General features: G+C 54.0%; 46 protein-coding genes (2 of these 46 running past the window's edge). 18 read left to right on the forward strand and 28 right to left on the reverse strand.

Annotated features, from left to right (window positions below; translation table 11 throughout):
* The 7 genes from ACFE8Q_RS23740 to tsaD all read right to left on the reverse strand — a co-directional run.
* Nucleotides 1–1909, reverse strand: the 5' portion of a protein-coding gene (locus ACFE8Q_RS23740) for an RND family transporter (RefSeq protein WP_375447929.1). Its footprint begins 455 nt before the window's first position; the window shows 1909 of its 2364 coding nt (coding positions 1–1909); it begins with the start codon at nt 1907–1909; its stop codon lies off the left edge, out of view.
* A gap of 339 nt (nt 1910–2248) precedes the next feature.
* Nucleotides 2249–3247 carry a Hint domain-containing protein gene (locus ACFE8Q_RS23745; RefSeq protein ID WP_375447930.1) on the reverse strand — a complete coding sequence of 333 codons (999 nt, stop codon included), beginning with the start codon at nt 3245–3247 and terminating at the stop codon, nt 2249–2251.
* A 122-nt stretch (nt 3248–3369) separates the two neighbouring features.
* Complete coding sequence (locus tag ACFE8Q_RS23750; protein ID WP_375447931.1) at nt 3370–4941, reverse strand: flavin monoamine oxidase family protein; 1572 nt, start codon at nt 4939–4941, stop codon at nt 3370–3372.
* An 88-nt stretch (nt 4942–5029) separates the two neighbouring features.
* Nucleotides 5030–6214, reverse strand: a complete 1185-nt coding sequence (locus tag ACFE8Q_RS23755; protein WP_375447932.1) for a pyridoxal phosphate-dependent aminotransferase — start codon at nt 6212–6214, stop codon at nt 5030–5032.
* Nucleotides 6215–6411: 197 nt separating this feature from the next.
* Complete coding sequence (locus ACFE8Q_RS23760; protein WP_375447933.1) at nt 6412–6987, reverse strand: ribonuclease HII; 576 nt, start codon at nt 6985–6987, stop codon at nt 6412–6414.
* Between the two features lie 100 nt (nt 6988–7087).
* Nucleotides 7088–8110, reverse strand: a complete 1023-nt coding sequence (locus ACFE8Q_RS23765; protein WP_375447934.1) for a VWA domain-containing protein — start codon at nt 8108–8110, stop codon at nt 7088–7090.
* Nucleotides 8111–8193: 83 nt separating this feature from the next.
* Nucleotides 8194–9204, reverse strand: a complete 1011-nt coding sequence (gene tsaD / locus ACFE8Q_RS23770; RefSeq protein WP_375447935.1) for a tRNA (adenosine(37)-N6)-threonylcarbamoyltransferase complex transferase subunit TsaD — start codon at nt 9202–9204, stop codon at nt 8194–8196.
* A gap of 116 nt (nt 9205–9320) precedes the next feature.
* Between tsaD and ACFE8Q_RS23775 the strand changes: the two genes are divergently transcribed.
* The 3 genes from ACFE8Q_RS23775 (at nt 9321) to ACFE8Q_RS23785 (ending at nt 15048) form a co-directional block, all read left to right on the forward strand.
* Entirely contained in the window at nt 9321–9734 is a 414-nt protein-coding gene (locus ACFE8Q_RS23775; protein WP_375447936.1) for a VOC family protein, read from the forward strand.
* Nucleotides 9735–9857: 123 nt separating this feature from the next.
* Nucleotides 9858–14564, forward strand: a complete 4707-nt coding sequence (locus ACFE8Q_RS23780) for a translocation/assembly module TamB domain-containing protein (RefSeq protein ID WP_375447937.1) — start codon at nt 9858–9860, stop codon at nt 14562–14564.
* Between the two features lie 139 nt (nt 14565–14703).
* Nucleotides 14704–15048 (forward strand): hypothetical protein, encoded by a 345-nt coding sequence (locus ACFE8Q_RS23785; RefSeq protein ID WP_375447938.1) that lies wholly within the window; start codon nt 14704–14706, stop codon nt 15046–15048.
* Nucleotides 15049–15120: 72 nt separating this feature from the next.
* On the opposite strand, the gene ACFE8Q_RS23790 is transcribed toward ACFE8Q_RS23785, so the two are convergent.
* The 8 genes from ACFE8Q_RS23790 to ACFE8Q_RS23825 form a co-directional block, all read right to left on the reverse strand.
* Nucleotides 15121–16401, reverse strand: a complete 1281-nt coding sequence (locus ACFE8Q_RS23790) for a hemolysin family protein (RefSeq protein ID WP_375447939.1) — start codon at nt 16399–16401, stop codon at nt 15121–15123.
* Nucleotides 16402–16412: 11 nt separating this feature from the next.
* Nucleotides 16413–16655: a hypothetical protein gene (locus ACFE8Q_RS23795; RefSeq protein ID WP_375447940.1), complete on the reverse strand. Its 243-nt coding sequence runs from the start codon at nt 16653–16655 to the stop codon at nt 16413–16415.
* A gap of 95 nt (nt 16656–16750) precedes the next feature.
* Nucleotides 16751–19327 carry a cytochrome c biogenesis protein CcsA gene (gene ccsA, locus ACFE8Q_RS23800; protein ID WP_375447941.1) on the reverse strand — a complete coding sequence of 859 codons (2577 nt, stop codon included), beginning with the start codon at nt 19325–19327 and terminating at the stop codon, nt 16751–16753.
* Nucleotides 19328–19349: 22 nt separating this feature from the next.
* Nucleotides 19350–19547 carry a hypothetical protein gene (locus ACFE8Q_RS23805; protein ID WP_375447942.1) on the reverse strand — a complete coding sequence of 66 codons (198 nt, stop codon included), beginning with the start codon at nt 19545–19547 and terminating at the stop codon, nt 19350–19352.
* Nucleotides 19544–19987, reverse strand: coding sequence for a cytochrome c maturation protein CcmE (locus ACFE8Q_RS23810; RefSeq protein WP_375447943.1), 444 nt, complete (start codon nt 19985–19987; stop codon nt 19544–19546). The genes ACFE8Q_RS23805 and ACFE8Q_RS23810 overlap by 4 nt, the downstream gene beginning before the upstream one ends.
* A gap of 46 nt (nt 19988–20033) precedes the next feature.
* Nucleotides 20034–20300 (reverse strand): CcmD family protein, encoded by a 267-nt coding sequence (locus ACFE8Q_RS23815; protein ID WP_375447944.1) that lies wholly within the window; start codon nt 20298–20300, stop codon nt 20034–20036.
* Nucleotides 20301–20469: 169 nt separating this feature from the next.
* The gene (gene ccsA / locus ACFE8Q_RS23820; RefSeq protein WP_375447945.1) at nt 20470–21129 is read right to left on the reverse strand and encodes a cytochrome c biogenesis protein CcsA; all 660 of its coding nucleotides are present in this window, start codon (nt 21127–21129) and stop codon (nt 20470–20472) included.
* A 124-nt stretch (nt 21130–21253) separates the two neighbouring features.
* Nucleotides 21254–21928 (reverse strand): heme exporter protein CcmB, encoded by a 675-nt coding sequence (locus tag ACFE8Q_RS23825; protein ID WP_375447946.1) that lies wholly within the window; start codon nt 21926–21928, stop codon nt 21254–21256.
* Nucleotides 21929–21979: 51 nt separating this feature from the next.
* Here ACFE8Q_RS23825 and ACFE8Q_RS23830 point away from each other — a divergent pair, with 51 nt between their 5' ends.
* From ACFE8Q_RS23830 to feoB, 3 genes are all read left to right on the forward strand, one after another.
* A complete protein-coding gene (locus ACFE8Q_RS23830; RefSeq protein ID WP_375447947.1) occupies nt 21980–22753 on the forward strand; it encodes a sulfite exporter TauE/SafE family protein in 774 nt (257 codons plus the stop codon).
* Between the two features lie 269 nt (nt 22754–23022).
* Nucleotides 23023–23247 (forward strand): FeoA family protein, encoded by a 225-nt coding sequence (locus ACFE8Q_RS23835; RefSeq protein WP_085410544.1) that lies wholly within the window; start codon nt 23023–23025, stop codon nt 23245–23247.
* Nucleotides 23248–23273: 26 nt separating this feature from the next.
* A complete protein-coding gene (feoB, locus tag ACFE8Q_RS23840; RefSeq protein WP_375447948.1) occupies nt 23274–25421 on the forward strand; it encodes a ferrous iron transport protein B in 2148 nt (715 codons plus the stop codon).
* An 11-nt stretch (nt 25422–25432) separates the two neighbouring features.
* Here the strand turns inward: feoB and ACFE8Q_RS23845 are convergent, their stop codons facing one another.
* Both ACFE8Q_RS23845 and ACFE8Q_RS23850 read right to left on the reverse strand, forming a co-directional pair.
* The gene (locus ACFE8Q_RS23845; RefSeq protein WP_375447949.1) at nt 25433–25816 is read right to left on the reverse strand and encodes a type II toxin-antitoxin system VapC family toxin; all 384 of its coding nucleotides are present in this window, start codon (nt 25814–25816) and stop codon (nt 25433–25435) included.
* On the reverse strand, nt 25816–25980 hold the full coding sequence (locus tag ACFE8Q_RS23850; RefSeq protein ID WP_375447950.1) for a hypothetical protein: 165 nt from the start codon (nt 25978–25980) through the stop codon (nt 25816–25818). The genes ACFE8Q_RS23845 and ACFE8Q_RS23850 overlap by 1 nt, the downstream gene beginning before the upstream one ends.
* Nucleotides 25981–26399: 419 nt before the next feature.
* Between ACFE8Q_RS23850 and rluF the strand changes: the two genes are divergently transcribed.
* Nucleotides 26400–27353, forward strand: a complete 954-nt coding sequence (gene rluF / locus ACFE8Q_RS23855; protein ID WP_375447951.1) for a 23S rRNA pseudouridine(2604) synthase RluF — start codon at nt 26400–26402, stop codon at nt 27351–27353.
* 203 nt (nt 27354–27556) lie between these two features.
* Here rluF and ACFE8Q_RS23860 read toward each other — a convergent pair whose 3' ends face one another.
* Together ACFE8Q_RS23860 and ACFE8Q_RS23865 are read right to left on the reverse strand one after the other, a co-directional pair.
* Nucleotides 27557–27724, reverse strand: coding sequence for a hypothetical protein (locus tag ACFE8Q_RS23860; RefSeq protein ID WP_375447952.1), 168 nt, complete (start codon nt 27722–27724; stop codon nt 27557–27559).
* Between the two features lie 246 nt (nt 27725–27970).
* Complete coding sequence (locus ACFE8Q_RS23865; protein ID WP_375447953.1) at nt 27971–29473, reverse strand: NAD(P)H-hydrate dehydratase; 1503 nt, start codon at nt 29471–29473, stop codon at nt 27971–27973.
* A 107-nt stretch (nt 29474–29580) separates the two neighbouring features.
* Between ACFE8Q_RS23865 and rplS the strand changes: the two genes are divergently transcribed.
* From rplS to ACFE8Q_RS23880, 3 genes are all read left to right on the forward strand, one after another.
* Nucleotides 29581–29964, forward strand: a complete 384-nt coding sequence (gene rplS, locus ACFE8Q_RS23870) for a 50S ribosomal protein L19 (protein WP_375447954.1) — start codon at nt 29581–29583, stop codon at nt 29962–29964.
* Nucleotides 29965–30142: 178 nt separating this feature from the next.
* Nucleotides 30143–30928 carry a diaminopimelate epimerase gene (gene dapF / locus ACFE8Q_RS23875; RefSeq protein WP_375447955.1) on the forward strand — a complete coding sequence of 262 codons (786 nt, stop codon included), beginning with the start codon at nt 30143–30145 and terminating at the stop codon, nt 30926–30928.
* 71 nt (nt 30929–30999) lie between these two features.
* Entirely contained in the window at nt 31000–31929 is a 930-nt protein-coding gene (locus tag ACFE8Q_RS23880; RefSeq protein ID WP_375447956.1) for a bestrophin family protein, read from the forward strand.
* A 27-nt stretch (nt 31930–31956) separates the two neighbouring features.
* Here the strand turns inward: ACFE8Q_RS23880 and ACFE8Q_RS23885 are convergent, their stop codons facing one another.
* Entirely contained in the window at nt 31957–32262 is a 306-nt protein-coding gene (locus tag ACFE8Q_RS23885) for a rhodanese-like domain-containing protein (protein ID WP_375447957.1), read from the reverse strand.
* A gap of 189 nt (nt 32263–32451) precedes the next feature.
* On the opposite strand from ACFE8Q_RS23885, the gene ACFE8Q_RS23890 reads away from it, so the two are divergent.
* The 5 genes from ACFE8Q_RS23890 (at nt 32452) to ACFE8Q_RS23910 (ending at nt 43792) form a co-directional block, all read left to right on the forward strand.
* The gene (locus ACFE8Q_RS23890; RefSeq protein ID WP_375447958.1) at nt 32452–35655 is read left to right on the forward strand and encodes a SusC/RagA family TonB-linked outer membrane protein; all 3204 of its coding nucleotides are present in this window, start codon (nt 32452–32454) and stop codon (nt 35653–35655) included.
* 127 nt (nt 35656–35782) lie between these two features.
* Nucleotides 35783–37378 carry a SusD/RagB family nutrient-binding outer membrane lipoprotein gene (locus ACFE8Q_RS23895; protein ID WP_375447959.1) on the forward strand — a complete coding sequence of 532 codons (1596 nt, stop codon included), beginning with the start codon at nt 35783–35785 and terminating at the stop codon, nt 37376–37378.
* A 142-nt stretch (nt 37379–37520) separates the two neighbouring features.
* Nucleotides 37521–38042 (forward strand): HD domain-containing protein, encoded by a 522-nt coding sequence (locus ACFE8Q_RS23900; protein WP_375448078.1) that lies wholly within the window; start codon nt 37521–37523, stop codon nt 38040–38042.
* Between the two features lie 34 nt (nt 38043–38076).
* Nucleotides 38077–40845 carry a phosphoesterase gene (locus ACFE8Q_RS23905; RefSeq protein ID WP_375447960.1) on the forward strand — a complete coding sequence of 923 codons (2769 nt, stop codon included), beginning with the start codon at nt 38077–38079 and terminating at the stop codon, nt 40843–40845.
* A 127-nt stretch (nt 40846–40972) separates the two neighbouring features.
* A complete protein-coding gene (locus ACFE8Q_RS23910) occupies nt 40973–43792 on the forward strand; it encodes a hypothetical protein (RefSeq protein ID WP_375447961.1) in 2820 nt (939 codons plus the stop codon).
* 100 nt (nt 43793–43892) lie between these two features.
* Here the strand turns inward: ACFE8Q_RS23910 and ACFE8Q_RS23915 are convergent, their stop codons facing one another.
* From ACFE8Q_RS23915 to ACFE8Q_RS23925, 3 genes are all read right to left on the reverse strand, one after another.
* The gene (locus tag ACFE8Q_RS23915; protein ID WP_375447962.1) at nt 43893–45359 is read right to left on the reverse strand and encodes a nicotinate phosphoribosyltransferase; all 1467 of its coding nucleotides are present in this window, start codon (nt 45357–45359) and stop codon (nt 43893–43895) included.
* Nucleotides 45360–45372: 13 nt separating this feature from the next.
* A complete protein-coding gene (gene prs / locus ACFE8Q_RS23920; RefSeq protein ID WP_375447963.1) occupies nt 45373–46227 on the reverse strand; it encodes a ribose-phosphate diphosphokinase in 855 nt (284 codons plus the stop codon).
* A 138-nt stretch (nt 46228–46365) separates the two neighbouring features.
* Entirely contained in the window at nt 46366–47052 is a 687-nt protein-coding gene (locus tag ACFE8Q_RS23925; RefSeq protein ID WP_375447964.1) for an NUDIX domain-containing protein, read from the reverse strand.
* A 141-nt stretch (nt 47053–47193) separates the two neighbouring features.
* On the opposite strand from ACFE8Q_RS23925, the gene ACFE8Q_RS23930 reads away from it, so the two are divergent.
* From ACFE8Q_RS23930 to ACFE8Q_RS23940, 3 genes are all read left to right on the forward strand, one after another.
* Nucleotides 47194–47694 (forward strand): (2Fe-2S)-binding protein, encoded by a 501-nt coding sequence (locus tag ACFE8Q_RS23930; protein WP_375447965.1) that lies wholly within the window; start codon nt 47194–47196, stop codon nt 47692–47694.
* A 2-nt stretch (nt 47695–47696) separates the two neighbouring features.
* Nucleotides 47697–49874 carry a molybdopterin cofactor-binding domain-containing protein gene (locus tag ACFE8Q_RS23935; RefSeq protein ID WP_375447966.1) on the forward strand — a complete coding sequence of 726 codons (2178 nt, stop codon included), beginning with the start codon at nt 47697–47699 and terminating at the stop codon, nt 49872–49874.
* Between the two features lie 114 nt (nt 49875–49988).
* On the forward strand, nt 49989–51263 hold the full coding sequence (locus tag ACFE8Q_RS23940; RefSeq protein ID WP_375447967.1) for a DUF5690 family protein: 1275 nt from the start codon (nt 49989–49991) through the stop codon (nt 51261–51263).
* 184 nt (nt 51264–51447) lie between these two features.
* On the opposite strand, the gene ACFE8Q_RS23945 is transcribed toward ACFE8Q_RS23940, so the two are convergent.
* From ACFE8Q_RS23945 to ACFE8Q_RS23965, 5 genes are all read right to left on the reverse strand, one after another.
* Complete coding sequence (locus tag ACFE8Q_RS23945; RefSeq protein ID WP_375447968.1) at nt 51448–52593, reverse strand: TIGR03364 family FAD-dependent oxidoreductase; 1146 nt, start codon at nt 52591–52593, stop codon at nt 51448–51450.
* A gap of 75 nt (nt 52594–52668) precedes the next feature.
* Nucleotides 52669–53379, reverse strand: a complete 711-nt coding sequence (locus ACFE8Q_RS23950) for an HAD family hydrolase (RefSeq protein ID WP_375447969.1) — start codon at nt 53377–53379, stop codon at nt 52669–52671.
* 113 nt (nt 53380–53492) lie between these two features.
* Nucleotides 53493–54284, reverse strand: a complete 792-nt coding sequence (locus tag ACFE8Q_RS23955; protein WP_375447970.1) for a queuosine precursor transporter — start codon at nt 54282–54284, stop codon at nt 53493–53495.
* Nucleotides 54285–54489: 205 nt separating this feature from the next.
* Nucleotides 54490–57006: an ABC transporter permease gene (locus ACFE8Q_RS23960; RefSeq protein ID WP_375447971.1), complete on the reverse strand. Its 2517-nt coding sequence runs from the start codon at nt 57004–57006 to the stop codon at nt 54490–54492.
* Nucleotides 57007–57080: 74 nt separating this feature from the next.
* Nucleotides 57081–57671: the 3' portion of an ABC transporter ATP-binding protein gene (locus tag ACFE8Q_RS23965; RefSeq protein ID WP_375447972.1), read on the reverse strand. The gene runs 96 nt beyond the window's last position; the window shows 591 of its 687 coding nt (coding positions 97–687); its start codon lies beyond the right edge, outside the window; its stop codon occupies nt 57081–57083.

A 57671-nucleotide genomic window follows, 5' to 3' on the forward strand; every position in this document is an offset into this window, starting at 1 on the left:
ACACCAGCACAATAGCCAGTAGCGTACTCTCGGCCAGGTTACGGAGCAGGTACTCATTGCCACGCGTAAAGACCACACTATTCCCCGTCAGTTTCACCACGTACCGGTCAGCGGCGGGCACGAACGTACCTGACTCACGGTCGAAGTTGAACAGGGAATCGGCACGGGGTTGCAGCATGTCGATCAGTTCGCGGAGACGGGCCGTACCCACGTCGGCCACCTGAAAGCTGACCCTCGTAAACTGCCGCGTTGAATCGACGTAGGCCGCCAGGCTCACCGATCCTTTGCGCGAAGTGCCGCTGCCCATCTGTCCGGTATAGCGTTGTAGCTTGGCCATTTCCAGGGCGGGCGGCAAAATATAGTAACGCGGTTCGCCACCCCGGTAAGCCTGGTAGAAAAACTTCACCGCCTCAACCACCGAGAGGGGCCGGGCAAATTCGGGATGCTGCGCAAACTCGCGTTGCAACAGCCTGATCTTGGTCAACGTTTGAGGGGTCAGCACCCGTCCCGGCCGGCCGGCGTCGATGCTCACCTCGAAGGGCAACACGCCATGATAGGCCTTTTCAAAGTATTTTAGATCGGTGTAGATCGGGTCATTCTTAGGCAGGTCATCAACAACGTACCCAACGGCCTTGATCAGACTCATGCCGATCAAACCCGCTACAGCGCAGACCCCAACGAAGGTATAGATCGCCACCCGTCGTTTGTGTACCAGTTGGTCGACCCAGCTCAGAAAACGATTTAGTAAGGGGCTGTCGAGGTGACCGCGCTGCTTTTCCGATGGCACCGGCATATAACTGAACAAGATCGGAATCAGGATCAGCGACGTGGCGTAGGTACTCATAATGCCAAGGCACGACACTAGCCCAAATTCGAGCAGCAACGGGCTGTTAGTGAAGTAGAAAACAAAGAAGCCAATGGAGGTGGTCACGTTGGCGAAGAACGTGGTCTCCCCTACTTTGGCCGTTGCGATAGCTAGCGCTTCCTCTTTCGAATGGCCCGCTTTGTTGAGCTCGTCATGGTAGCGGTTGAGCAGAAAAATGGCGTTGGGCACCCCAATAACGATAATCAGCGGTGGAATCAGGCCCGATAGAATGGTAATCGTATAACCAAACAGCACGATGTAGCCCACTGCCCAGATCACGCCCACCATCACCACCGCCATAGCAATACCCACCACGGATAACGACCGGAAGAAGAAGAGCAGAATCAGCGCCGTGACAGCGAAAGCAAGGCCAATGAACAGGATCATCTCGTTGCTCACCTTCGCCGTAAATTCAGTCCGAATGTAGGGCAAACCCGACAGGTGCATCACCGTATTGTGCTGTTTACCAAATGCATCAACCAGCGCCTCGATCTGCCGAACAGTAGCGATACGGCCCCGCGTATTCAGTTTTTTCTGGTCGAACGAAACGGCCATCAGATGCGCTCTTCCCGAGGAGTCGGTGACCAACCCCTGGTAAAACGGTAGTCGGCCAATCGTCGCCTTCAGGCTGTCGGCCTCCGCCTGACTTTCGAGCGGCTTCTTCACCAGCGGCTGAAACTGAAACTTATCGGTGCTGTCGTTGAGCGTAATGGTATACAGCCCCGCATTCGACACCACATCACGGATGCCATCGATGGCTTTGATCTGTTTGTTGAGTGCCTGCCAGTTCCGGTAATAGCCAAGGCGATACATAGAATCGGTTTCGGCACCGATCACCATCACGTTTCCATCTTCGCCAAACCGCGCTTTGAACGCCTCGTAGGTGGCGTAATCAGGATCGGTGGTGGGCAGGATTTTGGCAAACTCGTACGACAGTTTCACCTGGGCCGCTTTGTAGCCCATAAAAACAGTTGCCAGCAGGATGAAGGCCAGCAACAGCCGCCGATTAGAGAGGATGAAAAGAGAAAGTCGGGTCCAGATCATGGAGAAGCAAGGGGCAAACGAAGCCGCAAGTTAGCCAAACAAACCGTGTTTGGCTCAACGTAACGTGGGCTTCAGCCCCTACGCAGCCAGAATAACGTGGTTTTAAGCCATTCAGATGGGGTTCATAACCTGATGACTCTATGGTAACTTGCCTTACCAGCCAGCATGTGGCTATATCCCGCACTAAAACGAACCAATCTCTTGATAATCAATGACTTATCTTTCAGTTGCCACTCAACACAGGCAAGCGACAACTGAAAGATAAGTCATTGATGATCATTTGTTACAAAACAATGAATGACCATCAATGACTATCTCTGATGCCGGGCAAATGACGTTTTACTTATCCAGTACCACTGTACCGGCCACTACGTAGTTGCCTTTTTCGGTGGTCAGGCTGTAAACCATAGCGGCGCGGCCTGTGCTGCCCGTACGTACAACGCGGGCCAGGTACGTTGCTCCATTTTCGCAGCGGTAAACAAGCTCACCAACCGCTACCTCGCCAAGTGCTTTACGACCTGTGGTTGTCAGAACGGGGTGGTTGGCAGTGGCTTCGAGCAGTTGGGCGGGTGCAGGCATCAGGGCAACACTGGCGGTCAGTTGGTTGGTTGGCACTGTCCAGATGCCCACCAGCGTGGCCTCGCCCGCCATCGGGTGCGTGTTCAGGGCTGTCACGCGGGTGCCGGAAAGGGCTTGCTTCGCAGCATCGTAGCTCATCACCACATCGCCTTCACGCACATCGACAATGGCTTTCGAGCCACCATCGGCCAATGTAACCAGCGACTGTGGCCCGAAGCAGAAGTTATATTCTTCTTTTTTCTTGGCGCCCCCTTCTTCCGTTTTACCGGCCCCACCACCCATCAGCATGGCCATCTCGCGGCTGATGACAAACGCCAGCGCGGGCATCAGACCGGGCTCTTTTTCGCCCACATATTTCATATCATCCAGGTAGGCATCCCAGGCTTTTGGCTCACCGGCAGCACCAGGAATAACGAATGATTTCAATTCGTTGGTCTTACCGTTCTGATAAATAGCCAACAGGCCCAGGTCCTTCGTATCAGCCGCTGAATACACTTTGTACAGGTAGATTTTCCGCTTGATACCATCGCTGTAATTGAATACGTAGGCAGGCCGATCTTCGTACCGCTCCAGAATAAAACCGCCCGACTTTACGTACGTGTCTTTTTCCAGATTATTGATTTTCAGCGCCTTCAAGGCCGTTGCCTGCTCGGCGGTTAACGTTCCTGGTGTGGCCGTCTGCGCCATCACGCGCTGGGCAAAGAAACTGGCAACGAAGGCCGCAGCCAGGAAGAAGAAATAGGGAAGTGTACGTTTCATATTATGTTGGTTTGTATTCTGGTTGATTACCCCACCCCGGCCCCTCCCCGTAAGGGAGAAATGCTCCGCTGAATTGGCCGAGTAGCTCCCCTCCCTTGCGGGGAGGGGCCGGGGTGGGGTCTTCATAGTTTTCCCACCCTGTCGTGCAGGGCGGTTACCGTGCGTCGGGCCGAGGTAAGGGCACCGGCCATCCACGCGGTCAGGTACGTGGTGTGTTCACCGGCAAAGTAGATCGGGCCGTCGGGTTCGAGCAGGGCAGTGTACTGCTTGCGGCGGGTGGCGTCATCATAAACGGCCCAGCCACCGCCCGAATACGGAATGCGGTGCCAGGCCAGCGAGAACGCATTCTCAAATTCGGCATCGTATTGCGGGTGAATTTTGCGCCCCTGTTCCAGCGCCACTTTCTGCCGATCGGCTACGGGCAACGCCCCCACCGCTTCGGCCCGGCTGTAGAAATTGTAATAGCCGATGAGCACGCCTTTGGGTTTCTGAAAACCAAACGACGGATACCAGATCTGATTTATATCCTGATTGGTCCGCGAAATACCGCCATAAATACCGTCTTCCTCTTCCCAGAATCGGCGCTTGAATTGCAGGCCAATCTTCCCCGTTTTGATATACGGTACAAAATCGGCCGCCCGTTGCACCGGGCCGGATAGGTCAGACTGAATATTTTTCAGCACCGGCAGTGGCAACGTACACACACAGAACTCGGCCTGCAATTCAGTTGGCTTGCCATCTTTCTGGTACACCACCCGAACGCCATTCTCCATTTTGCGCAGTTCGGTAACGGGCGAGTTGAACTGGATTTTACCCGCCAGTCGCTTCTCAAACGCTTTTGGAATAGCATCCATACCGCCCACGGGTTGCAGCAGCGTGGTTTGCTGTTCGTAGATATAATCGCCGACGTTGTAAAAAACGGGCTGCATAAATCCCGACCGCAGTATATCCGTCAGGCCATACGGGTCGTTGATCATACCCGTCGACGTACCTGCACCGGGTTCGCTTTTGTAGCCGCGCCGGTTGGTGCCTTTATACAGATGCGCCGTGTTGAGATCGCCTTCATTTTTCAGAAAATCGACCAGCTTTTCAATATCTTCTTTGGTCAGTTGCTGATCCAGCGCTCCTTGATCGAGCGATTTGGCGAGCAGTTCGGCCGTATAGCCGCGCATGTCGTTATGGTATTCCTTGATTCGGATGCGGCGGTTGGCAAACGGGCCTGTGCCGCCCTCATTGAAAAGGTAGGCGGCTTCGTTGTTACCGTTGAAAATCTCCAGCGGTACGCCCAGTTCGCGGCAGTACTGCAACGTGAGCTGATGATGGTGCGGAATACGGGCCGCGCCACCGTTGAAGTAGTAGCCCTCATCGAATCGGCAGGTCTGCGGGGTACCATCGATCTCCATTTCCGATGTTCCACCTCTAACCGTCCATACCCGCCCGCCCGACCGGCTTCGTGCTTCGAGTACCGTGCAGTCGTAGCCCAGCTTACCTAGTTCCCAGGCTGTGGCCATACCCGCCAGACCAGCCCCCAGAATAACCACTTTCCGACCAGCCGCAACGCCCGTTGCGGGATCAGCAACCGAGCCGTTGGCAGGTAGATCAAACGCCTCGGCCGGAGCCGGAGCCAGTAAACCCCAGGCCAGCATCGATGCGTAACTAGCTGATGTTGAATTGATAAAATCCCGTCGGGTCATAAAAAGAGATTTGGAATTGGGGGAAGAGTGGTTTTTCAGCATTCCGGCGGGGGGCAATGCCGAAAAACCACTCTTTCACTCTTTGGACTTAGCCTACTACTTTCTTGAATGCGTCGATGAACGTTTCCATCTCGGCCTGCGTGCCGATGCTGACGCGGCAGTAGGGTTGCCGGTCAATTTCGCGGGTTTGAATACCAACGCCCTGTCCATACATCTGCCCTTCAAACGCTTTGGTTTTCATCTTTATCGGAAACAGAATGAAGTTCGCGTAGGACGGAATCGGCTCGTAACCCAAGCCTTTCAGCGCCTTCATGGTGTAGTCGCGGGCTTTGGTGTTTTCGGTGCGGCAATACGTTTGCCACGCCTGATCCTGATAGCTGGCGATACCGGCCATCAACGTGGTGATACTCACCGCGAACTCGCCGTTGGTGAAAGGCTTGATCTGCTGAAGTGTCTTGGGCTGGGCCATCACGTACCCAAGCCGTAGCCCCGCAAAACCGTGAATTTTCGAGAACGTACGGGCCAGAATAACATCCAGACCATCGCTGATCAGTTTACCCAGCATGGGCCGGTCGGCCGGTTCAAGGAAGTCGATATAGGCTTCGTCGATGAAGACGGGTACTGTGGGGGCCACATCCCGGCAAAACTGCGCCAGTTCGGCGGGTGGCAAGATGGTTCCGGTGGGGTTATTCGGGTTCACGATGTAGACCATCGACAGGCCCGGCGTGCTCAGAGCTTTGGCTTTCAACGCGGCCAGGTCGTAGCCCATCCCCGCCGTGGCAGGCACCGTCAGAATCTGGCCTTTCATGGCCGTGGCCCGTTCAAGCAGGTCGTCGTAGGTAGGGCGGCAGGTCAGGATTGGCCCTCTTTGCGAATAATGGACCGCCGCCGCCATCAGTACATCGGATGATCCGGGGGTGATCAGGATGCTTTTCGCCGTCACGCCTTCTGCCTGACCAATCAGCGTTTTCAGTTGCGCAAACTCCATCCAGGCGTACCGGTTGCCGACGGCGGTGGCTTTGTTCACTGCCTCTTTAGCACTGGCCGCAATTCCGTATGGATTTTCATTGGCAAACAACCGCGCTTTCAGGGCGGGCATCGTATCGGGCGGCAGGGTCGTTAGCTGGGCAAATTCCTGAAAAAGACGCTGTTCGGCGGCTGCCGATTCAGGAATAAAGTCGGCACGAGCTTCCTGCCAGCGGCTAAGGCCTAGCCCGGCTGTGAGTAAACCTGTTGACCGAAGCCAGTTACGACGGTTGATGACGTGTGACATATTTTGTAGAAATTAATTATTCCAATAGAATATTTTGCTTATCAACGACAATAGATGAACAAACAGCGCAGAAACAAATCTACGCAAAAATTCGCCCTGGTAGAAGGGGTATTGGTTGATTGGTTGATTAGTTGGCTTCGCGTTGAAGGCCCTTCGACTAGCGAAGCGATAACCAGTAACTAATCAATCAGTAAACCTTACAACAGTCGGAAACTCAGGCGATGGTGGGGTGTAGTGCCATGTTCACGAATTGCGGCGCGGTGGTAGGCGGTGGGGTAGCCAACGTTTTGTGCCCATCCGTAGGCTGGGTACGTTAGGCCAAGCTGTTCCATCAACTCATCGCGGTAGGTTTTCGCCAGTACAGAGGCAGCGGCAATACTCAGATACAGTGAATCACCTTTAATGATGCAGGTGTGCGGCACCATCGGGTACGGCGTAAACCGGTTACCATCGACCAGCAAATGCTCGGGCCGTACCGACAGGGCATCCGTGGCACGGTGCATGGCTAAAAAGCTGGCTTTCAATATATTGACTTTGTCAATATCGGCGGGCGACACCTCGGCAATGGCCCACGCAATGGCATCCCGGCGAATATCGACCTGCAGTTTATTCCGCTGCCGGTGAGATAGTTGCTTGGAATCGGTCAGGACCGGATGGCGATAATCGGATGGCAGAATCACCGCCGCCGCCACCACCGGGCCCGCCAGGCAACCCCGCCCCACTTCGTCGAGCCCCGCTTCAAGAATAGTTGGCGTATAGTGTGATTTAAGCATGAATCAAGGTATAAGTTCAACGTCTAAAGTTGCGTTGCTTCATAACAAACCGGTAGAGAGCAGCGCAACTTTAGACGTTAAACCCTGGACATTGGCCTTTTTAGTCTTCCAGACTATTCCCCAGCACGGTGTTTTTCAGGAACAGCGCTAATAGCAGGAACAACATGCCCCAGTAAATATAGGGCCGGTACTGATCCTGCACATCTTCGTAGGTCTGTACGCGTACGGGTGCCCGTTCGAGCCGGTCGATGCGGGAAAAAATCTGGCGAAGCTGATCGACATCGTTAGCCCTGAAAAATGCACCCTGCCCAACTTTGGCAATCGTTTTCAGAATTCCCTCATCAAACTGCGTGGCTACGCCCAGCGTATCGGTCGAACGGGTCTGTTTCCCCACGGCGATGGTATATATTTTGACGCCGAAATTCTGCGCCAGCCGCGCAACGGTGAGTGGGTCCAGGTTGCCCGCCGTGTTGTCGCCGTCGCTCAAGAGAATCAGCACTTTACTCCTGGCGGGCGAATTGCGCAGGCGGTTGATGCTCCGGGCCAGCGCGTCGCCAATGGCTGTGCCCGTTGTGCGAATCATGTTAGGATTCAGCTCACGGATATATTGCAGGAGCAGCGCGTAATCGGTTGTTAACGGGCAGAGCGAATAGGCTTCTCCTGCAAAGACAACCAGCCCGATTCGGTCGTTTTTCCGTCCGTTTACAAAGCCCTGCGCCACCTGACGGGCTGCCGCCAGCCGGTTGGGTCGCAGATCGGTCTCGGTCATCGACGACGAAATATCAATGGCCAGTACGATATCGATACCATCTGATTGTTCCTCGCGCAATTGGCGAACCACCTGCGGACGGGCTAAAGCCAACAGGAGAAAACTGATAGCCAACCAGACGCATAAAGGCATCAAAAATCGTAAGTAGCTGATTATCAACATCCAGCCATCTGGACGCGAACCAACCAGCCCCGCCAGCGATACCCGTAGCTGCTGATGATACCGCCGGCCGAGCAGCCTGCGCAGGCCAAACAGCCCCAGCGATAACGGTATGAGCCACAGTGCCCAGCGGTTATCGTAATGAAACGACCGAAGGGTTTGGGGCATTAACCAGTAAAGCGCGTACCAGGGCATGAGAATTTGGGATGTCGGATTGGGGATTTGTTGCTGACGCAAGCGTATCACGCGTCAGCAACAAATCCCCAATCCGAATTTTTTCATAATTCCATTCGTGGCAACGGGCTGACGTCCTGGCCGACGAATTCGTTTTGTTGATATTTAAAGTACGCCGCCATGGCAATCATAGCGGCGTTGTCGGTGCAGTACTCAAACTTCGGAATAAATACTTGCCAGCCCTGCTCTGCTCCAAGCGTCAGTAAACTGGTTCTCAGTCCACTATTGGCCGATACACCCCCGGCAATAGCGATCTGGCGAATACCGGTTTCGCGCACCGCCTTTGTCAGTTTTTTCAGCAGCATCTGAATCAGAGTGTGCTGAATACTGGCGCAAATATCGTTCAGATTATCGGCCACAAATGTTGGACTCTTCCGCGTTTGGTCGCGAAGGAAATACATGATCGCCGTTTTGATTCCACTAAACGAAAAGTCCAGATCGGGCATGTCGGTTAGTGGAAATGGATACGCCAGCGAATTACCCAGTTTGGCATATTTATCGATCAACGGACCGCCGGGATAGGGCAACCCCAGGAGTTTGGCCGATTTATCGAAGGCTTCGCCCACGGCATCGTCCTGTGTCTGGCCAATCACGTGCATATCGAGCGGACCATCTACACGCACAAGCTGGGTATGTCCACCGCTGACTGTCAGGCAGATAAACGGAAATTCAGGTACGTTCTGGTCAGGTACGTCTTTGATAAAATGAGCCAGTACGTGCGCCTGCATGTGGTTCACCTCGATGAGCGGGATATTCAGTCCCAGGGCGAACGCTTTGGCAAACGACGCGCCGACAAGCAGGGAGCCTAGCAAGCCCGGTCCGCGCGTGAACGCAATGGCCGACAGGTCGGTTTTGGCTACTTTTGCCTCTGCCAGCGCCTGCTCGACGACCAGCACAATATGCTGCTGATGCGCCCGTGATGCCAGTTCAGGCACCACTCCGCCGTAGCGTTCGTGAATTAACTGAGCAGCAATGATATTCGACAGCACCCGGCCATCGGTTAAAACCGAAGCCGACGTTTCGTCGCAGGATGATTCAATAGCAAGCAGTGTCATTGGGGCAAAATTAGTCCAATGTTTAATGTCTACCGTCTAAAGTTGCGCTGCGGCACGGCGAACTTGTTGATAGCCGCACAACTTTAGACAGTAGACATTAAACTTACAAAACGCCCATGCCCTACATCGCCCAACTTGCCCTCGTTGTTGCTGATTACGACGAGGCCATTCGTTTTTACGTCGATAAGCTAAACTTCACGCTGGTTGAGGATACGCCGCTCAGCGACACCAAACGTTGGGTACGTATTTCGCCGCCGGGGTCGCCAACGGACGGGCCGGGTTGCCAGCTATTACTGGCAAAGGCGACTGACGATGAGCAGCATAGCCGGGTTGGCAATCAGACAGGTGGGCGCGTATTTTTATTTCTGAACACCGACGACTTCTGGCGTGACTTCGACCAAATGACCCGAAAAGGCATTCAGTTTGTACGGGAACCCACCGAGCAACCCTACGGAATCGTGGCCGTTTTTGCCGACCTATACGGCAATTTATGGGATCTGATCGGTCCAACCGTATCCGCTAAAAATTGAGCAGTAAAAGCATGTAACGAAAAGCCCACTTTTACCGTTTAAATGGCAGTTCCTAAACTATGAGGCTCGTTTTTGGTCGAAACAAAAAAGCCAACCCGATCTGCCCTACCCTTATCACCCTTAATGCGGTCATTTGTTCACATACTCCTGAAAACGATACTGCTGGTATTTCTGGCTTTTGTAACGCTTTGGGTCATGTTGCAGTTACCGCCCGTACAAACGTATATTGTACAGCGCGCAGCTAAGTGGGCAACCGAAAAGCTGGGCATGCAGGTGAACATCGGGCAGGCATCGATCAAATGGTTCGACACCCTGACGCTGGAGGATGTCCGGATTCGGGATTACCAGAACCGGCCCATGATTAATATAGGGCGGCTGGAAGTCGATTATAACCTCGGCAATTTTGTTGATTTCACCCCGTTGCCCGAGTGGCTGACGACCCTCTTTTTGAAACCGGGCGCTCAACTCCATAAGCCGACCAGTGCTACCCATCTGGACGAAGTGGTGCTGTACAAGCCGAACGTACAGCTCATTTACAGCCCCAAAACCGGCGATCTGAACCTCGACGATTTCATTTCGGCCATTGAACGGCTCACGTCTGATCCCGCTACCATCAACGTACATAGCGACATGCACGCGCCTTTCACCATTGGCAAGGTGGCGGTGGTGGATGGCTTTTTTTCAATGGACGACCCGCGCGAGGCGTACATGAAGAATCCGAAAGATTTCGATTACAACCACCTCCGGCTTTCGGCCATCAACGGCGACGTAACCAATTTCCTGGTCCTGGGCGACACCATTGCGCTCGACGTGACCAAGCTGCGCACCGTTGATCGGCAAACGGGCCTGACCGTGAAGCGAATGGACACGAAATTCATGTATTCGTCCAGGAAAATGGAGTTTGCCAACCTGTATATGTCGGTGAATAACTCCGTGATCCGCGATTATGTGGCCTTTCTGTATAACACCCAGAGCGATATGGGGGATTTCAACACGAAGGTGGCCATACGAGCCAATTTTGGCAATAGCATCATCCGCTCGGCCGATCTGGGAGCGTTCAGCGAATACGTTCGGAACCTGAACGAAACGTGGTTTCTGAGCGGGAACCTGCGTGGGCGCGTGGTTGATCTGAGCCTGGTGAACACGAATCTGCGCTTTGGTCCGCAGGGGCGCAGTCGGTTAGTTGGTGATCTGGCCTTCAAAGGATTACCCGACATGGATCACCTGCTGGTAGACCTTCACTTTAAGCCTTCGCTGGTAACTATGGCCGACATCCGGCAGTATTACCCCGATCCCGCCTTCAACCAGACAATGGCCAAAGTGGGTACGTTGGCTTTCAACGCCAATTTCACCGGTGCCTTCGATGACTTTACAACGGATGGTCAGTTTAGTTCGGCGCTGGGCCGGGTAGCGGGAAAACTCAAACTGAAAATCGCCGATCAGCCCGACCAGACAACCTACGAAGCCGATCTGACAGCCGACAATTTTCAGGTAGGTGAACTGATTGGCCAGCCAGGCGAATCCACGCCGGGTACGTTGCAGGCAATTGATGGGCATGGCCGCCTGGCAGGCCGTGGTACGGATATCAGCCGCGCCCAGGCCGATGTTGACGGGCAGTTTGCGCGGGTTGGTTTTGGCGGGTACGATTATAAAAACCTGGTTGTTCACGGCAACCTGCAAAAAGCGTATTTCAATGGTCATGTGGCCCTGCGCGACCCCAACGCCAAACTGAACCTGGATGGTGAATTTGATCTGCGTGGCTCTAAAAATCAGTTTGATGTACGGGGCACCGTGCAACAAGCCGACCTACGCGCCCTTGGCTACACACGTGACTCCTTGACCATCAGCACGAATATAAATGCGGTGCTGGAAGGCAATTCGGTTGATCAGTTAGCCGGCAATGCTCATTTTGGCAATGCATTTCTGACGTTGAACGGCCGTAACCTGGCCATCGATACGCTCTCGGTGGTGTCGACTATTGAGGGCGCACAAAGCCGGTATCTGAACATCGACTCTGATTTTCTGTCGGCACGGCTACAGGGTAATTACCAGCCTAACCGCACCATTGCCGATTTGGCCAGGCTCGCCGATGAGTACAAACTTTACTTTGCCGGTGATGCCGCTGGCCGTAAAGACTATTATGCAGAAAAGCTGGTTCGGTCGCTTCGCGAGAAGCCTGCTCCCTACCATATCGACTACCTGATGTCTGTTCGGGACGCTCGACCGCTGTTAACCTTCCTGAACATGCCTGCGTATGTAGCCGCTGGGACCCGGCTGGTTGGGCGCTACAACGCGGACAATACGCAGTTTATCACGGCCAATGTAACAACCGACTCGTTGCGGGTGGCCGATTACGCCTTTGGCCCAACCGAACTGGACCTGACTACCTCGAAATTCACTAATTCAGAGGAAGTGCTGGCGTCGGCGGTGCTCTCGTCGGCCCGGCAGAAATTAGGCGGGCTGGCCCCCACCCAGAACCTCAACATCGATGCTTCCTGGGATGTGGACCATATCGATTTTACGAGTAGCGTTGCCCAGACAGGTACGTCGAATCAGGCTGATCTAAACGGGGAACTGCGCTTTAAAGGCGACGCCATCGACCTTACCTTCCGCCAGTCGAAACTACGGCTGCTGGACACCGACTGGACATTGAACCCAGCTAGTCTGGTGCGGATGGTGGGTAATGAGTTCACGTTGCAGAACGTGACCATTTCCAACCAGAACCAGTTTGTCACGGCGTCGGGCAATATATCGGCCGATTCGTCGGCGCGGCTCAATCTGGCGGCTCGCAGCTTTCAGCTCCGTTCGCTTAATCCCGTTCTGAACACGAATCTGGGCGGCGTTCTGAATGGCACGGTCGAACTGCGTAATCTCTATAAATCAGCGATTATCGAAAGCCAGTTGAATGTTACGGGTCTTGCCTACGAGAATGCCGTTATCGGCGACGTGATTGGCTCAGGCGCGTACGACCCAATCAATCAGCGCGTTAATGTAGATGCCCGCCTCATCCGTGACCAGACCGATGTGTTCACGCTCACAGGTACGTATACGCCGGGTTTAAAGGCGAACTCACTAGCCTTACGGGCTCAGTTCAACAATACCGAGCTCCGACTGGCCGAGCCATTTACGAAGGGGATTTTCTCCAATTTCGGTGGTACGCTGGTGGGTCAGGTAGCGATCAAAGGCACGCCTAAGGTGCCGGTTTTAAGCGGGTCGGTCGACATCAGGAAAGGGCGCACCACCTTTGATTATTTGAAAGCAGACCTGTTTTTTGATAATACCATTTTCTTCGGGGATAACGAAATTGTTACGCGGCGCATGGTACTGCGTGATGCAGATGGAAACACAGCCATTATTCGGGGCGGCGTTTACCACGACAATTTCAAGTTTTTCCAGCTTGGTTTCGATGCCGATTTGCAGAAGTTCCGCATCATGAATACCAGCGCGAAAGACAACGATGTTTTCTACGGGCAAGCGGTGATAACGGGTAAAGCTGAATTATTTGGTCCGCTCGATAACCTGACGGTGCAGGCCGACATGCGGAGCAACAAAGGCACACGCATCTACATTCCACTCGACGGAGCCGCCACGGTAAGCCAGCAGGACTACATCGAATTTGCCAGCCGCCGCACCGCCGCCAAAGACAGTGTCCATCAGTCGGTCGATCTGTCGGGGATCAAGATGGATTTCAAGTTCGACATTACGCCCGATGCGTACTGCGAAGTGCAGTTCGACCGGCAGTCGGGTGATATCATACGTACCTACGGTGAAGGGCGCATTGCCATGAACGTAGACACAAAGGGCGATTTCACCATGACAGGTACGTATGGTATCACACAGGGCGATTATACCTTCACGTTTCAGAATCTGCTGAACAAGAAGTTCACCATTCGACCCAACAGCCGCATCACGTGGACCGGCGACCCCTACGGTGCCCTGATCGACGTAACGGCGGCTTATACCCAGTTTACGGCATTGGGCGCGTTGTTGCCCACGTCAGGTACGTCGTCGAACATAACGAACAACTCACCTGACCGTACTCGCCGCTACCCGGTTGATCTGCTCATCAAGCTGACCGGCCAATTGACTACCCCCGACGTTGGGTTCGACCTGAAAGTAAAGGAGTACCCCGCTTCGTCGGAGTTTCGGCAGGCGGTCACGGCGTTTGAGAACCGGTTGCAAAGTAATGATCAGGAATTGACCAAGCAGGTAAGCAGCTTATTGATTTTCAATCAGTTGATTCCGGAAGGGTCTAATTTATTTAGCCAGGATGTACAAGGTGGAGTTGGTAATGCCCTGGGCGAAATTGTATCGAACCGATTAAGTCAGTTATTCTCCAACGTGGATGAAAAGCTGAACGTCGGCGTGTCGCTGGGAAATGTACTGGGCTCGGCAACGGGGACACAGGCCAGCGATAATTTGCTCAATAACCTGCAACTCCGCGTCTCGTACCGGCTGCTCAACGACCGCCTGCGCGTGAGCCGCGATGGCGGATTTACCTATGGCCAAAGTCAGGCAAGTGCGGCCAGCCTGCTCGGTGAATGGACGCTGGAATACTGGCTTACGCCCGACGGACGGCTGCGTGCCAAGATGTATAACCGCAATCAGCAAAGCGCGTTGGGATCGCTCAATCTCAGTTCGGCCACGCTAACAACCAGTGGTGGCGTAAGTGTCTTGTACACCCGGTCGTTCAACCGGCTGCTGTTTGGCGGCCCTAAAGAAGTGAAGCCCGGTATTCCTGTGCCTGAGCAGCCCGCACCGCCCACTACGGGTACACAGCCGCTGGCAACGCCACCCGCCACCACCGCCGATCTTTCGGGCAATCAGTAAGCAGTTGATCGCCGTTGGGTTACGGCACCAGTCTCCTTTCGTTGGCTCGTTAATCGTTTCGGGGGGAAACAAACGGCGGAAGATCGGGTTTTACTGCTACGAAAATCAATATCACTCAACGTCTTTTAATACACAAATCATGGCTTCACACGCATTGGATCAACGCCTGTTTGACCAAACGACCAACATCATTGGCGAAAACGACCCCTCAGCAATTTCTCCCACCGATGGGGTGAAGATCATCAACGGTTGGCTGAAAGTACTTGAAGGAACCGCCTCTACCGAACGGATTGAAACCAGGCTAAAGGAGTTGAACGGACAGTTGCAGCTTGCCAAACCGGACCCGGAGCGTATTCGTGATTTGCTGATGACCCTGGCCGACCACGTCTCCCAGCTAACGCAGGGAGGAGCTATTCAGGAGCAAACCGTCAATAAACTCGAAAACGTAGCCACCTCACTACGCCTCTTCGCCGAGCAGTTATAGCGATGCATTAAGCCGTTAGCCAAACCTATAAGGTTTCTTGAAACTATAAACCTTATAGGTTTGGCTAACGGCTTACTTCTCGCGCCCTACCGTGACCCGAACGGTATCAATACGCGTTCCCTGTACGGATTCAACGACAAATGAGTAAGGACCCATGTCGAACACCTCGCCTACGTTGGGCAGGTCTTCATTGATGGAGAGGATCAGGCCACCGAGGGTTTCGTAATCGCCTTCGGGCAATTCCCATCCGTATTTTTCGTTCAAATCGTCGATCTCGTGGCGGGCAGACAGCAGGTACGTTCGGTCGTCGAGTTGCTGTTCTACCCAGTCTTCGTTGACATCGTATTCATCCTGGATTTCGCCGAAGATCTGCTCCACAATATCTTCTACGGTGATCATACCGGCGGTTCCCCCAAACTCATCCACGACGAGCGCAATGCTTTTCCGCTCCGATAGAAACCGGATCAGCATGTCCTGAGCGGGCATAGTTTCGGGTACTGTGAGGATCGGCAGAAGAATGTCCTCGATTTGCTGAGGCTTTGTGAACAAGCCCAGGGCGTGGCAGTAGCCAATTACATCGTCGATACTGTCGCGATAAACCAGAATTTTAGAATGGCCGCTTTCCTGAAAAGCCAGCCGGAGTTCATCGATAGTTTCGTCGCTGGCTACGGCGGCTATTTCGGTGCGCGGCACCAGGCAATCACGTACCCGCACGTCGCGGAAACCAATGGCGTTGTTAAATATTTTGGCGTCTACCTGCCCGTCTTCTTCGGCATCGGCCGGGCTTTGGTTCAGATGTTGCAGGTAGTTATTCAGGTCGGTGAGCCCAAAAACGGGGCGCAGTTCAGCTACGTTTTGCCGCAGCACGTATTTATTAAACCGCCGGGCCGCACCAACCAGCACCCGCACCAGCGGCGCAATACCCTGATAAATAACCCAGAGCGGAACAGCCAGTTTTTCCAGAAATGCATCGGGATGAATGAGCGCCAGGCTCTTGGGCAGGTAATCGGCAAAAGGCAGAAAGATCAGCGTCAGGATCAGCGTTTCGATGGCCAGCAACGCAATCGGACTGTCGAAATCGCCGGGTAGCAATGCCTCCAGCCACGGATTCAAGGCAGTTACGCCCAGCACGGCATACAGCACCAGAAAGAGCGTATTGCCTGTCAGGGTGGTGCCAACAAACAGGATCGGGTTTTTCAGAAAGCGCGACACCAGCTTTTCGCCCAAAGGCCCCTGCTTACTGTGCAGATCAAAATAAAGCCGGTTTACCGATGAGTACGCCGTTTCGACAGCCGCAAAAATGCCGGTGGCAATCAACGCAAAAAGAGCACCGAATAAGAGAGAATAGGTCATATAAAGCGCTGCTACTTCTTCCCTTTCTTCTGGGCTTCCTGCTTCCGTTTGTCAATCATCTGCTTAATTGTTGGCGAAACGTCTTTATTTTTCTGTTGGTCGCGAATCCGAAAAAACTGAAACGCGAACAGGAAAACGACCGCCAATAATAGCAGGTCGTAACTGCCTGAGAACCCTACGCGTCGGATTTCGAGTATCCAGAGCAGTAACGCTCCAATAAAAGCACAGATAAATAGGGTGTCGCGGAGTTTCATTTCAGTTAACAATTACAATGAACAGGTATCAATATACCTGTATACTTTGCGGTATACTGATAACTGATCTGGTAGCTGGGTACGTTGATAACTGATCATTGATAACTGACAACTGACTTGCCTGCTTCTTTCTTCGCTTTCCCGTCCATCTTCCGGTTTTCGCGGTAACGGCGGAAAATAGCCATCAGGAAGCCAGCGACCAGCACCAGCGTTCCGATCCAGAGCAGGTTGATTAGTGGCTTTTCGGATGCTTTCATCACGATATAATCGCGCTGAGTCTGATTGGCAGCAAACGTGAACAGACCCGTTTTCGGATCAATGGTCTTCAGTTGAAGCCGGACACCAAGATCATCCGAAATATCGGCGGGGCTGGCAATAGCGCCATCACGAATGACAAAGGCCGGTTGCATTACTACTTCACGACCTTTGTAAAGCACACGTACCTGAGCTTTCACACCAACATCACTGGGCTTCATGTCGATGCCCTTCACTTCGGTGGTCTTGACCACATTGTCCAGAATGGCCACATAGTCATTCAGGAAGAATGTATCACGGATGGCAATCGAGTAGTTTTCGGTCTTACCCCAAATTGTCTCAGCGTTTGGGTCAGCTACCGACGACACGAATGTATACAGATCACGCCCTGCTTTGTGGCGAATATCGGGCGAAGCCAGCGTTCCCATCCGCTCATTGACCTGCGCCCGCGGATACAGCGAAAATACCTTTCCATCCGGCTCGCGGTATTCCACTTCGTAATAGATGTTTTCGGGATAGAGCGCCACAGTATCGCCTTTCTTGTGATACAGCTTCCCGTTCTGCGTCAGATCTTCCTGCGCAATGCCCCGGAAATCACCTTCAATTACTTCAACGGCCTTACGCGGAACGTACCCAGGCATATCGCGCACCTCCACATTCTGGCCGCGATAGGTCAGTTGATAGCCGCCCATCTGCTCCGACTGGTTCAGCCAGAGCAAGACGTTCTCTTTGTTCTCCTTGTTATCGTCTTTGGTAAATTCTTCCGACTTCGAGATCAGCAAACCACTGTTGTTGATCGACGTAACTTTTGAATAGCCTGATGAGAACAGAATACCGATCAGCATCAGGGCCATGCCCATATGCGCTACAGCACCGCCCGATAACCGGTAATTTCCCTGCAATACGCCCAGCAGAATAGCGCCGTTGGCCATGATGGCAAATACGGCCGTGGTCAGAAAGACCATGTAGATCGGATTCTTCACCCCGCCAAAGCCAATGATGGCCGCACTGACCAGCAGCGTCAGTACCAGCGGTGTCATCAACGTATTCAGGTTGTCCTTACCTGCTTTACGCCACCAGATATACTGGCCAACGCCAGTAAGCACGGCAATCAGGCTAAAGAACCAGATCTGAAACTTGTTATAATGAGCAATCTGATTGGTGGGCATGGCCAGATTAGACGCCTTACCAAACAACTCGGCCACTTTGCTATATACTGGAATCGACGTGGTTGAGAGCACCTGAAAACCAGCCAGACACAGTACGATAGCTCCTAAAAAGAGCCACAGTTCTTTGTTGTAGATCGACAGTTCCTGCTCATCACTGGGAATCAGCTTCCACTTCACCGCCATCAGGGCTACGGCCATCACGACGAACACCAGCAGATAAACCAGCAGTTGGCCCGACAAACCCAGGTCGGTAAACGAGTGTACGGAGGCGTTGCCCAGAATGCCGGAACGCGTCAGGAAGGTTGAGTAAAGAATCAGCAGAAACTGAGCTACCGTCAGGATAATGGCCATTTTCAGACCAGCCGAGCTGCGTTTGGCCGTCAGCATGGTGTGCATGGCCGCCACCATAACCAGCCAGGGTACATAGACTGCATTTTCGACTGGGTCCCAGTTCCAGTAACCGCCGAAGTTCAGCGTTTCGTAGGCCCAGTAGCCACCCATGATGATACCAACGCCCAGAATAACGCCGCCAACCAGCATCCAGGGTTGCGCAGGACGAATCCAGGCGAGGGGCTGATTACGCCACAGACCGGCAATGCAGTAGGCAAATGGCACCAGCGTAAGGGCAAATCCCAGGAAGAGCGTTGGCGGGTGAATTACCATCCAGTAGTTCTGGAGCAGTGGGTTCAGACCTTTTCCATCCTGAGGAATAAAATTGGGGTTCATGGTGAACACCGGCGCGTCGGGCATGGAATCTTTAAGCAGTAAAAACGGCGACGAACCTATTTTCACATCCCCAAAAACGACACCCAGAATCATGGACGCCAGGAACGCCTGCACCAGGGCAAAGACCGTGAGCATGGGTCCTTCCCAGGTTGACCCAGCCGTACGGGTCAGAATAATGCCCAGTACTGCGTTCCAGAACAGCCAGAGCAGGAAGCTTCCCTCCTGCCCTTCCCAGAAACACGAGATCATGTACTGAACGGGCAGCGCCAGCGACGAGTGGCTCCAGGCATACTGGTATTCAAACCGGTGATTATAGATGATCGAGAATAGGCAGGCAACCACACCAACAACCGCCACACCGTGAATGTAGAACGCCCCGCGAGCCAACCGTTTCCAGTGATTCTCATCGGCCGGGTACGTTGCCAGCGTCGTTTTCAGGTACGCAAATGTGGCTACCAGTGCCGTTACAAACGACAGGATAACGAACAGGTGACCCGTATTACCAATGGTTAATTCGTTCATAACATGTTAACTGGTGATGCGATCACGCCTCACGGGTTTCTCCTTTATGTGTGTCTTGCTTTGTATCATCAATCCAGGCATCTAACCGGCCAGACTCCATATCAATTACCAGTTGTTCGTCCCAGCGAGCCTGGTACAACTCTACGGCTTTGTCACGTACTTGGGCCAGCTCGTTAATGGATAACGCTTGCATGGCTACTTCGATTTCCTGTAAGCTCATAGTTTGGCCGTTGTTTTGGCTTCGTGTTCGGTTTCTTCCAGCTTACCGTCCTGATACTTCGAAGGGCATTTGAGCAGGATTTTCTGGGTCTGAAAATGATCGCCCCGCATAGCACCTACCACCACAATCTGTTCAGACCGGTCGAAATCCTGCGGCTTGGGGCTATTGTAAACGCATTTCTGAACATGGTTTTCGTTATCGACGAGGGTGAACTCGAAGTGGTTCGGGTCTAGCTGGGGCTGATAAAACAAGCCTTCTGCTCTACCAGAGGCGTCTTTCTTCAATTTGCCCACCACGTGTACCATGTCCTCGTCGCCCTCTTTGGCCATCGACATGGCCTTGCCGAAGGTGACGTATGAGCTTGAATCACCATAGGAGGTTATCACAATGCCAATGGCCACCGCGATAACGATAATGCCGATAATGTGTGAAAGTTTCATGTGTTAACTAAATGGTGCCAGGTAAAGCCTGCCCCGTAGAGCGGGGTTACCGGGCAATGGTTGTTGTAGTTTTGCCCGCGTTCCGCTGACTGTCTTTAACCTCCCGCTCCAGCTTCCCGATCTTACTGTCGAGCCGAACGAGGTACACGATGATACCGAAAAATACCGCCGCAATAACGGTCACGACTACCCAGATCTTTCCGTCGGCCCGGAGTTTGTCGGCCATCTCAACGGTCTGTTGAGCCATGCTTGTTTGCGCGATCAGCAAGAGGGTAAGTAACAGGCTGAAGCGGGGTAAAAAGGAGCGAGTCATGCGGTTGGTCAGAGGCGATGCCTCTCTATATTTCAACAAAGATACGGTGCGATTTATTCCATTAGTCGCTAAACCTTATGTGTAACATGGGCTTCAGGCCGTAGGCTGACAGCACTAGGTTTAGCGGGTTACTGGTAACAGGCTACGAGGCTACGGGCTAAAGCCCGTGTTACTCTTCCAGCGTAAGTTGCAAACGGCGGAGCCGTACCCTGAGTTGGGTGATCCAGACGCCGAGCAGCGTGAAGCCGATGATTGCCGGATAAAAGACCATTCGCATCTGGCTGTTCATATCATACTTACCAAATGCCGGATTACCGCCGTTGCCGGGGTGTAGCGTATCGGTCATTCGGGGCAGAATGAAAATCAGCGGAATGAATACGGCAAAGGCCAGGATGTTGTAAACCGCCGAGATGCGGGCGCGTCGCTGCTCATCGTCGAACGCACCACGTAGGATCAGGTACGCCATGTAGAGCATCATGCTGATCGCAACTCCATTTAGTTTTGGATCATTTGGCCAGGGATCGCCCCAGGTGTAATTCGCCCAGATTGAGCCGGTGACACACCCCAGAATCCCAAATAAAATGGCCGTATTGGCAAACTCAACCGATATCAGGTCATGGCCCAGATCGCCACTTCGTAAATAGCGGACGGCAAAGACCAACGACGTGAACATGAGCGTGATCATGCCAAACCAGAGCGGTACGTGAAAGTACACGTTGCGAATACTCTCGTTCAGGATGGGTTGACGGGGCGTTGGCCCCAGTAAGCCCCAGAATACCGTATACGTTAAAATGATGACCGCCAGGGCCTTCCACCAATTTGCTTTCATATAATTAGTAGTCATTAAATGGTCATTCGTGGTCATATACAGTCATTATGTTGTCAGTAAATGTCAAATCAGAAGAACAACAAATGACAACTAATGACCATAAATGACAATCAATGACGTTTTACTAACTCTTCCACAAAAACGGGAATAACAAGTAAGAAAGTGCCAGGACAATGGCGTCGATGGCAAGTATTGTTAACAGTTCATCACTACTGGCCGACCGGTCGAGGCCGTCCATTGCATTTTTAGCTACTTTCAGCAGTAGCAATAGCAAAGGTAACATCACCGGAAAGCTCAGGATAGCCATCAGCGTGGCCGAATTTTCTGCTTTGGCCGCAATGGCCGCTACCAACGTCAGGGAGGCCGCGAACCCAACAGCACCCAGCAACAGGCTACCTATATATAAGGGCACATCGTCGACAGGGGCACCCAGCACAAACGCGTAGACTGAAAAACCCAGCAACGCCAGCACCAGCATCAGGCCCGTATTGTAGATGATCTTGGCGACGATGATCTGTTGCGGGCTGGCCAGGGTGTAATAGTACAATTGCCGCCCGGCCCGTTCCTGCACAAATGTTTTGGCAATGGCGTTGATGGCCGTAAACAGTTGAATCAGCCAGAAAAGCGTGTTCCAGACAATAGGCGCTAACTGACCGCGACGGGCGTTGAAGCTCAGGTAACAGACAAAAACTGCCCCTACGATGTACAGCAACATGCCGTTGAGGGCATACCGCTGCCGCCATTCCAGCCGAAACTCTTTGCCGACCAACGCTCCGATTTGCACCAACGACTCACGCATAGGACCGCAAAAATACGCCACAATGCCCAAACCGCCCCTACTTTTGCGGCCATGACGCCTGATACTATTACGGTACTTACCCTCTGCTTTTTCTCTTTCCTGGCTGGCTTTATCGACTCTATCGTTGGCGGTGGCGGACTGGTTCAAACGCCCGCCATTCTGTTTAGCCTACCGCAATACCCGATTCCGACGTTGCTTGGCACCACCAAAATTCCCAGTGCGGTAGGTACGTTGCTGAGCGCCGTTCAGTACAGTCGGCGTGTCACCATTCATTGGTCGTTGCTGCTCCCGATGGCCATCACCGCTTTCGGCGCGGCACTTACCGGCTCCTGGACGCTGACCCACGTACCCAACACGTTCATGCGTCCGCTGGCGCTGGTGATTCTGATCACCATATTCATCTATACGCTCCTGAAACCCGAGTTTGGCCAACATGTAGAACGAACCATCAACCACCGCCAGCAATTGATCCGGGTGGTGTTGATGGCTATTGTTATCGGTTTTTACGACGGCTTTTTCGGACCCGGTACCGGCAGTTTTCTGGTGCTTGGGCTAGTTAGTCTGCTCGGGTTCGACTTTCTGCGGGCCAGTGCGCATGCCAAATGGGTCAATCTGGCAACCAATCTGGCCAGCCTCTGCTTTTTCGTCAGTAAAGGCATGGTGCTCTTTGCCGTAGCCATTCCGATGGCCATTGCTAACCTGCTGGGTTCTTTCCTGGGCGTGCGATTAGCCCTGCTCAAAGGAAACGGGTTCATCCGTGTGTTCTTCCTGTGCGTCATTGCAGCCACCATCCTGCGCTTCGCCTATGATCTGCTCCGAAGCTGATACGAACGCATGCTTTGAATGGGTATGCGGATTGGGCGGATGAAACAGATTTTCGGAGATTCTAGATTAAAATGAATTGGATCTGCTCGAGACCACGAATCCATTTGAAATCCCAAAATCTGCGTTAATCCGTTTCATCTGCCCAATCCGCGTACCTATCATCCAGAGATATGATTTTTATCATAGAATGGGTTGACGCAATTTTCTGGAAATCTCAACTTTTCGCCGTAATCTTGCGTTTGTTTAAATGAAGTCTAAATAAAGACACCATGAGCAATCGTACTGTTGCTGATTTAAAACCCGGCGAACGCGCCCGCATCAAGTCATTCAATGACCAGTGGGCCTCGATTAAGTTGCTCGAAATGGGTTGCCTGCCCGGCGAGGAAGTGTGTTTGCACTGCAAAGCCCCGATGGGCGACCCGATCTGCCTGAACGTGTCGGGCTACTGCCTGTCTATGCGCCGGGCCGAAGCCGCCACAATTATTGTTGAGTAGAACGGCCCTCCGGGTCGTGTGTTACCTTGGAAACGTCGCCCGTATTGGCTTTAGTTGGAAACCCCAACGCCGGTAAATCTTCCCTATTCAATCAGTTAACAGGTCTTCGTCAGAAAACCGGGAACTTCCCCGGTGTGACGATGGACAAAAAGTCGGGCACCGCCAGCCTGACGCCTCAGCTAGAGGCCACTGTGGTCGACCTGCCGGGAGTATACTCGATCTACCCCAAATCACCCGACGAACAAATCGTTACCGACATTCTGGCTAACCCCGCTCATCCCGACTACCCGGATGTGGCTGTGGTCGTGCTCGACGCCTCCAATCTGCGCCGTAACCTGCTGCTATTCACACAGGTTATGGACTTGCGGGTTCCGGTGGTGCTGGTACTAAATATGCTCGATGTGGCGCGGCAGCAACAGCAGGAAGTCAACGCCGTTCGGCTGTCGATGCGGCTGGGTATTCCCGTTGTGCGGGTCAATGCACGTACCGGCGACGGCATGGACTTGCTGAAGAAGGCCATCATTCAGCAGTTAGAAGAGCCTGTTTTGTCAGAAACGCTTTTTTTTGATCCTCAAACCGACCCCGTATTAGCCGAATCTGTGCATGGTGAACAGGTAGGTCTATTGGAGGAAACAAAGCAGCGGTACAACCTGACGAATAATTACCTGGCTCTTCAATACGTCATTCAGCACGACGGATTCACGTTTTTGAACAGACCGCAGCGTGAAGGCCTCGACGAACTGATTGCGAAGTACGAGTTCAGCGAACCCGCTTTCCAGGTACGTGAAACCATACGCCGATACGAGCTTATTTCTGGCGTAGTCACCGATGCCGTTACCGACAGCCGCCCGGTTGGCCAGTCCACCTGGAGTCAGCGCATTGATCGCGTGTTGCTGCACCCTATCTGGGGGTACGTTATTTTCACGCTGATCCTGCTGCTGGTCTTTCAGGCCATTTTCTCCTGGGCAACTCCCCTGGTCGATGCCATTGACGAAGGCGTCGCCTGGCTAAACGGTAGCCTGAAAGACGGCCTCCCCGATGGCCCGCTCACCGACTTGCTGACAGATGGCGTACTGGCCGGCATCGGTAGCATTCTGGTCTTCGTTCCGCCAATTGGCTTATTGTTCCTGCTCATTTCATTGCTTGAGGAGTCGGGTTACATGTCGCGGGTGATGGTACTGATGGACCGGATCATGCGCAAATTTGGTCTGAACGGACGAAGCGTGGTACCGCTGATTTCCGGGGCGGCCTGTGCCGTACCCGCCATCATGGCTACCCGCGCCATCGGCTCCCGCCGCGATCGGCTCATTACCATCCTGGTTACGCCCTTGATGAGTTGTTCGGCCCGCCTGCCCATCTACACCATCCTGATTGCGCTGGTTGTGCCCGACCGGCGGGTACTGGGCCTGTTTAACATGCAGGGTCTGGCCCTGATGAGCCTTTACCTGCTCGGCCTAGTTTCGGCATTGGCGGCGGCCTGGGTATTCAAGAAAATCTTAAAAACGAAGGAACGGAGCCTGTTCGTGATGGAACTCCCCACCTTCAAATGGCCTCGCTGGAACCACGTTGGCCTGACAGTCTGGGAAAGCGTCCGGTCGTTTGTCTGGGAAGCAGGCCGCGTCATTTTAGCCATTTCCATTGTGCTCTGGGTACTTGGCAGTTACGGCCCCGGCACCCAAATGGACGACGCAGAAACCCAGGTACGTTCCTCGATGGTGGGTAAGCCTTCCGATCAGATCGAGAATGCCATTGCCGCCCAACGCCTCGAATCATCGTATGCCGGTCATTTCGGTCACTTCATCGAACCAGCCATTAAACCGCTCGGCTACGACTGGAAAATCGGTGTGGCGTTGTTAGCTTCTTTTGCTGCCCGTGAAGTCTTCGTTGGAACAATGTCGACCATCTATAGCCTCGGCGCAGGTGATACTGGCGATGATACCACGATTCGCCAACGGCTTAAGGCCGAGCGCAATCCCGACACAGGCGGCCCGATGTATACCCCCGCCGTGGCCTGGTCGCTACTGGTGTTTTATGTCTTTGCCATGATGTGCATGAGCACGATCGCCACCACCTACCGGGAAACCAAAGGCTGGACATGGCCGATGGTGCAGCTTGGCTACATGAGCGTACTGGCCTACGCATCAGCCCTGATCACCTACCTGGTATTGCGGTAGGATAGTGAGTGCTACGAATTTCCCGATCGCTCCGGTAGCATAATCACATCCACACCTCGGAGACTACTGAACTTTTCATCAGCCGTCACCAGCGGGATTCCTGCCTCAATCGCTGAAGCACCAACAATAGCGTCCATTAATTTCAACCGTGTGGAAAGCCTGACTTTAACAGTTCGTTCTCTGATAGCGGGGGTCAGTTCTATTATATCGAAATAGGCCAGAAATTCGCGGATGAGCGTGCGCTCATTAGCGTTGATATCAGGTTTACACTGCATCTCCATCTCTGTAATCACAGAAATAGCCAACCGTTTATTCGACAGCAAGGCTACAACAGTCTCATCATTTTCCAGAAAACGAATCAGGGCGTTAGTGTCACAGAACAGGTCTTGCCTCATCAATCGTCGCTCCGTAGTTCACGCTGGAACTCAACTGCATTTTTCCCCCACGTCAATGCACCAGCAAACCGGCTAATGTCAAATGGTTTTGGCGCTACTTTCACTTTACCTAATACCTCTTTCAGTTGCTTTTGCGTCGGATTTTTTTTCAATCGGATTACCATAGCCGGTTAACTGTTGTTTACGTAAAAAAGCACTTAAAGCTACAAAAAATCAACGTACCTGATTCTTGGCTAACCGCTTTCCACCACCTACCGGGAAACCAAAGGCTGGACATGGCCGATGGTGCAGCTTGGCTACATGAGCGTATTGGCCTACGCATCAGCCCTGATCACCTACCTGGTATTGCGGTAATAAGCGGCGGAGTGTTACATTGGGTTCACTCTTAACCCACGTTGTTCATTCCTGTAAGTAGGTTAACTTTGCCTGTTTCTGTTCCTGTAGCGGCGAGGAGCATCCAAATCCAAGCTAACTGGATCAGCTCCTACGGCTACCACACCGTGCAGAAACAGCGGTTAGCTAACCAGGTGCCGGGGTTTGGGCACCACGGTTTCCTTTCTGTCCGTTAACTCATCGAAGCCAAATGGAGCAAAGCTCAAAACGACTGAATAAATTCATCAGCGAAAGCGGGTTATGCTCTCGGCGAGAGGCAGACCGGTTTATTACCCAGGGCGTTGTGTTCATCAATGGGCGCAAAGCGGTGATTGGCGACCAGGTGAAACCCAATGACCGTGTGCGCGTGAACGGAAACAATCTGGAACCCCGCGATAGTGATAACGTATTTCTTATTGCGCTGAACAAACCGGTGGGGGTAACCTCTACCACCGAAGAAAACGTGCGCGATAACATTGTGCAGTATGTAAACCACAGTGAACGGCTCTTCCCAATTGGTCGGCTGGATAAGGATTCGCAGGGGCTTATTTTTCTGACCAACAACGGCGATCTGGTCAACAAGATCCTGCGGGCCGGCAACAAACACGAAAAGGAGTATGTGGTGACGGTAAACAAACCCTTGACCGACGCGGTAATTACCGGCATGGCCAACGGGGTTCCGATGCTGGGCGTCATCACCAAGAAATGTAAAATAGTGCGGGAAGGCGCCACCACCTTTCGGATCACACTTATTCAGGGATTGAACCGGCAGATTCGCCGAATGTGCGAACATTTCGGCTACGAGGTAACGAAGCTGGAGCGGGTTCGGATCATGAACATTAACCTGAAGGGCCTGCCCGTTGGCGATTGGCGGGATTTAACCGATAGCGAAAAGGAAATTATTTATGGCCTACTGGAAGGATCAACTGGTCTGGACGAGAAAAAGCTCAGGGGAGATCAGGCACCCAGAAAGAAGAAGCCTATAGGCTCCACCAGAACAACTGGGGCGAAAACAGTCGGCTCACCCAGAACAGCCGGGCTCAAAAAGCAAGTGGCCACCCCGCCACCACAGTCCCGCCTGGGCAAGCCGGCTCAAAAGAAGACAAACAGCCGGACTGAAAGAAGTAAGCCAGAGCAGAAGAACGGCCGCCGTAGCAAACGATAGAGTAACGCTACGGACTGCCAGTTTCGTTTAGCCGTTTTCACCGCTCAAATGTGGACACTTAGTGAAAGGATGATCTGGCTACACTCGCCTACACCCCGGCCTTGATCACGTATCTGGCACTATGATAAAGCAGAAGACCCCCTATACTGAAGAAGGCCAAACCCTCGCGAGTTTGGCCTTCTTCAGTATAAGGAAGATCATCACTAGAACAACAGCCCTTTAGCGATGAGTGGGTAGATAAAGTGATAGATGATGTAGGCAAACAGAGCCATAGTAGCACCTCCCAGGGCAGCAGTCTGACCTAAATCAGCCGATGATGACTTTGACTTGGATTGGCTCATTCGCCATTCGCGCTGTGTGTAGTTACTCATCTTGGGTGTCCGTTTAGAATATGTTCTTGTTGTTACACAAAATTGGTGCCTCTTTAACAGACTCCTTAGCGCGAAACTACGCTACGGGCATACGTGTATCTACGTAGCTGATTTAACGGCGTTTGCGGCTGGCCCAATGTGAGTTAGACTTATTCAGCGGTTTATGGTAACCGGCACTTTCCCAATAAACAGTACTACGTAATTGTAGAATTTATTCTACAGATTCTATAGATTTTTGTGCATGAATTACCACGCCCAGTTCAGGCTTTCGATTACATCAGAAGCGGTTAAACCGATCTGTCCGCGTGCCTGCGCTGCCCTGTCACCGGCCTGCCCATGCGCAAAAACACCCAATACGGCTGCTTCTACCGGGTCGTAACCCTGAGCGAGTAACGCCGAAAGAACGCCCGTCAACACATCGCCAGTGCCGCCGGTACTCATGCCAGGATTACCCGTCGAATTGAAATGCACCTCTCCATTGGGAAGGGCAACGGCCGTATGGGCGCCTTTCAACACAACCACAACCTGCTGACGCTGAGCAAACTCGCGTAGCAGTTCCAACTTGTCGTAGTCATTCTGCCAACGCTGCGTGAGCCGCTCAAACTCTTTCGGGTGCGGCGTCAGAATACTGTTTTCGGGCAGTAAACCGATCAGGTCTTTATTGGCCGCCAACAGGTTCAGTGCATCCGCATCAACCACCACGGGTTTGTTAAAATTAGTCAGAATCTCCCGCAGAAAACGGGCCGTTTCGGGTGCTTTGCCCATACCCGGCCCTACGCCGATGGTCGCATAGTCGGTTAATGAGGGGCCGTCTACGTCGCTATGCCCCGTCAACACGCGCTCGTCAACATCGGGGCGGCACATGGCTTCGGGGACAGCCGTTTGCATGACAACGTACCCACAGGCAGGCACTTGCACCGTCAATAGCCCAACGCCCGACCGCAAACAGGCTCTGGCAGCCAGTACACCCGCGCCAATTTTGCCGTAACTGCCTACCAGCAACAAAGCATGACCAAATGACCCTTTGTTCGAGAACCGTTCGCGCCGCCGTAACAACAGCCGCGCTTCGGCTTCTGTTGTATAATAATAAGGCGTGGGGGCCTGATCGATAAACCGTTGGTTGAGGCCAATATCGACCGTATGCCACTCGCCAACCGACCGTGCATTGCCCGGTAACAGCAGGGCCAGCTTGGGCAGATCGAAGGTAACCGTATGATCAGGCCAGATCGTGACCTCGCCGGGCTGGTTGGGCTGATTGGCTTGCAGGCCGCTGGCGATGTCGACCGAAACCACCTGTGCCGGCGCCTGGTTTATTCGCTCGATCACCATTTTGACAAGCCCTTCGGCCGGTCGCGAAATACCCGATCCCAAAATAGCATCGATCACTACATCACGTTGGCGCAGCGTAGGCATGTCGCCCGGATTCTCAATGTAGTGCGGGTTGATCAGCAGTTTGAGACGCCGATGATTGTGCGCAAAATCGTCGGACTCGCGGGGCGCATAGCGCACAACGAATACCTCGACAATGTAATTAGCCTGAACCAGCAGGCGGGCGATAGCCAGTCCATCGCCGCCATTATTACCAAGGCCGCAGAAAACTTTTACGGGTGTGAACGCATCATAACGAACCGTGAACCAATCGACGAATGCCTGCGAGGCACGCTCCATCAATTGACTGGGAGCAATAGGTTCATAGGTGATAGTAGCTTGATCAAGTTGACGAATCTGTTCAACGTTGAGAATTTTCATAGAGGTGAAGGGGGCTGTCTTAAGCAAAACTATTTTCTTACAACGAATTAAGTACTATCTTTGCGGCTCGATTTTGAAAAAATATCCTGACGATATACAATACGGTCATGAGTGAGCTGATTAAATTAGTGGAAGCCGACAACGCCCAACGGCGTGCCGACATCCCCGTGTTTCGCGCCGGCGACACGGTAAACGTACACGTTAAGATTCGCGAAGGTAGCAAAGAGCGTATCCAGCTTTTCACTGGTACGGTCATTCAGCGTCGCAACCCAAACACCAACGGCGAGACCTTCACGGTCCGCAAGATTTCAAACGGTGTGGGTGTTGAGCGTATCTTCCCCGTGCTGTCGCCAAACGTCGACAAGATTGAAGTAGTACGTCTGGGCAAAGTACGCCGCGCCCGGTTGTTCTACCTCCGTGGTCGTCAGGGCAAAGCCGCACGTGTAAAAGAGCGGATCATCCGGAAACCAGCTCCAGTAGCTGCCGCATAGATTTTTCCTGCATACACAGAAAAGGCTGCTCATGCATGGGCAGCCTTTTCTGTGTATGCAGGAAGCTAGTTCAAAGTCTATCGCTCAAGAGTTCAAAGTCGCGCTGCCTGGCTGCGTGACAGGGCTATAGGCAACGTAACTTTGAACTCTTGAACGTTAGACTTTGAACTAGTTTTTCATGCTCTTCTCAAAATACCAGGGAACCGGCAACGATTTTATCCTGATCGACGACCGGAACAATACGTTTCCCACGCATAATCAGTCGCTTGTTGCCCAGCTTTGTCACCGCCGGTTTGGCATTGGTGCTGATGGACTTATCCTGCTCCAGAACCAGTCAGACTACGATTTTCGGATGGTCTATTTCAATGCCGACGGGGCCGAAGGAAGCATGTGTGGCAATGGTGGGCGCTGTATTGTCAAGTTTGCGCATGACCTCGGTGTCATTAAGAACCATACTCGTTTTCTGGCCGTTGATGGCGAACACCTGGCCGAAGTGGATGGCGAAGAGGTGAAGCTCATGATGAGCAACGTACCTGCCTGGCCTACCCGGTCGGAAACACAAACCGACTATGATTTTCTGAATACCGGCTCCCCGCACGTTGTTAAATTCCTGACCGGGCTGGCCAGTTATGACGTTATCAACGAGGGTCGTCAACTACGCCACGATGCCGCTTTTTCGCCCGGCGGCACCAACGTCAACTTCACCGAAGTTGTTAACGGAAACGGCCTCTTTGTCCGTACCTACGAGCGGGGCGTCGAAGATGAAACGTACTCGTGTGGCACCGGTGTAACGGCCGCAGCACTGGCCGCGCACCGCCATCAGCGTCTCTCCAGCCCCGTGTCGATCCGTACGCTCGGCGGTAACCTGCGTGTCGCGTTTACGGCGCACGCCGACGGCTCGTTTACCGATATCTACCTGATCGGGCCAGCCCAACGGGTGTTTGGCGGCAACATAACCCTTTAGTCAGTTTGCGGTTTACTGTTTACCCGCACCGGTCCGCCAGTACGGGTAAACAGTAAACCGCAAACTGATTGATGATCACCTACACTAAAAATGACTGGTTTCCGGCCATCTGGCACTTTCACACCAGCCCTACCGCCTTCTCACTCTTCAGGCGCCTGTTCTGGGTAGGTGCCTACGTCACAGGCGTTACCTTTCTGGAATTTTACTTCGTTGATCTGCGGCTCAAAAATACCCCCACCGAATTTCTGTCGACGATGGGTATTTTACTGAGTCTGCTATTGCTTTTTCGGACCAACACCGCCTACGACCGGTTTTACGAGGGGCGGCGGGCCTGGGGGTCGCTGGTCAATAATAGCCGAAATCTGGCCGCTTCCCTGAACGCAATCATTCCTGCCGACCGCGCTGACGATCGACTATTCTACACGAAAATGATCGCTAACTTCGCTTTTTCGCTGGAAAATCACCTTCGTAATGATACAAAATCGGACGGTCTGGAAGCAGTCGGCGCTGATGAACTAAGTGAGTTAACGCATTACGACCACGTACCCAATGGCATTGTGGCTCAGTTGCAGGTACGTACCGAACGCCTGTATCGGGAAGGCCTATTCACCGACGCGCACCTGATCAATCTAAGCACCATGCTACTCGTCTTTCTGGATGTAGCTGGTATCTGCGAGCGCATCAAAAGCACGCCTATTCCCTTTTCTTACAGCTTCTTCATCAAGGTGTTCATCCTGATGTACATCTTCGTAATGCCTTTTATCATCATCGATGAATACGGCTATCTGACCATTCCGGCCGTTGTGGCCGTGTCGTATATACTGGTAGGGCTAGAGTTGATCGGTGAAGAAATCCAGAACCCATTTGGCATTGAGCGGAATAATCTGCCACTCAACCAGATTTCCAAAAACATTCGCATCAACGTGCACGAATTAATGCAGTATTACCTCCCGCACGATGAGAAGCAGGACGCAAAAGCCAAGTTTGTGATTGTAACTTGAAGGTATTTAGCGTAGCCCCCCGCCCTTTCATTCGCTTTCCACAATGCCGCCATGCAGGTGGTAGACCGTCTTTCGGGCAAATTCGGCCTGTCGGAGCAGGTCTTTAGCGGCTACCCGGCTACGCACGCCGTTGGTGCATAGCACAATGATCGGATCGTAGGGCAGTAACTCATCACGGCGGGTGCGTATGTCGGCCAACGGGATGTTTATACCGCCAATATTGAACTCATCGAACTCCCATTCATCGCGCACATCCACAACCACTGCGCCGGGTTGCCGGCGTACACTGTCCAGTTCGGGCAGTGACATATCGGTATAGGCTGGGTACGTCATTTAGCTGGACAACACGAGTTGACTCGCCTCTGTTCGGCTAACGCAGAACCTCGTAAGTTACTGCATTAGGAAATCGTTAAGTACATTTTAACAAGCAGTCGCTAATGACACAGTTTGGTAATAGACAGTAAATACTCAGGCAATAACATGACGATAGCTTTGTGGTGAATCAACCATATCCTTATCGCCATGACTGTATTTATACGTCGTTTGCTACTCAGGCACTTAGTAAGTTGTTGTTTTCTGCTCTTCTGTGCGGGGCCAATGCTGGCTCAAACCACGCTTACCGGCAAGGTTATTTCCGCTGACGATCAGCAGGCTATGCCCGGTGTTTCGATCATTATAAAAGGCACAACAGTAGGCACAACCACCCGCGCTGATGGGAGCTACACGCTGAACGTACCTGGCCCCAACAGGACGCTGACTTTCTCGTTCATTGGCTACGAAACCCAGGAAATAGCCGTCGGCAACCGGTCGACCGTCGATGTATCGCTGAACGCAGCGGCGTCAACGCTTAACGAAGTGGTCATAACGGCCCTGGGCATTAAAAAAGACGTGCGCAACACAGGTGTATCAATTCAATCCGTCGATGGCGCACAACTCATTAAAGCGCGTGAACCAAACGCCGTCAACTCGCTGGTTGGTAAGGTAGCCGGTTTAACCATCGGTGCATCGGCCGAGTTGTTGCGGCGGCCCAATATCGTACTGCGTGGCAACACGGATGTACTTTTCGTTGTCGATGGCGTACCGATCAACTCGGATACCTGGAATATCAGTGCCGACGATATCGAGACGTACTCAGTACTAAAAGGCGCATCGGCCTCGGCACTGTACGGATTCCGGGGCAAGAACGGAGCCATCCTGATCACGACCAAACGCGGCACGAAAGACAAGCGGGGGTTTGCCGTAGATGTAAATACCAGCCAGATGGTCGACAACGGGTTTCTGGCTATTCCCAAAGTGCAGGACGAATACGGCCCCGGCGATCACGGCGTTTATGAATTCGTTGATGGAAAAGGCGGCGGTAAAAATGACGGCGACTACGACATCTGGGGACCCCGGTTTGAAGGTCAACTCATTCCACAATACGACAGCCCCGTTGATCCCGTGACGGGCAAACGGACGGGCACACCCTGGGTGGCGCGGGGCAAAGACAACCTCACCCGGTTTTTGCAGGCGGGAATTCTCTCGACCAACAACGTGGCCGTATCGGCTTCGGGCGATAAATACGACCTCCGTTTTTCGGTGTCGCACAACTACCAGCGTGGCCTGGTGCCCAACACCCAGTTGAACAGCACCACGTTTAAGGTCAACACCGGCTATAACTTCACGGACCGGCTCCGGTTTGAAGGCGACATCCAGGTAAACCGTCAGTATACGCCTAATATTCCCGACGTGAACTACGGTCCTAACTCCATGATTTACAACATCGTGATCTGGGGTGGTGCCGACTGGGATGTCGACCAGCTAAAGAATTACTGGCAGCCGGGCAAAGAAGGTACGCAGCAGATTTATGCCGAATACCAACGCTACAACAACCCCTGGTTTACGGCCAAAGAATGGTTGCGGGGCCACTACAAAACAGATATCATCGGCCAGACATCACTCAAATATACCATCACCGACGGTCTTGACCTGACACTACGTACCCAGGTGTCGACCTGGAATTTGCTGCGGACCGAGAAACTACCTTACTCGGCTACCACCTATGGTCGTGAGGAAACGAAAGGCGATTACCGCGAAGATCGTCGCAGCCTGCTCGACAATAACACTGACTTACTGCTGAAGTACAACAAACGGATCAACCCGCTGTTGAGCGTGAACGCCGTGGGTGGAGGCAATATTCGGGTGTACAATTACAACTCGAATTATGCCAGCACCAACTACCTGAACGTACCTGGCGTGTATAACTTCGCCAACTCACTCAACCCTGGTGTCCTATCCAATTTCAATGCCGACATGCGCGTGTTATCGGCCTATTACTCAGCCGACTTTACCCTGAAAGACTACGTGACATTATCGACCACCGGCCGGATGGATAAACTTTCTACCCTGCCAGCGGGCAATAACACGTTCTTCTACCCGTCGGTGGCCATGAGCACGGTACTCTCCGATTACCTGCAGTTGCCTCAGGCCGTTTCGTTCCTGAAAGTGCGGGCCTCCTACGCCAACGTGAAAGACGGCCTGACGGCGTCGACCATTGGCGTGCCGGGCTGGTCGCTGGGGTATGGCGAGCAGTATGCGTCCTCGTATGATGGGCCTACCTACCAGAACTCAGCCGTTTATGGCACGCCGCTAACGGTGAATAATACGTCAACGGCTTACTTCACCAACGCCCTCAATAACCCGAATATCAAGCCCAACAGCACCTCGCAGACCGAAGTGGGCCTGGATGCGCGCTTCCTGAACAACCGGCTGGCTTTTGATGCAGCCTACTACATCAGCGACGATGGCCCCCGTATTTTCAACCTGCCCATCTCCGAAACAACGGGGTATTCGTCGGTACTGGTCAACGGCATCAAGACCCAGAAAACAGGTATTGAGCTGTCGCTGACGGGCAAAGTGCTGACGAATCCGAACGGCCTGAACTGGAACATCCTGGCCAACTGGTCGACCTACAAGGAAGTGTTCAAGGAGTTTTATCCGGGTGTAACGGCGCTCAACACTTTCTTCAAAGTAGGCGACCGGACCGACAAATACTACACAAAAACCTTCGTCCGCTCGCCCGACGGGCAGATTGTCAATGACGCTGGTGGCCGTCCATTACAAACGCCTGTTGCTCAGTTCGTTGGCAACATCAACCCGGATTGGGTGTGGGGTGTAAACAACCGGTTCAGCTACAAAGCCGTTACGTTCAGTTTCCAGTTTGACGGTCGTGTGGGCGGCGTCATCTCCGACTACGTACAACAGAAATCGTATGCCGGTGGCCGGATCATCAACACGGTTCAGGGCGAAATGGGCATTGCCCGCCTGAACGATACCAAAGGCATCAAATCGTATCTGGGCGAAGGCGTTCAGGTGAGCAACGGGGCCAGCATCAACTACGACGCCGATGGAAACGTGACCAACTACAGCGAACTGCAGTTTGCGCCTAACACGACGAAAGCCTTTTTGCAGGATTACATCGCCAAACGGTACGGCTTCGACGGCGGCAATATCATCAGCCGTTCGTTTGCCAAACTGCGCGAAGTGGTGGTAGGCTACACCCTGCCGCAAACACTGGCCAGCCGCATCGGCATGAAACAGGCGTCGATCTCCTTCGTGGGCCGGAACCTGTTCTACTTCGCCGAGAAAAAAGACATCGACCTCGATCAGTTTACCAGCGGTGGCCGGTCAGACCTGCAAACGCCCACGACACGCCGCTACGGATTTAATATTAACCTGACGTTTTAAAAACTACCCCACCCCCGGCTCCTCCCCGTTAGGGAGGGGAGCAATGCTCCGCCAATTAGCGAAGCTACTCTAGCGTTCCCCCTCCCTAACGGGGAGGGGCCGGGGGTGGGGGAAATACCCCAACACAATGAAACCATATCACTTTCTCCTTGTCATTTTCGCCATCGCGCTACTGGTGTCGGCCTGCGAAAAACCATTCGATGAACTCGAAAAAGACCCGAACCGCGCGGTCAATGCCCCCGCTTCGCTGGTGCTTAAGGGAATTCTCAACGACATGTACGACAGCCAGAATAGCCCCTCCGGCTTCGCGGGTGTTACGTATTCACCCTGGGGGAGCGAGCAACGCTACAACCAGTTTTACTGCTCGAACTACAACTACTACGCCACCAACGAATACACCTGGACCAATACGACGCTTAATTTCTACACGTTGAAAGACGTGGTGAAAATGGAAGCAGAAGCAAAACGGGCGGGAGCGGCTGATGTGAATCCGTATTCAGCACTAGGCAAGTTTTTCCGGGCTTATTTCTACGAAAACATGACCCGCCGCGTGGGCGACATCCCCCTCACCGACGCCCTGAAAGATCAGGCCAATCTGACCCCGAAATACGATTCGCAGAAAGCGGTGTACAGCCAGATCCTGAAGTGGCTCGACGATGCCAACACCGACATGACCGCCATCATTACAAAAGGCGACAACACACTGGGCGGCGATTTTTACCTCGGCAACAACCTGCGCCAATGGCAGAAAGTCATCAATGCTTACCGCATCCGGGTTTTGATCAGCCTGAGCAAAAAAGAAGCGGATACCGACCTGGCTATCAGGCAGAAGTTTGCCGACATGATTGGCAATCCAACCAAATACCCGCTGCCGACAGGAATGGGCGATAACCTGCAGTACGTACACAACAGCACCCAGAACAAATACCCCCGCAACCAGGACAATTTCGGACAGAACGCCACCCGCGAGAATATGGCCAAAACATATATCGACCTGCTGGTAGACCGGAAAGATCCGCGCGTATTTGTCGTGGCCGAACCAGCCGCAGCCAAACTGGCTGCAGGGCTGAAACCAACGGATTATGCCGCTTTTGTGGGTGCCTCATCAGGTGAAGATCAGCAGGACATGGCCACGAAGGTGCTTAAAGGCGAATACTCGTACCAGAACCGGAAACACTACTACACCTCGTATGTGGGCGAACCGGTCTTCATTATCGGCTATCCTGAGTTGATGTTCAACATTGCCGAAGGTATTAACCGGGGCTGGGCAACGGGCAATGCAGAGACCTACTATCAGCAGGGCATTGCGGCCTCGATGGGTTTCTACGGCCTGAAAGACGGCGATAATACCGTTACTTTTTCACGCGACGGGGGTATCTTCAATTTCGACAATTACACGGTGAAGGTGAGCATGAGCGATTACCTGGCGCAGCCACTGGTGAAATACGCGGGCAATAACGCAACGGGCCTGAACCAGATTCTGACCCAGAAGTACATTGCGTTTTTCCAGAATTCGGGACTCGAAGCCTTCTACAACCAACGCCGCACGGGTGTTCCTACGTTCCTGACGGGCGTGGGCACCGGCAACAGCGCCCGGATTCCGAAGCGGTGGCTTTACCCATCGAACGAGCGGACAACCAACGGTGATAACCTGAAAGCCGCCCTGACCAGCCAGTACGGCGGCAATGACGATATCAACGCCACGATGTGGTTATTGCAGTAATTTGTTAGTAGTTATTGGTTATTGGAGTTTCGGCAGGTAACGTACCCGAACGAAACCCTAATAACTAATTACGGCTTTGTTGCATGGCTCCTCAAGGCACCATGCAACAAAGCCACTAATAACGAATAACCAAATTCCCATGATGATCGAACAACTATTCGCTCAGAGCGGCGACGATGCATATTTCGGTGAACCCGTCACCCAACTGGAACACGCTTTACAGTCAGCTTTGCTAGCCGAAGATGTGGGAGCAGACCGTGATACGGTACTGGCTGCGCTTTTACACGATATTGGTCACCTGTTACCGGCCGGGTCTGAAGACGGCTACATGGATGGCTACGGCACCATTGATCATGAGCGGCTGGGTGCCGACTTCCTGCGCGAACATGGCTTCTCCGAAAAAACCGCGCAACTGATCGAAAACCACGTCAACGCGAAACGGTATCTGGTGGCGAAAAACCCGGATTACCTCGCCCGGCTATCAGATGCCAGCTTGCAGACGCTCGGCTTTCAGGGCGGCCCCATGACAGCCGATGAAGTCACTGCTTTTGAGCAACATCCTTACTTTAAAGAGATTCTGCAACTCCGCTACTGGGATGAACAGGCCAAAATCCCCGGCTTACCCACCCGCGACATGGCCTACTACCTGACCATGATGGACTAACGCTTTCCTTTCTATCCCACCATTCCTTTACCCGATGACGCCACTTCTCCGCTACGCCCTTCTTCTTATCGCGCTGCCCGCCTTCTCCCAGAGAACGTATCCAACCCTGCAAGTACCCGGCCGGGCTGCTTATTGCCGGATCGACGCGGCGGGAAAATCGGTGTTACCAAGCGGTCGGTACGTTACGCCAGCGGGGCAAACAATTCGCATCACCAACGACCCGTTTGGACTGGCCCTCTCGCCCGACGGCTCTAAAGCGGTTACGTTGCACGACGGAGTTCTGACGGTGCTTGACACCAGAACGGGACAGCCCACGCGCATTCCCGATTATACAGGCAAGATTCCGTCGCCCGTTGGTGGAGCCACGTTCCTGGGTATTGCCTTCGCGGCCGATGGCCGAACAACGTACCTGAGCAACGGCGACAAGGGGCGCGTCATCGTTTTCGATACCGAAACCCTGCGTAAAACCGACAGCATAAGCCTCGACGGTAACGGCTATGCAGACAGTTTCACCTCCGACCTGCTGCTCAATGGAAACGAGTTGCTTGTACTCGACCGGGCTAATTTCCGGCTGGTGCGTATCGACCTGGCCACCAAACGCATTACCGCTTCAATTCCAACGGGTCGCCAGCCGTTCGGTCTGGCCCTCTCCCCCGACCGCAAAACGGCTTTTGTGGCCAACGTAGGCCTGTACGCCTACCCGCTCGTGCCGGGTGTGACAAAGACCAACAAAGACACGATGATGCTGAAGTTTCCGGCCTACGGTGCCCACACGAAAGAATCGCGGGAAGGCGTGGAAATCGAAGGGCGACGGATACCGGGGCTGGGCAGTCCGCTCGCCGACGAGGCCATGAGCGTCTGGATGGTCAATCTGGCAACGAACAAAGTGACGGCAAAGCTGAAGACGGGCGTGCAGATTGGTGAAATGATCGAAGAGGCGGAAGTGGTCGGTGGCTCATCGCCCAACTCGGTGGTAGTGGGTAGCCGCTACGCCTACGTCTCAAATGCCACGAACGACAATATCTCGATTATCGACTACAAATCCAGAAAGTTAGCGGGCACCATCGCGCTGAAAATTGACCCGAAGCTGGACAACTACCGGGGCATGATGCCGTTTGGGCTGACGTTGACCAAAGACGAAAAAAACCTCTACGTAGCCCTGCTGGCCTTCAACGCGGTGGCCGTGATCGACGTACCCACGCGCAAAGTCCGCGGTCTGATTCCAACCGGCTGGGGACCAACCCGCGTGGCGCTCTCGCCCGATGAAAAAACCCTGTACGTCACCTCTGCACGGGGCTACGGAGCCGGACCCAACGGCGGTGCGGGCTTCGTGAAACCACCCCAGGGAACCTACATCGGTGATATTCAGCTAGGTACGTTCCAGGCTATTCCTATTCCCTCAACAACACAACTGGCTGACTACACCGGACAGGTGATTGCCAACACGTACCAGACCGTGATGGTGGCCGACGACGGTAAAAATCCGTTACCCGTGTTGCCAAAAACACGTTCGTCGGCAACACGGACCCCGATCAAACATATCGTCTATATCACCAAAGAAAACCGGACGTATGATGAAGTACTGGGGCAATTACCTACCGGAAAAGGTGACTCCACACTCGCCCGGTTCGGCACGGGCGTAACGGTCCGGTCGCGCATTGCCACCTCGCGCGGAACCAGCGGCCGCACCACCGATCAGGCTGGCGATTCGGTGCGCATTACCGGTGCCGATATTATGCCCAACCACGCCCGGCTGGCCCGGCAGTTCGCGGTTGGAGACAATTTTTACTGTGATTCCGACGCCAGTATTCACGGCCATCACTGGATGATGGGCACCATTCCCAACGAATGGGTAGAAGCCAACGCCGCGTCGGAAGGGCGATTCGATGCGTTCTCGAAAGCGCCCGGTCGCCGGTTTCCTAAATCCTCAGGAGCCATTGACCCGGAAGATTATAACGAAATTGGTGGCCTGTGGGAAGCACTGGAGCGCAACAAGGTATCGTTCTATAACTTCGGTCAGGTCAACGAATATGCCGGGAATTATGAAGAGCAGTTCGACACTACATTTGGCGCAGCGCATCCCGTCGCGTTTCCCATGCCTGCCGCTGCGTTCCGGCATACGTCGCGGAATTTTGCGGGGTACAACACCAACATTCCCGACCAGTTTCGGATGGATCAGTTTGAGCGGGAGTTTACGGCAAAATGGCTCACTAAAAATAAAAAAAACGGCCGTATAACCCCGCTTCCGCAACTCATCACGGCCATGTTGCCCAACGATCACGGCTCAGGTCCGCGCCCCAAAGACGGCTACCCGTTCCTGCACTCCTACATGGCCGATAATGACCTGGCAGTGGGCCGGATGCTGCATTTTCTGTCGCGCACACCCTACTGGAAAAACATGCTCGTGATCGTTACCGAAGATGATCCACAGGGCGGTGTCGACCATATCGATGCCCACCGGAGCGTGTTGATAATGGCCGGACCGTACGTGAAACGTGGGTACGTTTCCAACACCCACGCCAACTTCGGCTCGATCCTGAAGGTGATTTATAACCTGTTGAATGTACCCTACGTGAATCAGTACGACGCCACAGCTTCGCTACTTCAGGATTTCTTCACCGATAAACCCGACCTGCGGCCCTATACCGCTGTCTTACCCGACGTCCGCATTTTTGATCCGCAACAGGCCATGAAACCGTACAACAAAACCTTCGACTGGCGCAAGATTCAGAAAGGCCCCGAAATGGACGACCGCGCCGATCAACGCGCCGACCATTACCGGCAACAAAACGAAGGCAACTAACCCGTGTTACAGCGCGAGTCGGGCTGCTGACGCGTTGAAGGTTGCTGACGCATAGCCCTTCGACAGGCTCAGCAACATACAGTACGGAAAATGTCGAAACCAGGCGATCAACTACTAGCTTTCCTGTATGAAACCCAATCTACTCCTCGTCTTCATACTGCTGACGATCAACGTGTTTGCCCAACCCGCCGCGCCGCGCTACCTGATTTCGGCTCCGGCAGGAAATGCCTATACGCAGATCGATAAAGCGGGCCGGACGGTACTGCCCAACGGACGGTTCATCACCCCACGCGGCCGGCAGATCGAAACCGCGCCGCACCCGTATGGGCTGGTGCTGAGCCCCGATGGGCAGACGGTGGTAACGGCCAACTCGGGCATCAATCCATTTTCGATCTCGATCATTCGGGATGCGCTGAGCGAATCACCAACGGTTCGGCAGGTACCCGAAGGTGTCAAGACTGATAATGGCATTCTGGAAGCCTGCTTTATGGGCTTGGCCGTTTCGCCCGACAGCAAGATCGTGTACGTAGCTGGCGGCGAAACAAACAGGGTTTTCGCGTTCGACCTGGCCACGGGCAAACCGGCAGGTAGTATCAACTGCGGGGCAAAAAACTACAGCCACGGCTACATTGGCGACATGGCCCTGACCCGCGACGGGAAAACGCTGTATGCCGTTGATCAGATCGGCTTCCGGCTGATCGTCATCGACGTACCCAGCAAAACCATTCGGCATAACGTACCTACGGGCCGCTACCCGTTTGGCGTTACCCTCTCGCCCGACGAAAAAACAGCTTACGTAGCCAACGTGGGCGTTTTTGAGTACAAACCCTTCACCAACCTCGACAGAAAAGACCTGAAACGGACCGGCCACGACTATCCATCGTCGAAATACGGCTCGAAGGAAATGCGCGATGGTGACGAAAAACGCGGCGTTCCGGCCCTGGGCGATCCCAACGTACCTGACGCATTTTCGGTCTGGCGCATCAGCCTGAGCAACGTACCTGCGGTAACCGCGAAGATCAAAACGGGTTTTCTGGTTGGTCAGATGGTCGAAGATTTTCCGGCTGTGGGCGGGTCGAGCCCCAACTCGGTGGTGGCCACCGACCGGTATGTGTTTGTCAGCAATGGCAACAACGACTGCGTATCGGTCATCGACGTAACGACCAGTGCGGTCGTTAAAAACATTGCGCTTTCGCCCGATACCAGGCTGGGCAGCAAGCGGGGCATTATTCCGTTTGGACTGGCCCTGTCACCCGACGGAAAGCGGCTGTTCGTAGCCGAAGCGGGCATCAACGCCGTGGCCGTTATCGACGTGAATTCGCTGGCCGTGCTGGGACATTTACCAACGGGTTGGTTTCCGTCGAAACTGAAAGTCAGTAATGATGGAAAAAAGCTCATTGTAGCCAACGCCAAGGGCTACGGTAGCGGCCCCAACGGCGGGAAAGCGTTCAAACTGGGCGAGCGGGGCAGCTACATCGGCAACCTGATGAACGGCACGGTATCGGTGATGGACATTTCGACGGATGCGGAACTGGCTTCCGAAACAGAGCAGGTCGTTCGGAACAATTTCACCTTCCGCCCACTAACCGACGTACCTGTGAGTACCAATCCGATTCCGGCATACGGTGGTCAAAAGCGGCCTGCCGGTCAGAATCCGATCAGGCACATTGTCTTCATCGCCAAGGAAAACCGGACGTACGACGAGGTGCTGGGGCAACTTCCCGGTGGAAATGGGGACTCGACCCTGGCCCGCTACGGCATAGAGGTGCCGGTAATAAACAGAAAGACAGGCGTTTCGCTGACAAAAGCGGCTGTGATGCCCAACCACCTCGCACTGGCCCGCCGATTCGCCATGTCCGACAATTTCTACTGCGACTCCGACGTATCGGCCGATGGGCATCGCTGGATGGTGAACACGTACCCGAACGAGTGGGTTGAAACGGGCACAGCAGCGGCGTATGGCGGCAAACGCAACCTTCGCGATTCGTCAGATGCGCCCGGCAATCTGGCTTTTTACGGCTCGGCCGGGTCTATTTATCCCGAAGATTATAACGAAGGCGGCTCGATGTGGGATCACCTGGAGCGCTGGAAAAAAGAATTTTTCAATTTTGGATTCGGTGTTGAAATGGCCGGTGCCTACAGCGACAGCACGATGAAATACATCGGCGAGAAGTACACCATCAACTACCCCCTGCCCGCTCCCCTCTTCGACCGCACCTCACGCACCTTCCCGACCTACAACATGGCTATTCCAGACCAGTTTCGGGCCGATTTGTTCATGAAGGAATTCGCCGAAAAGTGGGGCAAAAACCCCTCCCCAACCCTCCCCGTCAGGGAGGGAGTTTTGCCCGATATGCTGACGTTCATGTTGCCCAACGACCACGGCACGCGGCCACGGCCGAAGGCAGGTTTTCCGTTTACCGAAAGCTACATGGCGGATAACGACCTGGCGCTGGGCCGCGTAGTGGAGTTTCTGTCGAAAACACCCTACTGGAAAAACATGCTGATTGTGGTGCTGGAAGACGATCCGCAGGGTGGCGTCGACCATATTGATGCCCATCGGAGTCCGTTGCTGGTGATCTCGCCCTGGGTGAAGCGCAACTACGTGGGGCACGTACATTACAGTTTCGGCAGCGTGTTCAAAACGTTCTGGAACATCCTCGGCATGCCCTGCCTGAACCAGTACGACGCCGGAGCTACCGACCTGTCTGACCTCTTCACCGACCAGCCCGACTTCACGCCCTTCCGCGCCGTTCCCTCCGATCGGCGCCTGTTCGATCCACAAAAAGCCCTCGACCCTTTCGACGAGAAATTCGACTGGAAAGCCTTCTCCGAATCAGAAGAGATGGACCGCACCGAGACCATGCAGAAACGCCGCGCCGAAGACGATGACGAAGCCCGACGCAAGCAACCGATGAAGAAAGTAAAGCCGAAGCAACCACGTTGAGTAACGACGTACCTGGAACGTAAGATTGGTTGCAGGGGAGAGGGTATTAATTCTACCCTTAAACGCAATTATTGCAGTTGAAAGCCGTAGGCTTGGTCTGTCATAAGTGCTTGTGTAGCTGTTCCCGAATCTCGGCCAGCGTTTGTTTGCGGATTAGTTTTCCATCCAGGAAAACGGGCTGGAGCAGGCCGGTTTGTTCTTCGGCCCAGGTACGTTGGTCGTGCATCACCAGGTGGCCGTTTTCTTCCGTAACGCAGAGCAACCCCTTCGCCGATTTCTTCATGCCGTTGTCGGTCTTAGGGTCTTTGAAAATGTCCCGCCCTTCCCCATTGACTTGCCCGTAGGTAGCTTTCACGGCAAAACCAAACGTGTCGCGGGTGACGTATTCGTAGGTAAACGAGCCAATACCCAGCACCACGTTGAACGAGGCGAAACCTTTCTGCTTCAGTTGTTCCAGAATACGCCCTTGCCGTTCGGTGGTGATGCTGTCGCCATAAATCAGGCCAATGTGGCTGTCGAGCAGTTTATAGCCTTTCGCGGTAATCGTGCCGCCGAACGTTTCCCACATGCACTCGATCGCCCCTTTAAACGCCGGACTACCGGGTTCTGCCTCCGGGTCGCCGCAGATGATTTTGACCGGATCGCCCGAATCGGGACGAATCACAACCTTCCCGTCGCGCGCCAGAATGTCGGCTTTTAACTGGGGTAAAAACTCGGTGATAACCCGCCAGAAATCCCAGGTGTCGGAAACGATCGAAACGACGCCCGTCGGATACACCGTAGTAATTAACCGTCTGAATGTCTCTATTTCACTGTCTTTCAACCCCATACACATGACTGAGTGTTCAGTTGCCGGTACTGAACCGCCAACCAGTTCGTGGTCGGCATTAGCGTTGTAATAGGCTTCCAGAAAGTCGATGGCGGGAACCGAATCGGTACCGGTGAAGCTGAGCAGGTGGCCCGCCGCGCTCATCACGGCATCTTCCACACCAGACATGCCACGCATCGAAAAATCGTGCCCCTGCCAGCCGACAAAATCACGGTTCCCTACGGTTTCGTCGGCGTACTGGTCGAAAACACGGCGGTAAGTCAGGGCGGTGGTTGCTGAAGTGCAGGGCTTCCAGAGCACACACGAAATCAGCGTTTCGAGGTAGTTGGTGAGCCAGAAGAATTCGGGACGCGTATTCTTCATTGTCAGCATCGCCACTTTGAGCGGAACGCACGTTCCTTCGGCTACAGCCTTGATTTCGAGGGGCAAATAACCAAGGTCGTGCAATGCGCCAATATGGGCAACGTCAATCGCGCCCGGCCCCAGGGCGGTATCCATTCGACGTTGATATTGGGCCAGCACCTCCGCCTTGGGCCGATGGAAAAACCCTTCGTTCCACTGATCGATGAGGTATTCCTGCACAAAATACTGTAAGCCAAAAAACACAACCTCGTTGGTACCCGGTACGCGGCTGTTGCGGGGCGTCAGGTTGCTGTAAACCAGTTCTGTACCGTCAGGATATTGGCGGCGGTGGTCGGCTTTGTAAAAATCAATCAGGGTGAGCGGATTCGTTCTCATAACGGTAGTGTGATTAAAGCGTGATCAAATTTTTAAGCGAAAGCTGCGTGACAGCGTCGGTGGCAGGCAGCGTCGAAAAGCTATCGGTAGTGTACACGTGGTCGAGCGCACTGGTCAGCGGCGCAAGGCCCTTGCTGAAAATGCCATGCGAAACCGCGAGCGATACACTGGCCGGGTTCAGTTTTCGGAGTTCAGCAGCCAGGCCAATGAAGGTGCCGCCACCGTCGCAGATGTCATCCACGATGAGGCAATGACGCCCGGCCAGTTCATTGGCAAAGACGCGGAAGCCGGTTAGTGCGCCGGTTCGAACGTCACGTTCCTTATCGCAGACCACTACCGGTATACCACCCAGTGCGGTCGACAGCTTATGAATCTTCTTGAGTGCCCCCGCATCCGGCGAGATTAAACAGACGGTAGACAGGTCATAATTTGTCAGAACCTGCTCCACAAATGCCTGATTAGACAGTACATGCACTTTATTCAGCAAGGCCGGTGTAACGTCAGAATGTGGGTCAAATACGTGGACCTGTTCGTACTGCTGCGCATTGATGAGATCGGCATAGACCCGCACGCTCAACGGCTCGCCGGGCACCATCAACCGATCTTGCCGGGCGGCGGGAAAATAAGGCAATAACACGGACAGACGGGCGTAACCAGCGCGTCGAAGTGCATCGGTCGCCAGTAGCAACTGCATGAAATCAGCGGAACTGGCAATGCGGTGCGTGATCAGAACCGGTTCAGGTACGTTGCCAGAAACAGCCAGATTCAGCTTGATGTGCGGCTCGCCACCGCTGAAGGTAAACGAGGCAAACTCGATAGGGACGGCGTTGGTTGGTGCAAAACCGGGAGATAGGTGTAACGCGAGCATGGTTGTTTTGTGTAAATTCTACACAAACGTAAACTATTCTTTTTCAGTAACAAATTAATTTGCGTATAATTTACACAAAATGTCGTAACGCGGACTTCAGTCCGCATTGCATTAGAAAAATGCGGACTGAAGTCCGCGTTACCTGATATCGAACAGAAATCCTTGTTGCCTGATTGCCTCGTAACGTACCTGATCGAATGAATAGAGCGAGGCAGGTCGGCCTTTGTCGGGCGTGATTTTTTCGGGCAGTTCGATCAGGATGCCGAAGCTGAGGAATTTCTTGCGGAAGTTGCGCCGGTCGAACGGCTTGTTCAGGATAGAGGCGTATAGGCGTTCGAGGTCACTGAACGGAAATTTTTCGTCCAGCAGATTCAGGCCGATTGGCTCATAAGTAAGTTTGCCACGAAGCCGTTGCAGGGCCGTTTGCAGAATGGTGGCGTGGTCAAACGCGAGCGGCGGCAAATCTGTCAGCGGAAACCAGTCTACGTCCTGCGCATCGGTGCTGGCCTGGATCTCGAAATCAGACGGGCGAACCAGGCCCATGTACGCCACACTGACGATCCGCTGCCGGGGGTCGCGGGCTACGTTTCCGAAGGTATACAGTTGCTCCAGAAAGCGGGATTGGATACCGGTTTCCTCCTGCAATTCCCGCTCAACGGCCGTTTCCAGGTCTTCATGGGGCAACACGAAGCCACCCGGCAAAGCCCATTGCCCGTCGAATGGTGGGTATTTTCGCTTGATAAGGGCCACAAACAACTGGCCGTCGCGGTAGCCAAATACCACCGCATCGACGGTTAGTTTGATAGCATTGTCAGGTACGTTCATAGCAGGGTTGGTGTCAGGTAGGTTCAGCCAACGCACAGGTTGGGGCCGGTAAGGCAAAGAAACGCAAGTTTCCGGGCGGCGTCATCGAACACATGCTGGTTTCTTCGTAAATTGGTTCGCTCCTTTAACTCATCCAGACTAATGGCACTTTACAACCTGCAAATCAACAGTAAAGCCTACCGCGCTGATGTCGACCCGGATACCCCGCTGTTGTGGGTTCTGCGCGACAATCTGGGCCTGGTTGGCACCAAATATGGCTGCGGTATCGCCCAGTGCGGTGCCTGTACAGTTCACCTCAACGGCGAAGCAACCCGCGCCTGTGTGTTGCCCGTTTCGGCAATCGGCAAGGCAAAAATCACCACGATCGAAGGCTTGTCGGCAACAGCCGGTTCGGGTTTACACCCTGTTCAGAAAGCGTGGGACGAGATCGACGTACCACAGTGCGGCTATTGCCAGGCGGGTCAGATCATGACGGCGGCGGCTTTTCTGAAGCATACGCCCAAGCCAACCAACGCCCAGATCGACGAGGCGATGAGCGGTAATATTTGCCGGTGCGGCACGTACCACCGCATCCGGGAGGCCGTGAAAGTGGCCTCAACCGCTACAGCATCAACCGCTAAAGTGTCTACCAAAACGAAATAGCCATGCAGACATTATCGAACGCAAGCCGCCGGAATTTCCTGAAAGTAGCCGCGGCTGCCGGGGGTGGCCTGTTTCTGGGCTTTAACTGGACAGACGCCGAGGCCGCGGTAGACAGTGCGGTTACTGATCTATCGCTGGCAGGCAACGTACCTGGCGCGGTGCCGGGGGTTGGTTTCAATAGTTACCTGTCCATCAATCCGCAGGGAATCATCACCATTATGTCGCCAAACCCCGAAGTGGGGCAGGGCATCAAAACGGCGTTTCCGATTGTGGTGGCCGAAGAACTCGACGTCGACTGGAAGAACGTTGTTGTGGAGCAGGCGCCGCTTGACAACAAGAAATTTGAACGGCAGGTGGCCGGTGGCAGCGGCTCGATTCCCCACTCGTGGACGCGCCTTCGCAAGGCAGGGGCAACAGCCCGAATGATGCTGGTGGATGCCGCCGCCAAACGCTGGAACGTACCTGCCACCGAGTGTACAACGGCATCTGGTTTTGTCATGCACACCGCCAGCAACCGCAAGCTCAGCTATGGCGAACTGGCTACGGAAGCGGCTCAGCTACCCGTTCCAGGCGATGTGAAACTGAAAGACCAGAAAGACTTCAAGCTCATTGGACAGTCGATCAAAAACGTCGATAACCCGGGTATTATCACCGGAAAACCCCTTTTTGGACTTGATTTCTACCGCGAAGGCATGCTGTTCGCCATGCTTCAGCGCCCCGCTTTTGGCTACACACTGAAGTCGTTCAATGAGGCGGCCATCAAAGCCATGCCGGGTATCGTTGATGTGCTGACGTTCGATAACAACGTGGCGGTGGTTGGCAAATCGACTTGGCAAGTTCGGAAAGCGAAGGATGCGCTGAAGATCGAATGGACAAAAACCGACGCTACCGAAAGTACCTCCGACCATAACCGCATCTTCACCGAGTTGCTGAACGCCCCGACCGCCACCGTTCGTCGGAAAGATGGCGATGTTGACGCAGCGTTTAAAAGTGCGGCGAAGGTGGTTACGGCCGAATACCAGTGCCCGTTCCTCCCCCACAGCCCGATGGAGCCGATGAACTTCTTCGCCCACGTGCGGCCCGACGGTGTGGAACTGGTTGGCCCGACCCAAACGCCCGATCTGGCCCGCAACGAAACGGCCAAATTGCTGGGTATTTCGCCCGACAAAGTAACCGTACAGCTCACGCGAATGGGTGGCGGATTTGGTCGTCGGCTTAAAGCCGACTACGCAGTCGAAGCTGTTCAGGTATCGAAACGGGTGAATGCGCCGGTGAAACTGATCTGGACCCGCGAAGACGACATGACCGGCGGAAGCTACCGACCGTCGGTGCGTTACCGGTTCCAGGCAGCACTGGATGCCCAGGGCAATATGATCGGCTACAAACTACGCGGGGTCGGCATTAACGAGGGCAACGCAACACGGGAGGATAACTTCCCGTCCGGAGCCGTGGATAACCTCCTGATCGAGAGCGTCAACCATAAGTCAGCGATTACCACAGGCCCCTGGCGTGCCCCGACGACCAACTTCCTGGCCTTTGCCGAACAGTCGTTTATCGACGAAGTGGCGCAGGCGGCGGGTAAAGATCCGGTAAAGTTCCGACTCGACCTGCTCGATAAAGCCAAAGCGAAACCAGTTGGAGCCATCAAATACGACATCGACCGAATGAAAGCCGTGATCAACATGGCGGTTGAAAAGTCGGGCTGGGGTACGAAGAAAGGAGCCGACGGTCGCCCGGTAGCGCAGGGATTCAGCGTTTATTTCTCGCACCGGTCCTACGTGGCGCAGGTGGGCGAAGTGGCGATGGTGAAAGACAAACCGGTACTTCAGAAAGTCTACGCTGTGGCCGACTGCGGCATTGTCATCAACGAAAGCGGCTCACGGCAGCAGGTAACGGGCTGTATCGTCGATGGCATTGGCCACGCCATGTTCGGCAATATGACGTTTAAGGACGGCGTGCCGGAACAGAGCAACTACAACAACTACCGTATGATTCGCCTCAACGAGATTCCCGACGTAGAGGTCCATTTCGTTGATAACGGCATTGAACCAACCGGCCTCGGCGAACCGTCTCTTCCGCCCGCCGGAGCCGCCGTAGCCAACGCCATTTTCAAGGCAAGTGGCAAACGCGTCCGCAGTCAGCCGTTTATTCAAGACGAAGCGTTCAAGCGTATTTTATAGTGTATACAAAGCTGACGCCTGGTCGAAGGGCTGGGCGTCAGCTTTTACATTAAGAAATCTGTACAAAATAGAGAGACCGAAACGGAAGCGGCGTACATTCTATATCTTGCTTCCATGAAATCACCCGCCTTTCTTCGGCATCCGCTGGCTCTTGTTTTGTTCGGTTCGGTCGCCGCTTTTTGCACGTATACCTGCATGTATGCCTTCCGAAAGGGTATCACGGCGGTTTCCTTCGATGGCATGGTTTACGCGGGCGTCAGTTATAAAAGCTGGCTGGTGATTGCGCAGGTGTTCGGCTATGCCATGTCGAAACGAATTGGCGTGAAAGTGGTGTCGGAAATGGCCCCGGCGCGGCGGGTCATGAGCATTCTCGGCTTCGTGGCCTTTGCCCTACTTGCCCTGCTTGGCTTTGCGCTGGTGCCTGCCCCCTGGAACATCGTCTTTCTTTTTCTGAACGGCCTGCCACTGGGTATGGTCTACGGCACGCTGATTGGTTTTCTGGAAGGTCGCCGCCAGACCGACGCACTCGTGGCCGGGCTGACGGCTTCGTTTATTTTCGCGTCGGGCTTCGTAAAAACAGTTGCCCTTACCATCCGCCGCGACTGGGGCGTAACCGAATATTGGCTTCCCTTCGTTACTGGTTTGTTGTTTGTGCTCCCCATGCTGGCGTCGCTGTATGCGCTGTCGCTACTGCCCCCGCCTACTGCCGAAGACCGTGCCCTTCGTACCACCCGGCAACCGATGGACGCCGACGAACGCAAGGCGTTTTTCCGAACCTTTGCCACCGGGCTGGTTCCATTTATTGCTTCCTACGTGCTCCTGACGGCCTTCCGCGACTTTCGCGATAATTTCGGACCAGAGATCATCAAGTCGCTGGGCATCACCGATCCGGGCGTATTTGCGCAGACCGAAACCATTGTTGCCCTGGGCATTCTGGCGCTGATGGGCAGCATTCAACTCGTTCGCGACAATACACGGGCCTTGCAGCTCATCAACGTGGTAATGATTGGTTCCGTAGCGATGATCGGCCTAAGTACGTGGCTATTTCAACAGGGTATGCTGTCGCCGGGCGTGTGGTACACGCTGATGGGTCTGGGCCTGTATGGAGCATATGTTCCCTGCAACGGCCTGTTTTTCGAGCGGTTTGTGGCGTCGTTCAGGTACGTTAGCACGGTTGGCTTCATCGTTACCCTCGCTGATTTTTACGGCTATCTGGGCAGCGTGGGCGTGTTGCTCTACAAGAATTTCGGGCAAAGCAACGTCAGCTACCTCGATTTCTTCATCTACGGAGCCTACGCGCTCGCCATCGCCTACTCCCTGCTCATAGCCATTTCATACCGCGCCTTCTGGCGAATGGGGAAAGAGAGAAGTGTAGCGATGAGTGTGTAAAGTTGCTAATGCGTGTTGCTTTCGCGTGGCCCTTCGACAGGCTCAGGGTGACAGGAAACATCTAGATGTCCAGGCTAATAACCTTGAGTTTCCTGTCACCCTGAGCCTGTCGAAGGGCCACGCGAAAGCAACCTACTTCGCAAAAGCGATACACGACAAATGCAAATTTGAACAACAGCAACCGCTACACAACAAACCGCTTCACCGACTCCTCGCCATACCCTGCGCTGGAGGTCATGCCTTTGCCGCCAATGCCGGTGATGATATGGATGTAGTCGTTGACGGAATGCTCAAAAATCTCGTGTGGCGTCTGGGCGTAGAAACCGGCCCAACGGCGGCTGATCTGGTCAACGGGAAACGTGACAATGCGGCGGGCTTCGGCCAGAATCAGGTTGTCGATGTCGTCATGCGTATCGAAACCCAGCTCATCGACCTGCGTGGCGGGGGCGTATTCGTGCGAATCACCGATGATGATCGACCCGTCGGTGGCTTGTTTGAACAGGACGTGAATGCCCCATCTCTTCAGCTCAGCCAGTTGGTCGGGCGTTTGGATCCCGGCAAAGGACGGGCATTCCGTAAACGCTTCGTAGCGGCGGATGGTCAGGCCCGTCAGGATGTTGCCCGGCATCGATAGCTGAGGCATTGGCGCGGTCTGAAGCATTTGCAGCTTGCTGACAATCAGGCCACTTTCGGCAAAAATTTCCGGGTAAAGCATCCGAAATTCGCTACCGCTACAGATCAGTACCTGCTGCGCCTGAAACCGCGTTTTATCGGCCAGCGTAATGATCGCGCCGTTGTAATTCGATTGGCAGTCGACCACAGCGGCATTGGCCAGGTACGTTACGCCGTATTTCTTTTGAACGTACCCAACCAACTGGTGAATCATTCGGTCGGGCTCCACACTGATTTCGTCGGGAAAGAACAGCGCCCCGCGCACGTAATCAGGTTGCAGCATCGGGTAACGGGCCAGCACCTGCGCTTTCGACAGCAATTCACATGAATAGTGCTCCGCCTGTCGCCGGTCGAACAGTTCGTTGGCGAGCATCCATTCGTCCTCATCCGAAGCAACGTAGATCGACCCGTTCTGCCGCACCGTAATGTCATGCTCCGCCTGGATCTCGCGGTACAGTTCCAGACTGCGACGGCCGTACTCGAACCACCGCCCCGACAGGCCCGACGGCACTACCTGTCCGAAATTGCGGACGGTAGCGCTTTGGGGGCGATTGTCCTTTTCGAGCAGCAACACGCTTTTCCCCGCCCGCGCGGCATGATACGCATGGAACGTACCCAGCGCGCCGGAACCAATGATGATGAGATCGTAGAAAGCCATAAGTAACACGGACTTCAGTCCGTTTTTAAAGCCAGCGCAACGGGTTAAAAAAACGGACTGAAGTCCGTGCTACAACTACATCACATCCCGCAACTCGGCCAGCGAGCCAATGAGGCGGTCGTGTGGGTAGGTGATAAGTTGCTCGCGGGAGTGGGTGCCGTTGGTTACACCAAGGTTCAGGCCAACACCCGCCGCCCGGCCACTCAGGAGGTCGGAAGGCGTATCACCGACGTTGACTACTGCTTCGGGTTTGGTGACTCCCAGCAGGTGCATCGCTTTCTGAATCATCAGCGGTTCGGGGCGGCCATGTGGCACTTCATCTGAGGCAATAGACGCCTGGATGATCGACTGTTTCGTGCCAACGTACCTGGCGTCGAGCCCATCCAGCCAGCCCAGTTTCTTCAGGATAATATCTGTCACTTTTCGGTAGAAACCGGTGGTGAGCGCAACAGGTATCTCCTGCTCGCGGAGGAAGGCAAACGTATCCAGGCAGCCTGCCGTGGGCGTAACCTCATGCGTGAGGTAATGCGCTTCCAGCACTTCCGTAAATCGCTGGTATGACGTATCGACGTGGGCTTTTAGTTGGGGATGATCAACGCCCAGAATTTCGCCCCAGAGCGTTTCAAATACATGGCGTTTAGCCAGGCCCTGCATGGCCAGAATGCGCTCGGCACCGACCGACAGGCCCGTTTGGGCAGCAGCTTCCGCAAAGCACTGTTCTACTTCATGCCGGTCGGTTACAGTAGTACCGGCCATATCGAAAACGACGAGTTGGTATAGGTTCATGGTAGGAATGGGCTGACCGCTGAGATCGGGGCCAAACCTACGTAAACTGAGCTTCAGGTACGTTACGGAGTTGTTAAATTCGAGGCGGCGGCTCCGGTTTTTTGGTAACGTACCTACATGAACGAACTCATCGACGATTCGTTGGCGAGCTCTTCGGCATGCTCCTTGCCCAGGTATTTATCAATCAGATTATGAGCCAGATAGAGTAATGGCGTAAGCAGTACGGCGGTAGTGGCTTTGTAGAGGTAGTTGATAATGCCCACGGCGATCACCTGCCCAATAGACCAGTTGCCGAACACGTAAAATGCAATTCCCAGCACGACAAACGAATCAATGAGTTGAGACACCAGCGTTGAGCCCGTGGCCCGCAGCCAGATTTTGCGGTTGCCCGTAATACCCCGCAGGTACTGAAAAACGGATGCGTCGAGAATCTGGCCGATCAAAAAGGCGGTGAGCGAGCCGATGATGATGCCCAGCCCCTGCCGGAAAATCATCTGAAACGCATTGTTGATATTGATCGGATTACCCGCGCCATCCTTCGCATTAACATCGAGCCAGAACTGGGCCGGTGGCAGCGTGGTTACGGCGTAGATGATCAGGAAACTGTAGGCCACGAAGCCCGCCGTCAGGAAGGAGATGCGCCGAACGCCCGCTTTGCCGAAATACTCGTTGATAATATCGGAGGTGATGAAGACGAACGGCCAGATAACCGCCCCGGCGGTGAGGTTAAAATCGAGAATAAAATCGCCAAACAAATGAATCTGGGCAGGTTTTAGCCCCAGCGTGGTTTCACCCGAAAATATTTTTACGCCAATGATTTCGGCAATGATGGCGTTGACCAGAAAGACCGCGCTCAGAAAAATATACAGGTTTGTGCGTTTGTTGGTAAACGAGTAGGAAGGCATGACAGATGTGTGATTGGTCTACGATAAAAACGCAGGATGTGGCGTTTCTACGGATACGACAGCAATATACACATCATAGCTATTCACTTTGTCGGCTGTTGACTTCTTTCAACTTACGCAACCGCCCAATCGATAAACAGCACGTCCATTGCTGACACGAGGCGGGCGGGCACGATGGCGGTCCATACAGAGCAACCATATGGGATTAGTCGCTTCGCAAAACTTCGAGCGGGGGGCGGTTCACTACGTCGCGGCTATTGAGCAGGCCGATGAGCATGGTAAGGCCGGTAACCGTGCCGACTACTGCCAGCAGCGGCCATACACTGGGTGCGTAAGGCATCTCGAACACGTACCTGGCCAGCACCCACGTACCCAGTACCGACAAAATAATGCCCGACAGCGAGGCCAGTAACCCCAGTAGACCATATTCGACCAGCGTGATGCGCAGGATTTGGCGGCGACTGGCACCCAGCGTACGGAGCAAGACGCTTTCCTGCATACGCTGGTATTTGCTGATAATCACCGAACTACTCAGAACCAGCAAGCCAGTCAGGATACTGAACAAAGCCATGAACCGGATTACAAACGATATTTTGCTCAGAATATCGTCCAGCGTTTTCAGGATCAGGCCAAGGTCGATAGCCGACACGTTGGGGAATCTGGTGACCAGTGCCCGTTGAAACGTAGCTGATTTCTCAGTGTTGGGCACGCGGGTCATCAGCACACTGAACTGCGGCGCCTGTTCCAGCACACCGTTCGGAAAAACGACCAGAAAGTTGGTCTGAACCCGGTTCCAGTCGACAGTCCGGGTACCACCAACGGTAGTTTCGATCAGGGCTCCCTGCACATTGAACGTCAGTTTATCGCCCAGTTTCAGGTGCAGGCGTTTCATGAAATCGTCCTCGAATGTTACGGCCGGAACACCGTCATGCGCCCCCTGCGCTTTGCCTGAACTGAGCTTTTCCGACGAAATCAACGTGTCCCGGTAGGTGACGCGGTACTCGCGATTGAGCGCCCATTCGGGAATATGGAGCGAGGTATCTTTTCGAATTGCCGCCATACCGCGCCCGTTGATCGTTTCGAGCCGCATGGTTACAATGGGCACCTGTTGCATCACCGGCAGGCCCGACTGTTTCACCAGATCGCGCACGCCCGCCGTTTGTTCGCGCTGAATATCGAACAGCACCATATTGGGTTGCTGCCCACTGGCCGAGAACTGCACCCGGCCCAGCAAGAGCGTTTGGGTCAGGTAGAGCGTCGTGATGAGAAATGCACCTAAACCAATGGATACCAGCAGGATAAGCGTCTGATTCTGCGGCCGGTACAGGTTGGCCAGGCTCTGCCGCCACACGAAACTCCACGAACGCGGAAAGAATCGGCGAACTATAGCCATGAGCAGCAATCCCATGCCGGTCAGTACCAGAAAGCTCACGGCCATGCCAGCAGTGAAACCACCGGCCAGTTTCCAGTCGCGGGTTTGCCAATAGGCGAAGCCAAAAACGAACAGCGCGATCAGCCCGAAAACGACCCACCGCAACGGATCGCGACCCGACACGTCGGCTTCCAGGGAGGCCCGTAATGTGCGTAGCGGCGACACTTTACGGATGAGCAGCAACGGAAGCGCGGCAAACAGAAGTGCGATCAACAGGCCGGTTATTATGCCCTGCCCAATGGCCGGCCACGAGATGGCCACGCTGACTTCGACGGGCAAAAACGAGCCGAACACAACCGGCATCAGCCATTGAAGCAGCGACCCCAGCGCAGCACCCAGTACGGCACCGCCCAGGCCCATAAAGGCCGTTTGCACCAGAAAAATCAGGAATGCCTGCCAGCCGCTTGCGCCGAGTGTGCGCAACACAGCAACCGAGGTAATCTTTTCTTTTACATAGAGTTGCACCGCGCTCGCCACGCCAACGCAACCCAGCAATAGGGCCACAAACGAGACCAGGTTCAGGAATTTGGTCAGGTCGGCGAAGGCACGCCCGGTTTGGCGTTTCCGGTTTTCGACGGTATCGGAGCTTAGTCCCGCTTTGTCGAGCGTAGGTTCGAGGCGTTTCACCAGCGCAGGTACGTTAGTCGTCTTGGCAAACTGGTAGTAGTATTTGTAATTGACACGGCTGCCTTTCTGCACAAGACCCGTCTGGTTCAGGTACGTTGCCGGCACGAAAACGGTAGGGGCAACCGCCGCTGTAGCTGCCGTGGCACCAGGTGTTTTCAGCACGCGGCCTGCTACCAGAAACGACACTTCGCCTACGCGCACCGAATCACCCACATTGGCCCCAAACTGCACCAGCAACGCATCATCGACAAGCGCCACGCGTTCTTTATTCGTCCTGAATTGGGCAATGGCCGAAGCGGGTTGCACCTCCCAGATGCCGTAATAGGGGAATCGCCCTTCGAGCGCTTTTACCTGCGCCAGCCGAACGCCGCCCGTGCGCGGGAAGAGCACCATCGACGCAAATGCCGTTTCGCTACTACGCTCATTACCAATACCCTGCAGCAGATTTTTCACTTTCTGCGACGGGACCGCCGAGGCCGTTACAGTAAGGTCGGCACCCAATAGCTCCTGCGCCTGCTCGTCGATACTGCGGGCCAGGTTATCGCCAAACGAGTTGATAGCCACCAGCGCGGCGATGCCCAACACGATGGCCGACATAAACAGCAACAACCGCTGCCGACTCCGCCGACTATCACGCCAGGCGGTATTTAAAATGAAGTTCATAGGAAAGTAAGTTTGTGGTTTGTGGTCTACTGTTTGGTGCTGCGCTGCTATGCCAACCCATAGACCACAAACCACTAAATGGTTCGTGACTGGACCGTATCCTCTACCACATGTCCGCCCCGGATGCGAATCATGCGCTGTGTTTTGGCGGCCAGTTCCAGATCGTGGGTGACAATGACGAGGGTAGTGCCCGCTTCGCGGTTTAGATCGAACAGCAGGTTTTCGACTGTGGCGCTGGTGTCTTCATCCAGGTTGCCGGTAGGTTCGTCGGCAAACAGAACGGCCGGCCGGTTCGAGAAAGCCCGCGCCAGCGACACGCGCTGCTGCTCCCCACCCGACAGTTGCAACGGATAGTGGTGACTACGGTCGGCCAGGCCCACCCGATCGAGCAGGTCACGGGCAATGCGTTCGGCTCCGCGTGTGCCGCGCAGTTCGAGCGGCACCATCACGTTTTCGAGGGCCGTTAGTGTGGGCAGCAGTTGAAAATTCTGGAAAATAAAGCCGACGTGCTGGTTGCGCACCGCCGCCCGCTGGTCTTCATTCAGGGTGTCGAGTTGAACGCCGTTGAGCCATACACTACCCGATGAGGCCCGGTCGAGGCCGGCACAAAGGCCGAGTAGTGTGGTTTTGCCACTGCCACTGGGACCAACAATGGCGAAGCTATC

Origin of the sequence: uncultured Fibrella sp., from assembly GCF_964250085.1 — a bacterium.
Taxonomy (GTDB): Bacteria; Bacteroidota; Bacteroidia; order Cytophagales; family Spirosomataceae; genus Fibrella.

What these genes read in the sequence shown, in the direction of transcription:
- ACFE8Q_RS23745 (WP_375447930.1), bottom strand. Translation starts at nt 3,247, where the DNA reads ATGAAACGTACACTTCCCTATTTCTTCTTCCTGGCTGCGGCCTTCGTT.
- ACFE8Q_RS23750 (WP_375447931.1), bottom strand. Translation starts at nt 4,941, where the DNA reads ATGACCCGACGGGATTTTATCAATTCAACATCAGCTAGTTACGCATCG.
- ACFE8Q_RS23755 (WP_375447932.1), bottom strand. Translation starts at nt 6,214, where the DNA reads ATGTCACACGTCATCAACCGTCGTAACTGGCTTCGGTCAACAGGTTTA.
- ACFE8Q_RS23760 (WP_375447933.1), bottom strand. Translation starts at nt 6,987, where the DNA reads ATGCTTAAATCACACTATACGCCAACTATTCTTGAAGCGGGGCTCGAC.
- ACFE8Q_RS23765 (WP_375447934.1), bottom strand. Translation starts at nt 8,110, where the DNA reads ATGCCCTGGTACGCGCTTTACTGGTTAATGCCCCAAACCCTTCGGTCG.
- tsaD (WP_375447935.1), bottom strand. Translation starts at nt 9,204, where the DNA reads ATGACACTGCTTGCTATTGAATCATCCTGCGACGAAACGTCGGCTTCG.
- ACFE8Q_RS23775 (WP_375447936.1), top strand. Translation starts at nt 9,321, where the DNA reads ATGCCCTACATCGCCCAACTTGCCCTCGTTGTTGCTGATTACGACGAG.
- ACFE8Q_RS23780 (WP_375447937.1), top strand. Translation starts at nt 9,858, where the DNA reads ATGCGGTCATTTGTTCACATACTCCTGAAAACGATACTGCTGGTATTT.
- ACFE8Q_RS23785 (WP_375447938.1), top strand. Translation starts at nt 14,704, where the DNA reads ATGGCTTCACACGCATTGGATCAACGCCTGTTTGACCAAACGACCAAC.
- ACFE8Q_RS23790 (WP_375447939.1), bottom strand. Translation starts at nt 16,401, where the DNA reads ATGACCTATTCTCTCTTATTCGGTGCTCTTTTTGCGTTGATTGCCACC.
- ACFE8Q_RS23795 (WP_375447940.1), bottom strand. Translation starts at nt 16,655, where the DNA reads ATGAAACTCCGCGACACCCTATTTATCTGTGCTTTTATTGGAGCGTTA.
- ccsA (WP_375447941.1), bottom strand. Translation starts at nt 19,327, where the DNA reads ATGAACGAATTAACCATTGGTAATACGGGTCACCTGTTCGTTATCCTG.
- ACFE8Q_RS23805 (WP_375447942.1), bottom strand. Translation starts at nt 19,547, where the DNA reads ATGAGCTTACAGGAAATCGAAGTAGCCATGCAAGCGTTATCCATTAAC.
- ACFE8Q_RS23810 (WP_375447943.1), bottom strand. Translation starts at nt 19,987, where the DNA reads ATGAAACTTTCACACATTATCGGCATTATCGTTATCGCGGTGGCCATT.
- ACFE8Q_RS23815 (WP_375447944.1), bottom strand. Translation starts at nt 20,300, where the DNA reads ATGACTCGCTCCTTTTTACCCCGCTTCAGCCTGTTACTTACCCTCTTG.
- ccsA (WP_375447945.1), bottom strand. Translation starts at nt 21,129, where the DNA reads ATGAAAGCAAATTGGTGGAAGGCCCTGGCGGTCATCATTTTAACGTAT.
- ACFE8Q_RS23825 (WP_375447946.1), bottom strand. Translation starts at nt 21,928, where the DNA reads ATGCGTGAGTCGTTGGTGCAAATCGGAGCGTTGGTCGGCAAAGAGTTT.
- ACFE8Q_RS23830 (WP_375447947.1), top strand. Translation starts at nt 21,980, where the DNA reads ATGACGCCTGATACTATTACGGTACTTACCCTCTGCTTTTTCTCTTTC.
- ACFE8Q_RS23835 (WP_085410544.1), top strand. Translation starts at nt 23,023, where the DNA reads ATGAGCAATCGTACTGTTGCTGATTTAAAACCCGGCGAACGCGCCCGC.
- ACFE8Q_RS23845 (WP_375447949.1), bottom strand. Translation starts at nt 25,816, where the DNA reads ATGAGGCAAGACCTGTTCTGTGACACTAACGCCCTGATTCGTTTTCTG.
- ACFE8Q_RS23850 (WP_375447950.1), bottom strand. Translation starts at nt 25,980, where the DNA reads ATGGTAATCCGATTGAAAAAAAATCCGACGCAAAAGCAACTGAAAGAG.
- rluF (WP_375447951.1), top strand. Translation starts at nt 26,400, where the DNA reads ATGGAGCAAAGCTCAAAACGACTGAATAAATTCATCAGCGAAAGCGGG.
- ACFE8Q_RS23860 (WP_375447952.1), bottom strand. Translation starts at nt 27,724, where the DNA reads ATGAGTAACTACACACAGCGCGAATGGCGAATGAGCCAATCCAAGTCA.
- ACFE8Q_RS23865 (WP_375447953.1), bottom strand. Translation starts at nt 29,473, where the DNA reads ATGAAAATTCTCAACGTTGAACAGATTCGTCAACTTGATCAAGCTACT.
- rplS (WP_375447954.1), top strand. Translation starts at nt 29,581, where the DNA reads ATGAGTGAGCTGATTAAATTAGTGGAAGCCGACAACGCCCAACGGCGT.
- dapF (WP_375447955.1), top strand. Translation starts at nt 30,143, where the DNA reads ATGCTCTTCTCAAAATACCAGGGAACCGGCAACGATTTTATCCTGATC.
- ACFE8Q_RS23880 (WP_375447956.1), top strand. Translation starts at nt 31,000, where the DNA reads ATGATCACCTACACTAAAAATGACTGGTTTCCGGCCATCTGGCACTTT.
- ACFE8Q_RS23885 (WP_375447957.1), bottom strand. Translation starts at nt 32,262, where the DNA reads ATGACGTACCCAGCCTATACCGATATGTCACTGCCCGAACTGGACAGT.
- ACFE8Q_RS23890 (WP_375447958.1), top strand. Translation starts at nt 32,452, where the DNA reads ATGACTGTATTTATACGTCGTTTGCTACTCAGGCACTTAGTAAGTTGT.
- ACFE8Q_RS23895 (WP_375447959.1), top strand. Translation starts at nt 35,783, where the DNA reads ATGAAACCATATCACTTTCTCCTTGTCATTTTCGCCATCGCGCTACTG.
- ACFE8Q_RS23900 (WP_375448078.1), top strand. Translation starts at nt 37,521, where the DNA reads ATGATCGAACAACTATTCGCTCAGAGCGGCGACGATGCATATTTCGGT.
- ACFE8Q_RS23905 (WP_375447960.1), top strand. Translation starts at nt 38,077, where the DNA reads ATGACGCCACTTCTCCGCTACGCCCTTCTTCTTATCGCGCTGCCCGCC.
- ACFE8Q_RS23910 (WP_375447961.1), top strand. Translation starts at nt 40,973, where the DNA reads ATGAAACCCAATCTACTCCTCGTCTTCATACTGCTGACGATCAACGTG.
- ACFE8Q_RS23915 (WP_375447962.1), bottom strand. Translation starts at nt 45,359, where the DNA reads ATGAGAACGAATCCGCTCACCCTGATTGATTTTTACAAAGCCGACCAC.
- prs (WP_375447963.1), bottom strand. Translation starts at nt 46,227, where the DNA reads ATGCTCGCGTTACACCTATCTCCCGGTTTTGCACCAACCAACGCCGTC.
- ACFE8Q_RS23925 (WP_375447964.1), bottom strand. Translation starts at nt 47,052, where the DNA reads ATGAACGTACCTGACAATGCTATCAAACTAACCGTCGATGCGGTGGTA.
- ACFE8Q_RS23930 (WP_375447965.1), top strand. Translation starts at nt 47,194, where the DNA reads ATGGCACTTTACAACCTGCAAATCAACAGTAAAGCCTACCGCGCTGAT.
- ACFE8Q_RS23935 (WP_375447966.1), top strand. Translation starts at nt 47,697, where the DNA reads ATGCAGACATTATCGAACGCAAGCCGCCGGAATTTCCTGAAAGTAGCC.
- ACFE8Q_RS23940 (WP_375447967.1), top strand. Translation starts at nt 49,989, where the DNA reads ATGAAATCACCCGCCTTTCTTCGGCATCCGCTGGCTCTTGTTTTGTTC.
- ACFE8Q_RS23945 (WP_375447968.1), bottom strand. Translation starts at nt 52,593, where the DNA reads ATGGCTTTCTACGATCTCATCATCATTGGTTCCGGCGCGCTGGGTACG.
- ACFE8Q_RS23950 (WP_375447969.1), bottom strand. Translation starts at nt 53,379, where the DNA reads ATGAACCTATACCAACTCGTCGTTTTCGATATGGCCGGTACTACTGTA.
- ACFE8Q_RS23955 (WP_375447970.1), bottom strand. Translation starts at nt 54,284, where the DNA reads ATGCCTTCCTACTCGTTTACCAACAAACGCACAAACCTGTATATTTTT.
- ACFE8Q_RS23960 (WP_375447971.1), bottom strand. Translation starts at nt 57,006, where the DNA reads ATGAACTTCATTTTAAATACCGCCTGGCGTGATAGTCGGCGGAGTCGG.